This window comes from Nonomuraea sp. NPDC001636 (assembly GCF_040298265.1).
Taxonomy (GTDB): domain Bacteria; phylum Actinomycetota; class Actinomycetes; order Streptosporangiales; family Streptosporangiaceae; genus Nonomuraea.
Map to the genome: position 1 here is coordinate 56,485 of NZ_JBEOZT010000032.1, position 57,211 is coordinate 113,695.

43 protein-coding genes (1 of these 43 cut by a window edge) are annotated in these 57,211 nt (G+C 73.9%); 18 read left to right on the forward strand and 25 right to left on the reverse strand.

The window, feature by feature from the left end; all coding sequences use genetic code 11:
- On the forward strand, window positions 1-173 hold the 3' portion of the coding sequence (locus ABT158_RS42130; RefSeq protein WP_352363479.1) for an EthD family reductase. Its footprint begins 139 nt before the window's first position; 173 of the gene's 312 nt are visible here — the last part of the coding sequence; its start codon lies off the left edge, out of view; it ends in the stop codon at window positions 171-173.
- 55 nt (window positions 174-228) lie between these two features.
- On the opposite strand, the gene ABT158_RS42135 is transcribed toward ABT158_RS42130, so the two are convergent.
- On the reverse strand, window positions 229-786 hold the full coding sequence (locus ABT158_RS42135; RefSeq protein ID WP_352363481.1) for a hypothetical protein: 558 nt from the start codon (window positions 784-786) through the stop codon (window positions 229-231).
- 465 nt (window positions 787-1,251) lie between these two features.
- Here ABT158_RS42135 and ABT158_RS42140 point away from each other — a divergent pair, with 465 nt between their 5' ends.
- From ABT158_RS42140 to ABT158_RS42150, 3 genes are all read left to right on the forward strand, one after another.
- Complete coding sequence (locus ABT158_RS42140; RefSeq protein ID WP_352363483.1) at window positions 1,252-1,782, forward strand: hypothetical protein; 531 nt, start codon at window positions 1,252-1,254, stop codon at window positions 1,780-1,782.
- A 3-nt stretch (window positions 1,783-1,785) separates the two neighbouring features.
- Window positions 1,786-2,262, forward strand: coding sequence for a hypothetical protein (locus tag ABT158_RS42145; protein ID WP_352363485.1), 477 nt, complete (start codon window positions 1,786-1,788; stop codon window positions 2,260-2,262).
- Window positions 2,263-2,334: 72 nt separating this feature from the next.
- Window positions 2,335-3,369 (forward strand): DUF5685 family protein, encoded by a 1,035-nt coding sequence (locus tag ABT158_RS42150; protein WP_352363487.1) that lies wholly within the window; start codon window positions 2,335-2,337, stop codon window positions 3,367-3,369.
- Window positions 3,370-3,398: 29 nt separating this feature from the next.
- On the opposite strand, the gene ABT158_RS42155 is transcribed toward ABT158_RS42150, so the two are convergent.
- Both ABT158_RS42155 and ABT158_RS42160 read right to left on the reverse strand, forming a co-directional pair.
- A complete protein-coding gene (locus ABT158_RS42155) occupies window positions 3,399-4,133 on the reverse strand; it encodes a GNAT family N-acetyltransferase (RefSeq protein WP_352363489.1) in 735 nt (244 codons plus the stop codon).
- 109 nt (window positions 4,134-4,242) lie between these two features.
- Window positions 4,243-4,893 (reverse strand): nitroreductase family protein, encoded by a 651-nt coding sequence (locus ABT158_RS42160; protein WP_352363490.1) that lies wholly within the window; start codon window positions 4,891-4,893, stop codon window positions 4,243-4,245.
- A 132-nt stretch (window positions 4,894-5,025) separates the two neighbouring features.
- Between ABT158_RS42160 and ABT158_RS42165 the strand changes: the two genes are divergently transcribed.
- A complete protein-coding gene (locus tag ABT158_RS42165) occupies window positions 5,026-5,853 on the forward strand; it encodes an SAM-dependent methyltransferase (protein ID WP_352363492.1) in 828 nt (275 codons plus the stop codon).
- Window positions 5,854-5,856: 3 nt separating this feature from the next.
- Here the strand turns inward: ABT158_RS42165 and ABT158_RS42170 are convergent, their stop codons facing one another.
- The 5 genes from ABT158_RS42170 to ABT158_RS42190 form a co-directional block, all read right to left on the reverse strand.
- Window positions 5,857-10,026 carry an nSTAND1 domain-containing NTPase gene (locus ABT158_RS42170; RefSeq protein ID WP_352363494.1) on the reverse strand — a complete coding sequence of 1,390 codons (4,170 nt, stop codon included), beginning with the start codon at window positions 10,024-10,026 and terminating at the stop codon, window positions 5,857-5,859.
- A 138-nt stretch (window positions 10,027-10,164) separates the two neighbouring features.
- Complete coding sequence (locus ABT158_RS42175; RefSeq protein WP_352363496.1) at window positions 10,165-10,722, reverse strand: hypothetical protein; 558 nt, start codon at window positions 10,720-10,722, stop codon at window positions 10,165-10,167.
- 367 nt (window positions 10,723-11,089) lie between these two features.
- On the reverse strand, window positions 11,090-13,120 hold the full coding sequence (locus ABT158_RS42180; protein ID WP_352363498.1) for a M14 family zinc carboxypeptidase: 2,031 nt from the start codon (window positions 13,118-13,120) through the stop codon (window positions 11,090-11,092).
- Between the two features lie 78 nt (window positions 13,121-13,198).
- Window positions 13,199-14,128 carry an alpha/beta fold hydrolase gene (locus ABT158_RS42185; RefSeq protein WP_352363500.1) on the reverse strand — a complete coding sequence of 310 codons (930 nt, stop codon included), beginning with the start codon at window positions 14,126-14,128 and terminating at the stop codon, window positions 13,199-13,201.
- Between the two features lie 87 nt (window positions 14,129-14,215).
- Window positions 14,216-15,643: a PucR family transcriptional regulator gene (locus ABT158_RS42190; protein WP_352363502.1), complete on the reverse strand. Its 1,428-nt coding sequence runs from the start codon at window positions 15,641-15,643 to the stop codon at window positions 14,216-14,218.
- 89 nt (window positions 15,644-15,732) lie between these two features.
- Here ABT158_RS42190 and ABT158_RS42195 point away from each other — a divergent pair, with 89 nt between their 5' ends.
- From ABT158_RS42195 to ABT158_RS42215, 5 genes are all read left to right on the forward strand, one after another.
- Window positions 15,733-16,869: an S-methyl thiohydantoin desulfurase family protein gene (locus ABT158_RS42195; protein WP_352363504.1), complete on the forward strand. Its 1,137-nt coding sequence runs from the start codon at window positions 15,733-15,735 to the stop codon at window positions 16,867-16,869.
- Window positions 16,866-18,182 carry a hydantoinase/oxoprolinase N-terminal domain-containing protein gene (locus tag ABT158_RS42200; RefSeq protein WP_352363506.1) on the forward strand — a complete coding sequence of 439 codons (1,317 nt, stop codon included), beginning with the start codon at window positions 16,866-16,868 and terminating at the stop codon, window positions 18,180-18,182. The genes ABT158_RS42195 and ABT158_RS42200 overlap by 4 nt, the downstream gene beginning before the upstream one ends.
- 110 nt (window positions 18,183-18,292) lie before the next feature.
- Window positions 18,293-19,612: a purine-cytosine permease family protein gene (locus tag ABT158_RS42205; protein ID WP_352329663.1), complete on the forward strand. Its 1,320-nt coding sequence runs from the start codon at window positions 18,293-18,295 to the stop codon at window positions 19,610-19,612.
- 102 nt (window positions 19,613-19,714) lie between these two features.
- Complete coding sequence (locus tag ABT158_RS42210) at window positions 19,715-21,232, forward strand: hydantoinase/oxoprolinase N-terminal domain-containing protein (protein ID WP_352363508.1); 1,518 nt, start codon at window positions 19,715-19,717, stop codon at window positions 21,230-21,232.
- Complete coding sequence (locus tag ABT158_RS42215) at window positions 21,225-22,289, forward strand: S-methyl thiohydantoin desulfurase family protein (protein WP_352329660.1); 1,065 nt, start codon at window positions 21,225-21,227, stop codon at window positions 22,287-22,289. The genes ABT158_RS42210 and ABT158_RS42215 overlap by 8 nt, the downstream gene beginning before the upstream one ends.
- Here the strand turns inward: ABT158_RS42215 and ABT158_RS42220 are convergent.
- The 5 genes from ABT158_RS42220 to ABT158_RS42240 all read right to left on the reverse strand — a co-directional run bounded on the left by ABT158_RS42220 (window position 22,259) and on the right by ABT158_RS42240 (window position 27,557).
- Window positions 22,259-22,546 (reverse strand): YchJ family protein, encoded by a 288-nt coding sequence (locus ABT158_RS42220; RefSeq protein ID WP_352329658.1) that lies wholly within the window; start codon window positions 22,544-22,546, stop codon window positions 22,259-22,261. The genes ABT158_RS42215 and ABT158_RS42220 overlap by 31 nt on opposite strands.
- Window positions 22,547-22,705: 159 nt before the next feature.
- Complete coding sequence (locus ABT158_RS42225; protein WP_502911614.1) at window positions 22,706-23,569, reverse strand: NAD-dependent protein deacetylase; 864 nt, start codon at window positions 23,567-23,569, stop codon at window positions 22,706-22,708.
- A gap of 9 nt (window positions 23,570-23,578) precedes the next feature.
- Entirely contained in the window at window positions 23,579-23,959 is a 381-nt protein-coding gene (locus ABT158_RS42230) for a VOC family protein (protein ID WP_352363512.1), read from the reverse strand.
- Window positions 23,956-25,791: an ABC transporter ATP-binding protein gene (locus tag ABT158_RS42235; protein ID WP_352363514.1), complete on the reverse strand. Its 1,836-nt coding sequence runs from the start codon at window positions 25,789-25,791 to the stop codon at window positions 23,956-23,958. The genes ABT158_RS42230 and ABT158_RS42235 overlap by 4 nt, the downstream gene beginning before the upstream one ends.
- 53 nt (window positions 25,792-25,844) lie before the next feature.
- Window positions 25,845-27,557, reverse strand: a complete 1,713-nt coding sequence (locus ABT158_RS42240; protein ID WP_352363516.1) for an ABC transporter ATP-binding protein — start codon at window positions 27,555-27,557, stop codon at window positions 25,845-25,847.
- Window positions 27,558-27,893: 336 nt separating this feature from the next.
- On the opposite strand from ABT158_RS42240, the gene ABT158_RS42245 reads away from it, so the two are divergent.
- The 4 genes from ABT158_RS42245 to ABT158_RS42260 all read left to right on the forward strand — a co-directional run bounded on the left by ABT158_RS42245 (window position 27,894) and on the right by ABT158_RS42260 (window position 39,876).
- On the forward strand, window positions 27,894-33,908 hold the full coding sequence (locus tag ABT158_RS42245; RefSeq protein WP_352363518.1) for a phospholipase A2: 6,015 nt from the start codon (window positions 27,894-27,896) through the stop codon (window positions 33,906-33,908).
- A 152-nt stretch (window positions 33,909-34,060) separates the two neighbouring features.
- Window positions 34,061-37,045, forward strand: a complete 2,985-nt coding sequence (locus ABT158_RS42250) for an AfsR/SARP family transcriptional regulator (protein WP_352363520.1) — start codon at window positions 34,061-34,063, stop codon at window positions 37,043-37,045.
- Between the two features lie 70 nt (window positions 37,046-37,115).
- A complete protein-coding gene (locus ABT158_RS42255; protein ID WP_352363522.1) occupies window positions 37,116-37,487 on the forward strand; it encodes a hypothetical protein in 372 nt (123 codons plus the stop codon).
- A 73-nt stretch (window positions 37,488-37,560) separates the two neighbouring features.
- Window positions 37,561-39,876 carry an ATP-binding cassette domain-containing protein gene (locus ABT158_RS42260; RefSeq protein ID WP_352363524.1) on the forward strand — a complete coding sequence of 772 codons (2,316 nt, stop codon included), beginning with the start codon at window positions 37,561-37,563 and terminating at the stop codon, window positions 39,874-39,876.
- A gap of 38 nt (window positions 39,877-39,914) precedes the next feature.
- Here the strand turns inward: ABT158_RS42260 and ABT158_RS42265 are convergent, their stop codons facing one another.
- The 4 genes from ABT158_RS42265 to ABT158_RS42280 form a co-directional block, all read right to left on the reverse strand.
- Complete coding sequence (locus tag ABT158_RS42265) at window positions 39,915-40,328, reverse strand: S26 family signal peptidase (protein ID WP_352363526.1); 414 nt, start codon at window positions 40,326-40,328, stop codon at window positions 39,915-39,917.
- Window positions 40,325-42,163, reverse strand: coding sequence for an ABC transporter ATP-binding protein (locus ABT158_RS42270; protein WP_352363528.1), 1,839 nt, complete (start codon window positions 42,161-42,163; stop codon window positions 40,325-40,327). Before ABT158_RS42270 ends, ABT158_RS42265 begins: the two co-directional genes overlap by 4 nt.
- Window positions 42,156-42,674, reverse strand: coding sequence for a TlpA family protein disulfide reductase (locus tag ABT158_RS42275; RefSeq protein WP_352363530.1), 519 nt, complete (start codon window positions 42,672-42,674; stop codon window positions 42,156-42,158). Before ABT158_RS42275 ends, ABT158_RS42270 begins: the two co-directional genes overlap by 8 nt.
- 98 nt (window positions 42,675-42,772) lie before the next feature.
- Entirely contained in the window at window positions 42,773-42,943 is a 171-nt protein-coding gene (locus tag ABT158_RS42280; protein WP_352363532.1) for a hypothetical protein, read from the reverse strand.
- Between the two features lie 168 nt (window positions 42,944-43,111).
- Here ABT158_RS42280 and ABT158_RS42285 point away from each other — a divergent pair, with 168 nt between their 5' ends.
- Window positions 43,112-45,928, forward strand: coding sequence for an AfsR/SARP family transcriptional regulator (locus ABT158_RS42285; protein ID WP_352363534.1), 2,817 nt, complete (start codon window positions 43,112-43,114; stop codon window positions 45,926-45,928).
- 24 nt (window positions 45,929-45,952) lie between these two features.
- Here the strand turns inward: ABT158_RS42285 and ABT158_RS42290 are convergent, their stop codons facing one another.
- Both ABT158_RS42290 and ABT158_RS42295 read right to left on the reverse strand, forming a co-directional pair.
- Window positions 45,953-46,828: a hypothetical protein gene (locus ABT158_RS42290; RefSeq protein ID WP_352363536.1), complete on the reverse strand. Its 876-nt coding sequence runs from the start codon at window positions 46,826-46,828 to the stop codon at window positions 45,953-45,955.
- A gap of 41 nt (window positions 46,829-46,869) precedes the next feature.
- The gene (locus ABT158_RS42295; protein ID WP_352363538.1) at window positions 46,870-47,763 is read right to left on the reverse strand and encodes a S66 peptidase family protein; all 894 of its coding nucleotides are present in this window, start codon (window positions 47,761-47,763) and stop codon (window positions 46,870-46,872) included.
- 101 nt (window positions 47,764-47,864) lie between these two features.
- Between ABT158_RS42295 and ABT158_RS42300 the strand changes: the two genes are divergently transcribed.
- A complete protein-coding gene (locus ABT158_RS42300) occupies window positions 47,865-48,749 on the forward strand; it encodes a sulfotransferase family protein (protein ID WP_352363540.1) in 885 nt (294 codons plus the stop codon).
- On the opposite strand, the gene ABT158_RS42305 is transcribed toward ABT158_RS42300, so the two are convergent.
- The 5 genes from ABT158_RS42305 to ABT158_RS42325 form a co-directional block, all read right to left on the reverse strand.
- Window positions 48,721-50,610 carry an ABC transporter ATP-binding protein gene (locus ABT158_RS42305; RefSeq protein ID WP_352363541.1) on the reverse strand — a complete coding sequence of 630 codons (1,890 nt, stop codon included), beginning with the start codon at window positions 50,608-50,610 and terminating at the stop codon, window positions 48,721-48,723. The genes ABT158_RS42300 and ABT158_RS42305 overlap by 29 nt on opposite strands.
- A 103-nt stretch (window positions 50,611-50,713) precedes the next feature.
- Window positions 50,714-51,541, reverse strand: a complete 828-nt coding sequence (locus tag ABT158_RS42310; RefSeq protein ID WP_352363543.1) for an enoyl-CoA hydratase/isomerase family protein — start codon at window positions 51,539-51,541, stop codon at window positions 50,714-50,716.
- A gap of 145 nt (window positions 51,542-51,686) precedes the next feature.
- Window positions 51,687-51,902: a helix-turn-helix domain-containing protein gene (locus ABT158_RS42315; RefSeq protein WP_352363545.1), complete on the reverse strand. Its 216-nt coding sequence runs from the start codon at window positions 51,900-51,902 to the stop codon at window positions 51,687-51,689.
- Between the two features lie 113 nt (window positions 51,903-52,015).
- Window positions 52,016-53,614 carry an ABC-F family ATP-binding cassette domain-containing protein gene (locus tag ABT158_RS42320; protein ID WP_352363547.1) on the reverse strand — a complete coding sequence of 533 codons (1,599 nt, stop codon included), beginning with the start codon at window positions 53,612-53,614 and terminating at the stop codon, window positions 52,016-52,018.
- A gap of 157 nt (window positions 53,615-53,771) precedes the next feature.
- The gene (locus ABT158_RS42325; RefSeq protein WP_352363549.1) at window positions 53,772-54,350 is read right to left on the reverse strand and encodes a TetR/AcrR family transcriptional regulator; all 579 of its coding nucleotides are present in this window, start codon (window positions 54,348-54,350) and stop codon (window positions 53,772-53,774) included.
- A gap of 86 nt (window positions 54,351-54,436) precedes the next feature.
- Here ABT158_RS42325 and ABT158_RS42330 point away from each other — a divergent pair, with 86 nt between their 5' ends.
- On the forward strand, window positions 54,437-55,261 hold the full coding sequence (locus ABT158_RS42330; RefSeq protein WP_352363551.1) for an NmrA family NAD(P)-binding protein: 825 nt from the start codon (window positions 54,437-54,439) through the stop codon (window positions 55,259-55,261).
- Between the two features lie 23 nt (window positions 55,262-55,284).
- Here the strand turns inward: ABT158_RS42330 and ABT158_RS42335 are convergent, their stop codons facing one another.
- Entirely contained in the window at window positions 55,285-55,938 is a 654-nt protein-coding gene (locus ABT158_RS42335) for an acVLRF1 family peptidyl-tRNA hydrolase (protein ID WP_352363553.1), read from the reverse strand.
- Between the two features lie 119 nt (window positions 55,939-56,057).
- Between ABT158_RS42335 and ABT158_RS42340 the strand changes: the two genes are divergently transcribed.
- A complete protein-coding gene (locus ABT158_RS42340) occupies window positions 56,058-57,083 on the forward strand; it encodes an EAL domain-containing protein (protein WP_352363555.1) in 1,026 nt (341 codons plus the stop codon).
- Window positions 57,084-57,211: the final 128 nt, after the last annotated feature.

A 57,211-nucleotide genomic window follows, 5' to 3' on the forward strand; every position in this document is an offset into this window, starting at 1 on the left:
GCGGCGGCCAGCGGCCCGCCTACCACCTGGTCGCGGTGCTGACCTGGGACGACGAGCAGGCGTTCCTTGCGGCGATGAGCAGCGAGGAGGGGCAGGCGGCGGTCGCCGACGTGGGCGAGTTCGCCGGGTCGGGGGTCACGATGACGACCGGGCCGTCGGGTTCGGTGCTCTGAACATGCGAGAAGGGCGTCCCCCGCAGGGAACGCCCTTCTCTATGTGCCGCGTGTGTTACTTCTTGACCGACACCGGGACCGTGCCGGTGTCCTGCTGACGCCAGGCGCCCGTCTCGAACGCCACCGGAGCGGCCTTCCTGCCCACGCCGTCGCCCCACTTGGTGACCACGTACTGGATCTTGATGTGACCCTCGCCCTTCACCCCGTCCACACCCAGCGTGTCCGGGTTGAAGCGGCCACCGGTCAGCTCCGCGAACGTCTTGGCGTCCAGGTCCAGCATCACCCCACGACTGGAGGGGTCACCAGGACCACGGTCACCCACGAAGAACGGCAGCTTCTTACCCTGATAGACCACGTAACCCTCGGTCATCAGCGGCCACGACGGCGAAGCCGCCAGACCCTTCTGCATCGGCTTACCCGCAGCCGGCAGACCCGTGTCACCCGCACGACCCGAGGAGTCGTCCCAGAAGTACGAAGCGGTCGTCGAACCGGCCAGCACACCCTGACCGTTCACATCCACCTCAGCGCTCGCCGGATGGGCGGCGGCACCGATCGTCAGCGCCGACAGAGCAGCGGCCGAAAGCATGGCGAAAGAACGCAGGCGAGCAGTCATCAGCAGTCTCCTTGGTGACATCGATCATCAGGGGGGCATGCGCTCGCTTGACTCAGACAAGACATGAACGCCGTAGCCGGGCACAAACGCCATCGGTCGCTACGTGGAGCGCAATTTACTGTGCGGGTGGTTCCACGAAGACGTGATGTGGTTCCACCGGCTGGATAGATACAACACTAACCCAAGAAACGGACAAACGCAAATCAAACACCCCAAAACGGGCAAAGATCTACCTCTGAACCGTAAACCCCGTGCAAACAGCCTCAATCACGGCCAAAGCCCTCGGGGTATGCGTATGTAAACCACTGGCAAGCTCCCGGCATTCCCCCCATGACCTGCGCCTTCGTCCCCGTTCGATCCCCTCCCTTCAGGCTCCCAGCCAATTGCAAAGAGGATGCAAGCCCGTTCCCAGTGTCGTCCGAGATCATCATCGCCGGCGTCAGCGCGACAGACACGAGGTGAGGAATGGCGACGACGATCAGCGCGTCCACGCTCAACGGACGGCACCACAAGGCGGCACTCACGGGCTTCATGCTCATCGTGGTGGCCCACTGGGCCGAGCATCTGGTGCAGGCCGTGCAGGTCTACGTCTGGGGGTGGCCGCTGAGCGAGGCCCGCGGGGTGCTCGGCCTGCCGTTCCCGTGGCTGGTGACCTCGGAGTGGATGCACTACGGGTACGCGCTGCTCATGCTCGTGGGCCTGGTCCTGCTCCGCAAGGGGTTCGCCGGCCGTTCGCGCACGTGGTGGAACATCTCCCTGGGCATCCAGGTCTGGCACCACATGGAGCACCTGCTGCTGCTGGTGCAGAAGATCAGCGGGCTGTACCTGCTCGGCCGGCCGGTCCCGACCAGCGTCCTGCAGATCTTCCTGCCCCGGATGGAGCTGCACCTGTTCTACAACGCGGTCGTCTTCGCGCCGATGGTGGTGGCGATGCTGCTCCACCGCCGGGCCGCCGAGCACGGCGGGCCCGCCTGCACCTGCGCGGTGGCGCACTAACTCATGGCGGTCACCAGACGACGTCCGGGCGGGTTCACGGTGGTGCTGGCCGCGGTGGGGCTGTTGCTGCTGTTGGTGTCCGTGCCGGAGTTCGGCCCCGTCGTACGGGCCGCCCGCGCCGACGGGGTGAGCGGCGCGTTCACCGCCCGGGAGCTGCGATGCGTGCGGCATCCCGGGCACGAGTCCTGCGTCTGGGCCGGGGAGTTCACCTCCGGCGACGGACGGATCCGGCGGCGCGACGTCGAGCTGTACGGCAGCGACCGCGGCACCCTGGCGGCGGGGCAGGCCACCGCGGCCGTGGACACGGGCCGCCTGACCCGCGTCTACGGGCCGGAGGGCTCGGACGAGTGGCTGTTCACCGCGCTGCTCACGCTGGCCGGGGCGGCCGTGCTGACGGTGGCGGCCAGACGTGCGCGCCGCCCTGTGCCAGTACCGGCGCCAGAACCCGCGCCAGAACCCGCGCCAGAACCCCGCGCCTGAACCCCGCGGTGCCGCGTACGGGCGATCGCCCGTACGATTCCTCCAGCATTTTCCGGATCTTGTGAGGTTCGTGTGTTCGGGATCATCCGTCCGTGCGGTGAGCACGGGTGCGCGGCGGTACGCGCGGCGTGGCGGGCGCACCTGTGCGGGCTCTGCCTGACACTGCGGGACGGGCAGGGGCACGCCGCCCGGCTGACCACCAACTACGACACGCTGATCCTGTCGGTGCTGACCGAGGCCCAGCTCCCGGCCGCCGTGTCGCACCGGACGGCCGGGCCGTGCGCGTTGCGCGGGTTCCGCTCCGCCGACGTGGTGGACGCCCGCGGTCGCGGCGCCCGGCTGGCGGCGGGGGTGTCGCTCGTCCTGGCCGCGGGCAGGCTGCGCGACCAGGTGGCCGACGGGGACGCCGCCCCGGCCACGGCTCCGGCCCGCCGCCTGCTCGCGGCCCGCTGGGCGGCGGGCGGCGCCAGGCTGGCGTCCGGCGTCGGCTTCGACACCGCCGTGTTGTCGGCGACGGTCGACCGGCAGCTCGAATGCGAGCGCCGGGCCCGCACCGCGCCGACGGACCTGCTCGACCTCACGGCGCCCGCCGAGGAGGCGGTGGCGGCGGCCTTCGCCCACACCGCGGTGCTGGCCGGACGGCCGGGCAACGCGGCGGCGCTGGCCGAGGCCGGCCGGTTCTTCGGCCGCATCGCGCACCTCCTGGACGCCGTCGAGGACCAGGCGGCCGACGACGAGCGGGGCGCGTTCAACCCGCTGACCGCCACCGGCACCGGCCGCGAGCGGGCGCGGCAGCTGTGCGACGACGCCGCCCACGGGCTCGCCCTCGCCGTGGCCGACCTGGAGCTGGACGAGCGGCACCTGGTGGAGCGGCTGCTCGGGGCCGAGGTGCGCCGGGCGGTCGAGCGCGCGTTCGGCGCGGCCTCATACCGGCGTCCCGGCTGGATCCGCAGGTCGGCGGCGGGGGTGGCGACGTTCCTGACCTGCGGGGTCTGGCGGCCGAGGTGGAGCAAGAAGGCGGGACGGCCCTGCTGCGAGCGCTGCTACCTGGACAACTGCAGCGGCTGCGACTGCCCCGACTGCAGCGGCTGCTGCGACTGCGGCTGACCCGGCCGGCCGGGGAGCCGGCGGGAGGGTCAGGGGGCCGAGATGTGCAGGACCTCGCCCGCCTTGTGGTAGCCGACGCGGGCGTAGACGCGGCCCGCGGCGTCGTCGGCCGGGGTGAGGAACGGCATGGTGACGCCGGCGTCGACGCCGGCCCTGGTCAGCAGGGCGGTGACGGCTCCGCCGATGCCGCGCCGCCGGTGCGTGTCGCGCACGGCGATGCCGGCGACCTCGGCCACGCCCTCCTGGGGGCCGCCGAGCTGCCCGGCGCCGACGACCTCGCCGGTGGCGACGTCGGTGGCCGCGGCCACCAGGCCGCCGCGGCCGAGCACGCCGCGCAGCCGCGCGACGTCGTGCTCGTCGGCCTCGGGCGCGTCGAAGGCCGCGTTCATCACCCGCGCGACCTGCCACAGGCCCGGGTCGTCGGTCACCAGCGCGAGGCGTACGGCGGCGTCGGCGGGCGGCTCGGCAAGCGACCCGGCCGGGCACACCAGCAGCGGGAAGCGCCCTTCGACGGCGAACCCGGCGGCCATCAGCGCCTCCTCCACCTTGGGCGCGACCTGGGGCACGTACTCCAGCCGGGGTGTCCTGCCCCGCTCGCGGAAGGCGGCGGCCAGCGCGGCCACCTGCTCGCCGGTGGGCGCGAGGTCGTCGTCGGGGACGGCGTAGTTGAACGGCGGCGCGTCGTCGTGCTCGTCGAAGCGGATCAGGAACGGCCCGGCCCGGTGTGCCCGGCTTCCGGCCGCCGCTCGAAGGTATGCGTGCACGCGGGCGCCCAGCAAGTGAAGTCCTCTCGGTAAACGTGACCGTCACAAGGTAGGGCCGCGCCCACCGCCGGACAAGCGGTTTTCCGGGCGTCCCCGGAGGGGCGCCGGGTCACCAGCGGTCGAGATGCAGCACCTCGTCCAGCGGCTGCCGCGCGGCGGGCCGGAAGCTCTCCCCCGTGAAGTAGGCGGTGGGCAGCAGCACGCCCTGGCGCACCTCGGGCGGGATGCCGAGCAGCTCGGCGATCTCGCTCTCGTACTCCAGGTGCAGGGTGGTCCACGCGGTGCCCAGGCCGCGGGCGCGGGCGGCGAGCATGTAGCTCCACGCGGCGGGCAGCAGCGAGCCCCACAGCCCGGCCTGGTTGCCCTCGGGCAGGCGGCCGCCGGGCAGCTCGATCGCGCCGATCACCAGCACCGGGACGTCGCCCATGTGCTCGGCCAGGTAGGCGGCGCTGCCGCTGACGCGCTCCTGGACGGCCGCGCGCGCCGGGTCGTCCCGGAACATCGAGCGGGCCGAACCGTCGGAGGTGTAATAGCTGTTCCACGATCGCCGGTAGTAGTCGCCGATCACCTTGCGCCGCTCGGGGTCGGTGACCACGATCCAGTGCCATCCCTGCCGGTTGCCGCCGCTGGGCGCCTGGAGCGCGACCTCCAGGCTCTGGCGGACCAGCTCCGCCGGGACCGGGCGGGACAGGTCGAGGCGCCTGCGCACGCTGCGGGTGGTGGTGAGCAGGGTGTCCGGGGCCAGTGGTTCGATCGTCATGGGCTCATCATGTCAACGCGGGCCGCCGGAATCCCGTAGCCCGTACGGCCCGGCCCGGACCTGATTTTTCCGCGCCCCTGGACGTATGATCACGCCAGCCGGACTCGCCCGACGCAACCGAAGGAGCCGACCGTGGCCGACGAGCAGGACGCGCCCGCCCTCGACGTGGACACCACCAAGCCCAGCGTCGCCCGGGTCTACGACTACATGCTCGGCGGCAAGGACAACTTCGAGATCGACCGCGAGGTGGCCCAGATGGCGCTCCGGATCGCCCCGGACGCCCCGCAGGCGGCCCGGTCGAACCGGGACTTCCTGGCGCGCGTCGTCCGCGACCTGGTCGTCGAGGCCGGTATCCGCCAGTTCCTGGACATCGGGTCGGGGCTGCCCACGCAGGGCAACGTGCACGAGATCGCCCGGGCGGCCGCCCCTGGCTGCCGGGTGGTCTACGTCGACCACGATCCGATCGTGCTGGTCCACGGCCGGGCCCTGCTGGCCGTCGACGACAGCACCACCGTCATCGAGGCCGACGTCCGCCGCCCCGACGACGTCCTCGATCATCCCGAGACCAGGCAGCTGCTCGACCTCGACGAGCCGGTGGGCCTGCTGCTGTTCGGGATCCTGCACCACCTGTCGGATGAGGAGGACCCGGCCGGGATCGCCGCGCGCCTGGTCGGACGGCTCGCGCCCGGCAGCCACGTCGCCGTCTCCCACTTCCACAACCCGATGGAGGAACGTCCGGAGGTGTCGCGGCAGGCGTTCGAGGCCGAACGGCTGTTCAACGACACCATGGGCACCGGGCGGTGGCGCACCCGCGAGGAGATCCTCGGCTTCTTCGACGGCCTGGAGCTGCTGGAGCCGGGCCTGGTGCCGCTGGCCGAGTGGCGGCCGGAGCCGGGTTACCGGCCGGACCTGGGCATCACGTACCACACCTTCCTGGGCGGGGTCGGGCGCAAGCCGTGACGGTCAGCAGACCGCGTCCGGGAGGTCGATCGGCACCTGCTGCCGGTCGCCGGGCGTGAGACGGCGGCCGAACACCTCGCACAGCCGCGTCCGCCAGGTGCCGGGGTCGAGCCGGAGCAGGTCGGTGGAGTAGCCGGTGGCGCCGTCGCCGCCCTTGAGGCGCAGCAGCAGCGAGCCGTCGGGCGAGATGTCGAGGAAGTCCTGGGCCTGGCGGAAGGTGTACCCCTCCTCGTAGGACACTCCGGTCTCGCCGAGCCCGAAGACGCTGATCTCCCGCTCGCGGAACAGGAACAGCCGGCCCGCGTTCTCCGGCATCATCGAGGTCATGCGCTCGCCGCCGCGAATGTTCTCGCCGGACGAGCGCAGCGGGCCGAGCACCTTCCTGAGCGGGTGGGTCAGCCACACCTCGGGCAGCATGCCGCTGCGGAACAGCAGCAGGTGGGTGCCCGTGCGGTCGAAGACGAACCCGCTGACGACGTCGGCGCCCACGGTCAGCCGCCGGTCCTTGACCTCCTCGCCGGTCCGCAGGTCGATCGTGCGCAGGTGGTCGGCGCCCTGCACGGCGACCATCAGGTGGCCGTCGTTCCACGGGCTGACCTGCACCTCCGTGACGACCGCGCCGGGGCCGGCGACGTCGAAGGCGCTCTTGCGGCGGCCGGTGGCCGGCTCCCAGCGCTCCAGACGGCGGCCGGCGAAGGTGAACAGGTCGCCGTCCTTGAAGAAGTAGGTCAGGTGCGTGCCCTCGGGCGGCCGGGCGGTGGTGACCTCGGCGAGGGGGGACAGCGAGGGCAGCGCGCGGACGGCCACCTTGGCGGGGGCGACGGCGTCGGCGAGCAGGCGTCCCGACTCGTCCGCGACGGGGTCGCCGTCGGCGTCGAGGCCCTTCGGGCTCTTGGCGCGGGAGACGTCGGCCAGGGTGCGCTGCGGATCGCCGGTCTCCATGAGGCGCAGCCGGGCGCCGCCGTCGGCCTGGGCGACCATCCGGGTGCCGCCCTGGAGCAGCGCCGGGTTGCCGATGAGCTGCTCGCCGTCGCGCAGCGCGGTCAGCACCAGGGTGTCGGGCGACCTGGTGAGCAGCTCCTGCGCGCCGGGCGCGCCCACCAGCGCGACGGGGGCGGCACCGGTCTGGGCGTCGATCCAGGCGCGCGACAGGATGCGGCCGCCGGCCAGGTCGGCCAGCTCCCAGCCGGCGGCCCCCTGCTCGGCCACGCGCCTTCCCTCCCGGTCGACGACGAACGGGCCGCACGGGCGTCCGGCCTGGAAGCCGCCCAGCCGCTCGCCGTCGCGCACCGCGAACCCGGTGTACGTGGCGGCGCGCCCGTCGTCGCTGGTCCGGCAGGTCACGGCGGTGGCGCCGTCGCCGGAGACGGCCAGGCCGTCGGCCGGGCCGAGCTCGCGGATGGTCAGCTGCCGCCACACCGGGCTGCCCTTGCTGCTGTACACCTTGGCCACGCCCTTCTCCCGGACGACCAGGGTGGTGGCGTCGGGGCCGAACCGGACCAGGTCGGCGGGCAGGTCGTACACCCAGGTGCGGGCGGTGCCGGTGGCGCCGAGCGACTGGAGCACGAGCTTCTTCGGGCCCGCGGTGACGATCCAGCCGTCGTCGCCGTCCGCGCGGACGTCGGCGACGGGTTCGGCGGCGGCGGGCTCGCCGGCCGGGGCCGGCCGGTCCTGGCGGGCCAGGACGTGGCCCTGGTCGAGCAGCTCGCCGTCGCGCGGGTCGACGCGGTGCCAGACCATGCCGCCGTCGTCGAGGGCGTAGGCGATCAGGCCGCCGTCGGCGGAGACGGCGGGCCGGCTGGTGCCGCCGCGGTCGAGCAGGTGGGCGGGCCGGTAGCGGCCGTCGGGGCCGCGGGTGAACAGCGTGGCGCGGCCGGAGGCGGAGGTGGTGGTGGCCAGCAGGACGCGGGCGTCGTCGCTGGCGTCGGCGGCGGTGATCGAGCCGAGCGCGCCCGTGGCCACGCCCTTGGTGTACCGGTGTTCGACGTAGCGCTGCAGGAGCTGGGCCCTGGCCTCCTGGGTGGGGGCCGCGCGGTAGGCGCCGACGGCCAGCAGCGACGACAGCTCGGGGTCGCGTTCGGCCAGGTCGGCCGAGGCGCCCGCCAGGGCGCGGGAGCGGGACTCGGCGGCCCGCAGCTCGCCGATCCGGCCCTGGTAGAGCGTCCAGGCGACCAGCGAGAGGACCGTCAGCAGCGCCACCCCCGCGCCGGTGATCGCGCCTCGGCGGCGCAGCGTGCGGCGTTGCTGACGGCGGCGGCCCTGGCGCAGGTAGTCGTGCTCGTCCTCGGTCAGGTCGCCGGGCCGTTCGGCGAGCCAGCGGGCGGCGGCGGCCAGCTCGGGCGGGCCGGGGAGCCGGTCGGGGGCGCGCCCGGCCTGCCGCCAGCGGCCCATGTCCTGGTGGAGCAGGTCGCGCCATTCGAGGAACTTCAGGTCGGCGGCGACGATCCCGGCCAGCCGCGGCCATTCGGTGATCAGCGCCTCGTGGGCGAGTTCGACGGTCTGGCGGCCGTCCGCGCCGGTGTCCATGACGAGCAGCCGCCCGGCGGCCAGCCGGCCGGCCGTCCGCCAGCGCTGCTCCCCCGCCTCCTCGCGGGTGACCCGGCGGCGCAGCGGCGCGTGCGCCCCGGCGGCGACCCGGACGAGCCGGGACAGCAGTTCCTGCCCGGCCGCGGTGTCCTCCTCGGGCACGCACGCCGCCCAGACCTGCTCGGCCTGCGCGCCCAGGGCCCCGCGCACGCCGCGGCACGCCTCGTAGGAGGTGTGCGTGATGCGGCCGCCCTCCTGCTCGTGCCAGAGGCGGTCCAGCAGGAAGCCGATCAGCGGCAGGGCGCCGGGCGCGCCCCCGGCGTCGCCCAGGATGCGGTCGACCAGGCCGGGGTCGTACGTCACGGCGGGGACGGCGTCCAGCGGCGCCTCGACGGCCTGCCGGAGCTGGTCGCGGGTCATGGGGGTGAGCCCGTAGGTCTCGCGGCCGAGCGCGCCGCCGAGCGCGGGGTGGGACAGGGCGGCGGGCAGGAAGTCGGCGCGCAGCGTGAACAGCACCCGCACGGCCGGGCAGGCGCGGGCCGCGGCCAGCACCCCGGCCGCGTCGTCGGCCTGCTCGGGGTCGCCGACCAGCAGTTCCTCGGCCTGGTCGACGACGAGCAGCAGGCCGGTCGCGCCGGTGTCGCGCAGGACCTGGGCGACGACGTCGGGCAGCCGGCCGTTCCGCAGCGGCTCGCGCAGCGCGTCGGCCCTGGCCAGCGCGTCGGCCCCGGTCAGGCCCGGGTGCGACAGGGCGGCCAGTTCGGCGGCGAGCGCGCCGGGCCAGGACCGCACGGCCGACGGCCGCAGGACGACCACCTGGCAGCCCTGGCGGCGCATGGCGGGCACGACCCCGGCCAGCGCCAGCGAGGACTTGCCGCAGCCGGACGGGCCGGTGAGCGTGACCTCGGGGTGGGACTGGAGGAGGCGGGCGATCCGGGCGGTCTCCACGTCGCGGCCGAAGAAGACGGCGGCGTCGCCCTCGCGGAAGGCCGACAGCCCGCGGAACGGCGAGGCCGGCCGTACGGTCGCGGCCAGGGCGGGGACGGCGCGGGTGAGCGACCGGGTGGGGATCACGAACGCCTGGCGGGGCCCGCCGGGCTGGGCCGCGACCACCATGCCGACGACGTCGCCGAGCTCGACGTCCCAGACGGGGCTGCCGCTGAAGCCGCTCTCGATCGGCACGCCGCGGGGGTCGTCGGGGGCGCACTGGAGCCAGCCCTGCTGGGTGCCGCCGAGCAGCCGGCCGGTGTGCCAGCCGCCGCCCCGCAGGCCGGGCGGGAACCCGGCCACGACGACCCGGTGACCCCACAGGCTGCGCGGCTCGGCCATGCGCAGCGGGCGTCCGCCCGGGGGCGCGGCGTCCAGGCGCAGGACGGCGATGTCGCCCGAGCCGTCGGCGGCGGTGTGGACCCAGTGCTCGACGTGGGCGCGCACGGGCGCGTGGTCGCCGGCGAAGGGCAGCTCGACGGTGACCCAGGCGTCCGGCGGGGGCGGGCCGTCGGCGTGGCCCAGGGCGCCGGAGACGACGTGCGCGCAGGTGAGGGCGCGGTCGGGCGCGATGAGGAAGCCCGCGCCCGCCACGGCCCCCTCGGGGCCGCGCACGCGCAGGACGGCGAGGTTCAGCGCCTCGTCGGGCCCCGTCTCCATCACTAGTGGTCACCACCTCGTCACTCCAAGTGTTCAGACGAACCAGTATGGCGGGTGGGCGGGGCGGCGTTTGCCGTTCCTTGACATGCGAGAAGGGCGTCCCCCGCAGGGAACGCCCTCCTCTATGTGCCGCGTGTGTTACTTCTTGACCGACACCGGGACCGTGCCGGTGTCCTGCTGACGCCAGGCACCCGTCTCGAACGCCACCGGAGCGGCCTTCCTGCCCACGCCGTCGCCCCACTTGGTGACCACGTACTGGATCTTGATGTGGCCCTCGCCCTTCACACCGTCCACACCCAGCGTGTCCGGGTTGAAGCGGCCACCGGTCAGCTCCGCGAACGTCTTGGCGTCCAGGTCCAGCATCACCCCACGACTGGAGGGGTCACCAGGACCACGGTCACCCACGAAGAACGGCAGCTTCTTACCCTGATAGACCACGTAACCCTCGGTCATCAGCGGCCACGACGGCGAAGCCGCCAGACCCTTCTGCATCGGCTTGCCGGCAGCCGGCAGACCCGTGTCACCGGCGCGACCCGAGGAGTCGTCCCAGAAGTACGAGGCGGTCGTCGAACCGGCCAGCACACCCTGACCGTTCACATCCGCATCAGCGTGCGCGGGATGGGCGGCGGCACCGATCGTCAGCGCCGACAGAGCAGCGGCGGAAAGCATGGCGAAAGAACGCAGGCGAGCAGTCATCAGCAGTCTCCTTGGTGACATCGATCATCAGGGGGGCATGCGCTCGCTTGACTCAGACAAGACATGAACGCCGTAGCCGGGCACAAACGCCATCGGTCGCTACGTGGAGCGCAATGGGGGCGGACCCAGATGGGTCACTCACCCGCCAATAGGTACAACGCTAACCCAAGAAACGGACAAACGCAAACCAAACACCCCAAAACGGGCAAAGATCTACCGCTGTACCGTAAACCCCAGGCAAGCGACCCCAACATGGGCAAAAGCCCAGGTCACTGTCGCGGGGTGTCCGTATGTAAACCCCGGGCAACGCGCGGGCATTCCCGGCCCCCGCGAACGCCATGACCTGGGCATGAGCCTGCGCGGGCGGTCACGGCCTCCGGTAGTCGGCCGCCACCCCCACCAGCGAGATCAGGCCCGCGGCGAACTCCATCGCCTCGGCGTGCCCCTCCTCGAACGGCGGCTGGAAGCCCACGCCCTCCCACGTCCGCGCGGTCGGGTTCCACAGGTCGGCGCCGACCTCGAAGTCCCAGCCGTAGACGCCGTGGTCGTACCAGAGCTCGTCGGCGGAGTTGCCGGCCGCCGAGTAGAGCACGTCGGTCACCGGCCCGGTCTGCTGGGGCCAGATGACCGTGCCGCGCTCGGCGGCGATGGCCTGCTCGATCGTGCGGGCCGAGCGCATGAAGTACGCCTCCTCCTGGGCGTTCGGCCTGGGCAGCGCCACGCGGCCGTCCAGCTTGTACGCCCCGGGCGGCCACATGAAGTAGCCGCCGTAGCTGTGCACGTTCATGGCGAACCGGATGTTGCGGTACGTCTCGGCCAGCCACATCACGTTGCGGCTCTCCGGCTCCGAGTGCTCGGCCGGACCGGCGTACGTGCCGCTCTGGCAGTTGGCCGAGGCGCCGAAGTAGCCGTCGGACAGGGAGCCGACGGCGTAGTTGCGGTTGACGTCCACGCCCCAGGTGTTGCGCTGCGCCGGGTCGGACTGGGCGGCCGGGCAGTGGTTGGTCATGTTCTTCCGCTGGCCGTTGAAGTCGTAGAAGCTGTAGTTCGCGCCGTCGGGGTTGACGGTGGGGACGATGAAGATGTCGGTGCGCTGCAGCAGCCTGCGGGTGGCGGCGTCGTGGGCGTAGTTGCGCAGCAGCCGCTCGGCGGCCTCGACGGTGACCAGCGGCGCCACCCATTCCCTGGCGTGCTCCTGGGCGTAGGCCAGCACGCCGGTGCGCGAGCCGTCACGGTGGACGCCGACGCGCAGCGCCAGCACCCGCATGGGCTTGCGGGAGACGTCGGCGGGCGCCTTGAGCGAGTCGGTGAGCCGGGTGGCGGGGGCCGCGGCCATGACGCCGGCGCCGGGGTCGGTGCGGTAGGCGGCGGCCTTCAGCCCGGTGCCCGGCGCGGCGTTGATCGCGGCGACGACCTGGGCGGCGGTGCTGACCGGCGTGCCGGAGCCGTCGGTGGCCAGGCTCACCGTGACCTGCTTGCCGGCCACGCCCACCTGGAGCGGCCGGTCCGGCGCGCCCGGGGCGGCCAGCTCGACGGACAGGTCGTTGCCGCCCTCGGAGCCGTAGGCGTCGGAGGTGACCACGATCGCGGCGCCGGGCGGCGTGCCGATCAGCGCCTGGGCGCGGCGGCGGTAGCCGTTGGTGAGGTTGGGCAGCGGGATGACGTCGGTGAGCGACGGGTACCGCCGGTGCAGCGCCTGGATGCGCTCGTTGAGCTGGGCGGGTGGCATGTACTGGGTGACGAAGTCCTTCTGGTAGCCGGGCGCCCGGTGGTCGGGGCGCTCTCCGTCGGGCCATTCCCGGACGCGGGCCTCGGCCGTGCCGCCGGTCGCCGAGGTGACCGTGACGCGCTGCGGCTCGGCCGGCACCGGGGCGGGGGTGCTGAACTGGTGGCCCAGGTAGGCGCCGGCGTCGACGTACGGGACCATCGCGACCTGGCCGGTGGCGCCGCGGCGGCCCGTCCAGGTGGCGGTGAGGGCGGCGGTCTCGCCCGCGCTGCTGCTGGCCTCGACCGACAGGAAGTACCCGTCGCGGGACTTGTACCAGACGGCCCGTTCGATGACGATCTGGTCCTGCGCGGCGGTGGCGGACGGCGCCTGCCTCGCGGCGGGCGGCGTGCCGGACGCCAGGCCCACGCCGATCGCCCGCAGCTCGGCCAGCTTGCCGGCCGTGAGCACGGCGTCCACCTGGACGCTGCCGTCGGCCTGCGGACGGACCCGCTCGGTCAGGTCGGCGCCGGAGGCGACCAGCCGCTCCATCGCGGCCCTGTCGGGCACGGAGAGCGTGACCAGCGACGCCGGCTCGGGATCGGCCGGCCCCGCCACCGCCGGCAGCGACGACGGCCCGGAGGCGAGGAACGTCGAGACGACGATCATCAGGATGACTGCGGACGCCCTCAAGCCACGCATCGGCTCCTCCAGGATCACCGGTATCCCGATCATTGAAAGCCGACTTGACCCGACCGGCAAGACCCAGTTTCACCTTTCTGTGGAGTCGGCGACGTCCCGAATCGCCGTGACGACCAGATCGGGCTGCCGGTACTGGACGTAGTGCTCGGAGGTGCCGGCCACCACCACCCGCCCGCGCGTGGACCGGGCGGCCACCCGCCGGGCCTGGTCGAGGGCGCTGCGCGGCCCGCCGGACGGGATGACGACCACGACCGGCGGCCCGCCCGGCCCCTCCGCGGTCCCGGCGACCTCCCGCGCGCTGTCCAGCGACGCCCACGCCTCGGCCCTGGCCGCGGCCATGCTGCCCGGCCCGTAGACGACGGGAGCGGCGGCGCGCGCCGCCGGGGTGGCGTCGCCGGGCACCAGGAGATCCCCGGCCAGCCGGAGCAGGCCGATCCTGGCCAGCGCCTGGTTCGCGGTGAGCTGGGCGGCCAGCAGCGGCCGGGACACCCGCAGGGCCGCCACCGCCTCCTCGTCGGTGGCGTCGATCAGCACCAGGCCCGCCGTCACCTCCGGGTACCGGGCGGCGAACAGGCGGACGATCTGGCCGCCGTAGGAGTGCCCTGCCAGGACGTACGGGCCGGGCTCGCCCGCGGCGGCGAGCAGCGCGCGCAGCTCCCCCGCCGCCCGGCCCGCCGTCCGCGGCCCGGGGCCCTCCTCGCTCCAGGCGTAACCGGCCCGGTCGTAGGAGCACACGCGCAGCCCGGCCGACAGCCGCCGCTGGACCACCTCCCAGCTCGCGCTCGACTCGGCCAGGCCAGCCTCCAGCACCACCACCGGGCCGCCGGACCCCGTGCAGCGCAGGTGCAGGCGGTGGCCGCCGACGTTCACCAGGCGGCCCGGGGGCGGGTGGCGAGTGGCGTCGCCGCGCCGGGCGGCGGTCTCGTAGCCGAGCCCCGCGCAGGCGGCCGCCAGCAGCAGCACCGCGCACCAGGCGGCCAGCCGCCGCGCTCTTGTCATGCCACCGAATCTAGGGAGCCGGCCGCCGGGTTACCTCGTCCTGGCGGGCGAACGCGGGCTGGGAGCGGGCTCCCGGAGGGCCGTCCTTCAGCGGGAGGAGGCCGCCCGGCAGGCCAACTGGAGGGCCAGGCGTTGCCGGGGGTCGGCGAGGTCGGCCTGGAGCAAGGTCTCGATGCGGCGCACGTTCCTGCTGACGGCGTTGCGGTGCAGGTGCAGCTCCTCGGCGGCGCGGGCGGGCGAGCCGTTGTGGTCGAGGTAGGCGCGCAGGATGGCCAGGAGGTGGGCGGCCCGCTCGCCGCCGAGGTCGAGGATCGGTTGCAGCAGCTCCCTGACGGCGTGCTGGGCGGCGTCGGAGGCGTACCACTCCTCCAGCATGCGGTCGAGGCCGGCCAGGTCGTAGGTGGCCAGCGGCAGGGTGCTGCGGCGCAGGGCGGTACGGGCCTCGGAGGCGGAGGTGCGCAGGCCGACCAGGCCCTGGTGGGCGGTGCTGACCCCGCAGCGCAGCTCGGCGCCCGCCGGGCGGACCCGTTCCAGCAGGCGGGCGGCGTCGCGCACGGCCTCGCGCAGGCCGGCCCTGCCCTGGTCGCGCCGCTGGCTGCGGACCACGATCAGCGCGTCGCCGGCGAGGGCGGCGTTCCAGGCGGCGCCGCCCAGCTCGCGAGCCGCGCGCACGGCCCGCGAGGCGGCGGTCTCCAGCAGGGCGTAGCGTTCCTGGCCGCCGTCGGCCGGGCCGTCCGCGGCGGCGTCCGGGGTTTTGGCGGGGTCCTTCGCGGGTTCCAGGCGCAGGACGACGTGCCAGTCGTCGATCGGCAGCCCGAGGGCCCTGGCGCGGGGGGCCAGCTCCTGGGCCTGGTTCTCGGGGGCGACCAGCAGCTCGGTGAGGAGCTGGGCGCGGGACCGTCCCGGCAGCTCGTCGGACGGTCCCGCGGCGGCGGCCAGGGCGGCGACCCTGAGCACGATCCCGGCGGCCCGGTCGAAGTGCGTCCCGGCGGGCCCGCCTGGCTGGGCGGTGAACGCGCCGCCGTCGGCCCGGACGGGACGGCCCAGAGCCGCGCCGGCCGCCTCGGCGATGCGCTCGGGGACGCCGCCCGCCCCCGCCACGGCTTCCGCGGCGCGCGCCGTACGGACCAGCGCCTCGGCGGCGTCGCCCGCGATGGCCCGGTCCATGGCCACCACCAGCTCCGCCAGGTCGCCGCCGGCGGCGGCCAGCAGCGCGACCCCGCCCCGCTCGGCCAGCGCGGCGGCGCTCCGGTCGACCGCGGCCGCCAGGGCCTCAAGGGCCTGCCCGGCCTCCGCGGTGAGCACGAGCGCCACGGCGCCCGCCGCGGCGGCGTCGCGCAGCGCGACGTCGAGCCGGTAGCCGGCCGCCTGCCGGGAGGCCGCGCCGGTCAGGACCAGCACCGACCCCGGCGGCTGGCCGGCGATCCCGCCCAGGTCCTCCACCAGGCGCACGCCCGAGGCCGCCGCCGGCGCCGCCGGCCCGGCCAGCGGACGCAGCTCTTCCAGCAGGAACATGCCATCAGTGTGCCATCGGCACACGAAGCCCGGCAAAAAGGTGCGGCGGGAACATCCGCCTCGACCTGCGGCTTCGTAACCTCGACAGCATGGACATCGACACCGGGCTGCTGCCCGCCTTCGCCCGCGGCTGCGCCGTGCTGGGCTCGGGCGGCGGCGGTCCCGTGACCATCGCCCGCGCCGCGGCGCTGCAGGCGCTGGAGGACCACGGGCCGGTACGCGTCGTGCAGCCCGCCGAGCTGGACCCCGAGCTGCTGGTCATGCCCGTGGGCACCGCGGGCTCCTCGGCCGTCATGTCCGAGCGCGTCGGCGGCACCGACGAGCCCGTCTACCTGCGCGACAAGATCGAGGAGCTGTACGGCGCGCCCGTCGGCGCGGTGCTGGCCAGCGAGATCGGCGGCGCGAACGGCTGCCTGGCGGTGGCCTGGGCGGCCCGCGTCGGCCTGCCGCTGGTGGACGCCGACGGGATGAGCCGCGCCTTCCCCCGCATGGACCAGACGGTGATGCAGCTGCGCGGCATCGCGCCCACCCCGGCGGTGCTGTGCGACGAGCGCGGCCGGACCGTCGTCGTCGACCGGGTGACCGGCGGCTGGCTGGAACGGCTGGTACGGGCGTCGCTGGAGGCGTTCGGCGGCCAGGTCGCGACCAGCGAGTACATCATGCGCGGCGACCAGGTGGCCGGCGCCACCGCGCTCGGCTCGGTCACCCGCGCCGTGCGTCTCGGGACGCGGCTGCCCGACCCGCTGGTCACCGGCAAGGTCGCCGAGACGGCCGGGTCGATCCTGGTCGAAGGGCTCGGGTACGACCAGGGGCGGCTGGTCCGCGTCCAGGCGGGCAGCGAGTTCCTGGCCGTCGTCGAGGACGGCGTGCCGCTGGCCGTGGTGCCCGACGTGATCGCGATGCTGGACACGCGTACGGGCGAGGTCGTGCAGGCCGAGCAGGTCCGGTACGGGCTGCGGGTCAGCGTGGTGCGCGTCCCCTGCGACCCGGTCTGGCACACCCCCGAGGGGCTGCGGCTGGCCGGGCCGGCCGCGTTCGGTCTCACCGGACTTCCTGCCCCTCCCCCACCCCAGGCGCCCGCCGCCGCGATGCCGGAAACCCCGGCGGGCACGGCCTTCAGCCCCTCCCCCACCGAGTCCGCCGAGTCCGCCGAGTCCACCGAGTCCGCCGAGTCCGCCGAGTCCACCCGGGCTTCCGGGCCCGCCGGACGGGAGGCGGGGGCGTGAGGGCCGGGGTGGACGTCGGGCCGACCAACACCGACGCGGCCGTCGTCGCCGACGACGGCCGGGTGCTGGCCACCGTCAAGATCGCGTCGATCCCCGGCGACCCGGTGGCCGGGGTGCGCGCCGCGCTGGCCCGCCTGCCGATGGACGGCGAGCCGGCCCAGGTCGCCGTCGGCCTGCGTGGCGCCGCCACCGCCGTGACCAGGCGGTCCGGGCTGCGCAAGGTGGCCGTGCTGCGCATCGCGGGCGTGTCGGCGACCGCGGTGCGCCCGCTGTCCGGCTGGCCGCCCGACCTTCGCGCCGCGGTGAACGCCGGCACCGCCGTCGTGGACGGCGGCGGCGGCCTCGACCGCGAGGACCGCACCCCCCTCGACCGCGACGCCGTGGCCCGCTTCGCCGCGAGCGTGGCCGGCACCGCGCAGGCCGTCGCCGTCGCGGGCCTGTTCTCGCCCCTGGACGGCGACCAGGAGCGCGAGGCGGCCGAGATCGTCCGGGCGGAGCTGGGCGAGGGCGTGCCGATCGCGCTGTCGGCCGACCTCGGCTCGCTCGGCCTGCTGGAACGCGAGAACGCGACCGTGCTGGACGCCGCCCTGTCGGGGTTCGCGGGCGCGGTCTCCGGCGGGCTGGCCACCGCGCTGGCGGGCCTGTGCCCGGGGGCGGCGGTGTTCGTGACCCGCGGCGACGGCACGCTGATGAGCCTGGAGCACCTGGCCCGCCATCCCGGGCTGAGCCTGGGCAGCGGCCCGGCGAGCGTGCTGCGCGGCGCCGGCGCCCTGACCGGGCTCGGTGACGCGGTGGTGGCCGACGTGGGCGCCACCCGCGTCCGGGTCGGCGTGCTGGCCGGCGGCTATCCGGAGGAGGCCGTGGGCGGCGCGGACATCGGCGGCGTGCCCGTCGGGCTGCGCATCCCCGGGCTGATCAGGGTGCCGCGGCCGGTCGACCCGACCGAGCTGGCCGAGGCCGTGGACCGGTTGCAGCCGGGCGCCGGGCTGCTGCCGCTCGTGGTCGTGGGCGGCGGTGAGCACGCCGTGCCGGAGGGGCTGCATCCCGAGCACGGGCCGGCGGCCGGTGCCATCGGCGCGGCGGTCAGCCCGGTCGGCGGCCAGTACGAGCGCATCGTCCGCCTGCCCGACCGCTCGGCGCTGGCGGCCGCGCTCGAACCCGTCGCCGAGGAGGCCAGGGCGGCGGCCGTCCGCGCCGGGGCCGATCCGCGGCGGGTGCGGGTCGTCGCGGTGGAGGAGATCCCGCTCGCCTACCTGCCCGGCCCGTTCGTCCGGCTGCGCGCCCGCGCCGCCGGGCCGCCCTCGCTCCTGTGACCGCCGCTGTGAACAGCCCCGATGCTCTGAGACCAGCCCTGTGACCGCCTGCTCGTGAGCCTCCGCTCGTGAGCCCCCGCCACGACCCCCCGACGCGAAGGAAGACCACCATGACCGACTCCGACTACCCCCTGGAGCGGGTGCCGCAGGCCGCCCGCTACTCCTGGTTCAACGTGGCCGTGCAGCGGTTCGGCCAGCTCTCCGACCTGACGCAGTTCCTGCTGGGCGCCACGCTCGGCGCCGGGCTGTCGTTCTGGGGGGCGTTCTGGGCGTTCACGCTCGGCTCGGTGATCCTGGAGGTGGTGTGCATCTTCGTCGGCATCGCCGGGATGCGCGAGGGCCTGTCCACCTCCATGCTGGCCCGCTGGACCGGCTTCGGCCGGTACGGCTCCACGATCATCGGCGTGATCATCGCCCTGAGCCTGTTCGGCTGGTTCGGCGTGCAGACCGCGGTGTTCGCCTCGGGCCTGCACTCGATCATGTCCTGGCTGCCGCTCTGGGCGTGGGCCATGATCGCCGGCATCGGCGTGACGCTGCTGGTCATCCGCGGGTTCAAGGCGATGGGGATGACGGCGTTCATCACCGTGCCGGCGTTCCTCGGCCTGGCCGGCTGGGCGATGTGGGTGGAAATTTCGCGACATGACCTGGGGTCGCTGGTGGCCTCGCCGCCGTTCGGCGAGCCGATCAGCATCGCGACCGGCGCCACCATCGTGGCCGGCTCCTACATCATCGGCGCGGTGACCACGCCCGACATGACCCGGTTCAACCGCAACACCGGCGACGTCGTCAAGCAGACCCTCGTCGGCATCTCCCTCGGCGAGTACGTGCTCGGCCTGGCCGGCGTGCTGCTGGCCTACGCGGTCAAGTCCTCGGACGTGATCGCGATCATCACGGCCTCCTCCGGCGTGATCGGCGTCATCGTCCTCATCTCGGCGACCGTGAAGATCAACAACTGGAACCTGTACTCCGCCGCGCTCGGCCTGCTCAACGCCGTGGAGTCCACGGTCGGGGTGCGGCTGAACCGGGTCGCCGTCACCATCGGCATCGGCGTCCTGGGCAGCGTGCTGGCCGCCGCCGGGATCCTGGAGCGCTTCACCGACTTCCTGCTGATCCTCGGCGTCATCACGCCCCCCGTCGCCGGGATCATGGTCGCCGAGTACTTCGTGGTGCGCCGCTGGCGCCCGGTGCTGGACGCCTCGCGCGCCACCGGCACGCTGCCCGAGACCGAGCCGACGTGGGTGCCCGCCACGCTGGTCATCTGGGCCGCCGCCGCGCTGGTCGGCTGGCTCAGCGACCACTACCAGTGGATCGGCATCCCCGCCCTGAACTCCCTGATCCTCGCGGGCCTGGGCTACGTCGTCGCGGGCCGGCTCGGCCTGGTCCGCGGCACCCGCGAGGTCCCCGTCGAGCGGCCCGCGCTCACCGTCTGAGATTCGCCCGGTCCGCGCTCACCGTCCGAGTCGCGCGGACCGCGCTCACCGTCCGAGAGTCGCGCGGACCGCGCTCACCGTCCGAGAAGAGAGTCCTCCCTCATGCGTATCGGCATCGACGTGGGCGGCACCAACACCGACGCCGCCCTCATCGGCGACGACGGCCAGGTGCTGGCCACCGTCAAGTCCCCCACCACCGCGGACGTCACGGGCGGCGTCGCCGCGGCCCTGGCCGGCCTGGGCGCCACCCGGGTGTCCGCGGTGATGATCGGCACCACCCACTTCGTCAACGCCCTGGTGGAGGCCGCCCGGCTGGAGCCGGTCGCGGCCGTCCGGCTCGGCCTGCCCGCCACCGCCGCGCTGCCGCCGCTGGTGGACTGGCCCGACCGCCTGCGCCAGGCGGTCGAGGGCGCGGTCTACCTGTGCCACGGCGGCTGCGAGTACGACGGCGCCCCCATCTCCCCCCTCGACCCGGACGAGCTGCGCGGCGTCGCCGCCGACATCAGGCGGCGCGGCCTGCGCACGGTCGCGATCTCCTCGGTGTTCTCCCCGGTCAGCGACGCCGACGAGCACGAGGCCGCGCGGATCCTGGCCGCCGAGCTGGGCCCCGAGGTGCACCTGTCGCTGTCCTGCGAGATCGGCCGGGTCGGCCTGCTGGCCAGGGAGAACGCCACGATCGTGAACGCCGCCCTGCGCCCGCTGGCCGGCCGGACCGTGGCCGCCTTCGGCGAGGCGCTGCGGGTCGCCGGGATCGACGCGCCGCTGTTCCTGTCCCAGAACGACGGCACCCTCATGGACGTGGACCAGGCCCGCCGCTACCCGGTGGCCACGTTCGCGTCGGGGCCGACGAACTCGATGCGCGGCGCGGCGTACCTGTCGGGGCTGACCGACTGCGCGGTGGTGGACATCGGCGGCACCACGTCCGACGTGGGCATCCTGGTCGGCGGGTTCCCGCGCGAGGCCGCCGGCGAGGCGCTGGTCGCCGAGGTGCGCACCAACTTCCGCATCCCCGACGTGCTGTCGATCGGCATCGGCGGCGGCTCGCTGGTCGCCGAGGACGGCACCACCGGCCCGCGCAGCGTCGGCTACCGGCTGACCGAGGAGGCGCTGGTGTTCGGCGGCGGCACGCTGACCGCCACCGACCTGGCCGTGGCCGCCGGGCTGGCCGACATCGGCGACCGCGACCGGGTCGCCCACGTCGACCCGCAGCGCCCGCTCAAGCTCATCGCCGAGCGCGTCTCGGAGGCGGTCGACCGCATGCGCACCTCGTCCGCGCCGCTGCCCGTCGTGCTGGTCGGCGGCGGCAGCGTGCTCATCCGGGAGCTGCCCGGCTTCGACGACGTGCGCCGCCCGGCGCACTTCGAGGTGGCCAACGCGGTCGGCGCGGCCATCGCCCAGGTCGGCGGCGAGGTGGACCGGGTCTTCTCCGGCCCGCGCGAGCGCATCCTGGAGGAGGCCAAGAGCGAGGCGATCATCCGCGCCGAGCGCGGCGGCGCCCGCGCGGGCAGCGTGCGGATCGTGGACGTGGAGGAGCTGCCGCTCGCCTACCTGCCCGGCGACGCCACCCGGATCAGGGTGAAGGCCGTCGGCGACCTGGACCTGGAGAAGATCGATGCGTGAGATCGGAATCGACCGGCTGGACGACATGGCGCGCGGCGCCGGGATCCTCGGCACCGGCGGCGGCGGCGACCCGTACGTGGGCAAGCTGCTGGCCCGCGAGGCCATCCGCAGGCACGGTCCCGTGCCGCTGGTGGCCATCGACGAGGTGCCCGCGGACGCGACCGTCGTGGCGGTCTCGGGCATGGGGGCGCCGACCGTGCTGCTGGAGAAGCTGCCGGCGGGCACCGAGGAGCTGACCGCGCTGCGCGCCCTGGAGGCGGTGCTCGGCCGTCCGGCCACGCACATCGTGCCCATCGAGGTCGGCGGCGTGAACTCGATGATCCCGATCGCCGCCGCCGCGCAGGCGGGCCTGCCGATCGTGGACGGCGACGCGATGGGCCGCGCCTTCCCCGAGGCGCAGATGGTGCTGCCGACGCTGATCGGCGTGCCGAACACGCCGATGGCGCTGGCCGACGACAAGGGCAACACGCTGGTGCTGGAGACGGTGTCCAACGTGTGGGCCGAGCGCCTGGCCAGGGCGGCGTGCGTGCAGATGGGCTGCCAGGTCTCCTGCGCCGACACCGTCATGCGCGGCGACCAGCTGCGCGACGGTCTGGTGCCGGCCACGCTGACGCTGGCCGAGGACCTGGGCCGGGCCGTGCGGCTGGCCCGCGCCGGGCACGCCGACCCGGTGGCGGCGGCCCTGGACGTGCTGGGCGGCCTGAAGCTGTTCACCGGCAAGGTCGTGGACGTCGAGCGCCGCACCACCGGCGGCTTCGCCCGCGGCCAGGCCCGCCTGGAGGGCACCGGCACGCTGGAGCTCAGCTTCCAGAACGAGCACCTGCTGGCCCGCCGGGACGGCGAGATCGTGGCCACCACGCCCGACCTGATCTGCGTGCTGGACACCGACTCGGGCGAGCCGGTCACCACCGAGGCCATGCGCTACGGCCTGCGCGTCACGGTCATCGCCGTGCCGTGCGACCCGCGCTGGACCTCGCCGGGCGGCCTGGAACTGGCCGGGCCGCGGTACTTCGGCTACGACTGCGACTACCGGCCGCTGGCCACGACCCCGGCGTAGACCCAGCGGCCGTCCAGCCGGACGAACCTGCTGTGCTCGTCGAGCACGCCCGGCACCCGCCGGTTGACGAAGTGGGCGCGGAACCGCACGGTGCCCTCGGTGTGGACGGGGCTGCCGCCGGTGCTCTCCAGCACCTCCAGCTCCGTCCAGGCGACCTTCCTGTCGAGGTCGAGGCGGGCCGGGCGGTCGGCGGGATGCCAGGTGGCCATGAGATAGGCCTCGTCGCCCACGGCGAACGCGCTGAACCTGGACCGCATGAGCGACTCCGCGGTGGGGGCCGACCCCTCACCGCGGTGGTATCTCCCGCAGCAGTCCGCGTAGGACGCGGGCAGACCGCAGGGGCATGGACGAGGAGGCATGCACCCCATTGTGCCGCCCCTGCGCCGCCTCGCGCTCCGCCCGGTGCGGGCATGGTGTCAGACGCGGGCGGCCAGCTCGGTCAGGGTGGCGCCGAGCGGGGCGTCGAGCAGGAGCGCGGCGTCGGCGTCGGCGCCGGTCGGGCCCTGGTTGACGATGGCGACGGGCAGCCCGAGCTCGGCGGCCCTGGTGACGAAGCGCAGCCCCGACCTGATCGCCAGCGACGACCCCAGCACGAGCAGCGAGCGCGCCCCGCCCACGAGCGCGAAGCACTCCGCCACCCGATCCCTCGGCACGTTCTCGCCGAAGAAGATCACGTCGGGCTTGAGCAGGCCGCCGCAGGAGAGGCAGTCGACCACCTGGAACCCGGCGACCTGGGCGTCGGTGAGTGCGGCGTCGCCGTCGGGGTTGACGCGGCCCTCGGCGGCCCAGCGCGGGTTGGCCGCGCTGAGCCGGCGCTCCAGCTCGGCGCGCGGGGTGCGTTCGCGGCACGACAGGCACACCACGCGGTCGAGGCCGCCGTGCAGCTCGATCACCCGGCGCGCCCCGGCGGCCTGGTGGAGGCCGTCGACGTTCTGGGTGACGATGCCGGCCACCAGGCCGCGCCGCTCCAGCTCGGCCACCGCGCGGTGGCCGGCGTTGGGGGCGGCCCGGCCGATCTGCCGCCAGCCGACGTGGCTGCGCGCCCAGTAGCGCCGCCGCGCCTCGGCGCTGCCGGTGAAGCGCTGGTACGTCATCGGCTCGGCGCGCCGGGCCCGCCCGGTGGGGCCCCGGTAGTCGGGAATGCCGGACTCGGTGGACAGCCCGGCCCCGCTGAGCACCACGACGCCGCCACCGGCCACCAGCTCGGCCAGCGACGCGATCGCCGGTGACATCACGGGCGCCGTCACGGGTGCTGTCGCAGTCTCTCGCACACCCTCCATGATGCCCGGTCAGAGATAGTTGCTGAGCTCGATCAGGTTCCCGTCGGGGTCCCGCAGGTAGACGCTCCTGATCGGGCCGAGCGCTCCGGTCCGCTCCACCGGGCCCTCCTCGATCCCGACGCCGTGCCCGGCCAGCTCGTCCATGACCGTCTCGACGGGGTCGGCGGCGATCAGGCACAGGTCGGCGCTGCCGGGCACGGGCCGGGCCGCCTTCGGCTCGAACTCGTGTCCCGCCTCGTGCAGGTTGATCTTGCTCTGCCCGAACGCCAGCGCCCGCCGCCCGTCGCCGAACGTCACCGCCTCCATCCCCAGCACGGCGGTGTAGAAGCGCACCGCGGCCTCGACGTCGGCGACGGTCAGCACCAGGTGGTCCAGGCGGTCGATCCTCATGTGGTCCCTCGTTCCTCGATCGGCTCTCCGTCCCATATTCTGCGCATCTCGGGACACGTACGCAGCAACTCCCCCAGCGGCCCGCGGCCCGCGACGCGGCCCCGGTCGAGGACGACCACCTGGTCGGCGCGTTCGAGCGCGGCCCGGCGGGAGGAGACCACCAGCAGCGTGGCGGGGCCGTGCCGGGCGACGCGCTCCCACAGCAGGTTCTCGGTCCCGACGTCCAGGGCGGACGACACGTCGTCCACGACCAGCAGGTCCGGGGCGCGGACCAGGGCGCGGGCGGCGGTGGCGCGCTGCACCTGGCCGCCGGACAGGCGCACGCCCCGGGGGCCGACGACGGTCTCCAGGCCGTCCGGCATGGCGGCCAGGTCGTCCTCGAAGGCGGCCAGTCGCAGGGCGCGGGCCAGGTCGTCGTCGCCCGCGGGCAGGCCGAGGAGCAGGTTCTCGCGCAGGGTCGCCGAGAACAGGCGCGGGATCTGGCTCGCGTACGCCGCCCGTCCCGGCACCAGGAACGCGCCGGGGTCGGGCACCGGGCGGCCGTTCCAGGCGATCGTCCCGGCGTCGAGGGGCAGCAGGCCGAGCAGGGCGCGCACGAGCGTGGTCTTGCCCGCGCCGACGGCCCCGGTGACGACGGTGAACGTGCCGCGCCGGAGCGTCAGATCCACGTCGTGCACCCCGCGCCCACCGGGGTGCCGCACGGTCAACCCGCGCACCTCCAGCACCTCCAGCGTCGTCGGCGCGGTCGGCCCCTCGCCGCCCTGGGGCGGGGGCGGGGCGGGACGGAGGTTCGGGGGCGGTCCCTCCGGGGGTGGGGTGTGACGGAGGTGGAGGGGGTGGTGCCGGGTGAGGTCTGTTGTGTCCTGGTGGGGGGCGAGCAGCGTGGTCAGGCGTTCGGCGGAGACGTCCGCCCTGGGCAGGCGGTACAGGATGGAGCCGATCGTGCGGGGCAGCGCGGTCAGCCAGCCGACGTAGCTGGTGAACAGCGCGAGGTCGCCCACGGTGAACTCGCCGCGCCGCATCGCCCCGGCGGCCAGCAGCAGCACGACGCCGACGCCCAGCTCGACCGTGGTGCCCGTGGCGGCCTCCAGCAGGTCGGTGGCCAGGCGGCTGCGTACGGCGGCGTCCCGGCGACGGGCGTTGAGCGTGCGCAGGCGGTCCAGCGCCGCCCGCTCGGCCCCGGCCGTCTTCAGCGCGAGCACGCCGCCGAACAGTTCGCCGACGAACGCCGTCACGCCCGCGCCCAGTTCCCTGGCCCGCTGGTGCCGCCGTCTGATCACCCGTCCCATGAGCCTGCTCAGCACGCCGATCGCGAGCATCGGCACGACCAGCGTCACGGTGACGACGGGGTCGATCGAGACCATGACCGCCAGCGCCACCCCGCCGAACAGCACGCCTCCGGCCAGGGGGACGGACTCGTCGGCGAGCTCGACCAGCTCGGCCACGTCGTCGCGCAGCCGGGCCAGCGACTCGCCCGGGGAGCGCGGCAGCCGGGCGGCGACCGGGCCGCGCGCGGTCAGCACCGAGCCCATGACGTTGGCGCGCAGCAACGTGGCCGCCGCGTCCCACCAGTAGGAGCCGTAGGACCAGGCGAACACCAGGACGATCCCGCGGACCAGCTCGACGCCCGCGAACGCCGCGCACAACCACAACGACTGCCGCAACGTCGCCGGGCTGTGCCCGCTGATCTGGTCGAAGAGCTGCCGCAGCACGAGGCCGCCGCCGAGCGGCAGCACGTGGACCGGCAGCCACAGCAGGACCTGCAGCACGTACAGGCGCACGTCGAAGCCGATCAGGCGGCCCGCCACGCCCAGGGCCCGGCGCGCGCTCACCGGCTCGTCCCGGCGGGGTCCGGGAGCCGGCTGAACATGAGCCCGGCGCGCGCTCACCGGGTCACCCCCGCGGCGTCCAGGAGCCGGCCGAACCTGCTGCCGGGGTCGGCGGCCAGGTCGGCGCGGCGGCCGTACTCGACGAGCTTGCCGCGTTCCAGCACGGCGATCTTGTCCACGTGCGCCAGCGAGGAGAGCCGGTGCGCGATGAGCACGCCGGTCCGCCCGTCCAGCAGCCGCCGTACGGCGTCCTCGACGTGCCGTTCGGTGGCCGGGTCGAGCCTGCTGGAGGCCTCGTCCAGGATCACCAGGCCGGGGTCGGCCAGGAAGGCCCGCGCGAAGGCGAGCAGCTGGGCCTCCCCCGCCGACAGGCCGCCCGGCTCGCCGTCGAGCCCGCCGGGCAGCGCGGCCAGCCAGCCGCCCAGCCCCACCCCGGCCAGCACCTCCAGCAGGTGAGCGTCGTCGTGGCGGGGGCCGGTCAGGGCGCCGAACAGCGTGAGGTTGTCGCGGACGCTGCCGTCGAACAGCCGTACGTCCTGGGTGACCACGGTGACCCGGCGGCGCAGCGACTCCGGGTCGCACTCGCGCAGGTCGAGGCCGCCGATCCCGACCGTGCCGCCGGTCGGGTCGTACAGGCGCAGCAGCAGCTTGGCGAGGGTGGTCTTGCCGCTGCTGGTGCGTCCGACCAGGCCCAGGCGTTCGCCGGGGGCCAGGGTGAGGGTGATGCCCGACAGCGCGGTCTCGCCGTCGTCGGGGTAGGCGAAGCTCACGTCGTCCAGTCGCAGGCCGAGCGCGCCCGAGGCGGGCAGCGGCCGGGGCGCGGCGTGGACGGGCAGCGCGGGCCGCTCGGCCAGCAGCGAGCCGATGCGGGCGAACCCGGCCAGCGCCCCCTGGAACTGCCTGAGCTGGTCGATCAGCCGCTCGAACGGCGTGCGGATCATCAGGGTGTACTGGAAGAGCAGCACGGCGGTGCCGACCGTGAGCGTCCCGGCGTCCAGCAGCCAGGCGGCCAGGGCGAGCATCAGCGCGGTCCCGGCCGCGAACGCCACGTTCGTGGCCGCGAGCAGGGCGCCCGCGATGCGCGAGCCGTGCCACTCGGCGCGGAACCAGGCCCCGGCGACCTGGTGGAAACGGCCGAGCGCGTGCCGTCCCGCGCCGTTGGCCCGCAGGTCCTCGGCCCCGGCCAGCCGCTCTTCGAGGTGGCCGTAGAGCGCGGCGCTCGCCTGCCGCGACCGGGTCGCCGACGGCACGGCGAGCCGCTGCGCGCCCGTCATGGCGAGCCCGGTCAGCAGGCAGTAGGCCAGCAGCGCCGCGCCCAGCCGCCAGTCGACGGTGAACACGACGGCCAGCACGCCGGCCAGCAGCAGCAGCCCGGCCACGACGTCGAGGACGAAGGCGACGACGAACTCGGCCACGGCCGCCACGTCGCCGTCGACGCGTTCGATCAGCTCGCCGGGCGAGTGGCGGGCGTGGAAGGCCAGGTCGAGGCCGAGCACGTGCCCGGCCAGGTGTTCGCGCAGGCGGTTGGTGCCGTCCCAGGCCAGGCGGCCGGCGAGCCAGGCGGCGGCCATGCGGGCGGCCTGACCGGCGGCGGCCAGGGCGAGGTAGCCGAGCGCGATCACGATCAGGTGGCGCAGCCCGGCGCCGCCGGCGGCGTCGTCGACGAAGCGGCGGGTGACGTGCGGCGCGGCCAGCGGCAGCGCGGTGGCCGCGGCGGTGGCGGCGCCCAGCGCGAGCGCGGCGCGCGGGGCGGGGCGCAGGTGGCGCACGGCCTGCCGGGCGGGTCTAGCTACATGCGGACGTGTCCTGGTGAGCGGGGATCTCAAGAAGCGTCATGCCCTCTGAATAGGTGGGTGTCCTGTGCTGGGAGGTCATGAACGCTGTCCTCATCGATCCGCTCCTTCGTCCGGCGATCGGTGCCGCCGGGAAGTACAACAGCCGCCCGCGCCGCGCCGCAACCGGTTTTGGCCGCCTACGGGATCTATACGCCGCCTATACAGCCGCTGCTCACGCTGAGCACCGAACGGCCTTACACCCCCCGCGGAGGTTGGACGGTGTTGAAGAAACCCAGGCGGCTGACTCCCTTACCGCCGCTCGTCGTCCTGTTGCTGACATCCACGGCCCTCGTGCCGCTTCCCGCGCGGGCCGCCCCGCCCGCGCCCGCCAAGGCGCAGGCGGCGGTCGCCTGCCCGGACGAGATGCCCACCGAGATCTCCGCCCGGCTGGCCGCAGCGGTCTGCGGCAAGCGGATCAGGGCGGCCTCGCTGACCACCGAGACCGACGAGTTCTTCGTCAACCCGGCCGGCACGGTCACCCAGGAGCACCGCTACCGCCCGGTCCGGGTCAAGCGGGGCGAGGCGTGGGTGCCCGCCGACCCGACGCTCGCGGCGGGCCAGGACGGCACGGTCGCGCCGAAGGCCGCCGCGGTCTCCTACAGCTTCTCCGGCGGCGGCGACGGCCCGCTGGTCACCGCCACCGAGCGGGGCACCCGGCTCACCCTCGGCACGCCGCTCGGCGCCTTGCCCGAGCCGGTGCTGGACGGCGCCACCGCCACCTATCCCGACGTGCTGCCGGGCGTGGACCTGGTGCTGACCGCGGACGTGGACGGCTTCGCCGAGAAGCTCGTCGTCAAGACCCGGCAGGCCGCGGCGAACCCGGCGCTGAAGGAGCTGACGTTCGCCACGTCGGTGAAGAAGGGCGAGGCCAGGACCGACAAGCACGGCAACGTCTCGATCCTCGACGCCGAGGGCGAGCCGGTGTTCGGCTCGGCGGCGCCGGAGATGTGGGACGCCGCCACCGAGTCGGCCATGACCCGCAACCCGGCCACCCCGGCGCTGGCCGCCCAGCCGGGCCGGCGGGCCAGGATGGGCGTGCGGCTGTCGGGCCGCGAGCTGCGCGTCACCCCCGACGCCGCGCTGCTGGCCGACCCGGCCACCGTCTACCCGGTGACGATCGACCCGAGCTTCACCTCGGCCAAGTCCGGCTGGACGTACGTGGACTCGGCCTATCCCACCAGCGCGTACTGGAACTCGGCGAACGACGCGACGGCCGGCACCAGCAACGGCGGCGGCTACAAGCGGCGCTCGTTCTTCAACATGGGCCTGTCGGGCCTGGCCGGCAAGCACGTCACGGCGGCCACGTTCAACATCAAGGAGACGTGGGCCTGGTCCTGCTCGGCGCGGAACGTCGAGCTGCACAGGACCGCGGCCGTCGGCTCGGGCACGACGTGGAACAACCAGCCCGCCTCGAACCTGAACATCGGCGCCAAGAACGTCGCCTACGGCTGGTCGTCGGCCGGTCAGGGCGGCGCGTCGACCTGCCCGGCGGCCTGGGTCGGCTGGGACGTCACCAGCGCGGTGCAGAGCGTGGTGAGCGCGAACGGCACGTCGGTCACCTTCATGGTCAAGGCCGGCAGCGAGACCGACAACTACTACTGGAAGCGCTTCGCCAACAACCCCAACATCGCGATCACCTACAACTCGCTGCCGGGCACGCCGTCGGCCCTGGCCGTCGCGCCCTGCTCGGTGTGCGCCAGCCCGGCCGTGGTGGGCGCGGCGCAGCCGACGCTGTCGGCCAAGGTGAGCGACGCCGACGGGCAGGCACAGCGGGCCGACTTCGAGATCTGGACGGCCGACCACGCGACCAAGGTGACCGGCGGCTCGGCCGCGAACGTGGCGAACGGCGCCACCGCCTCCTGGAAGGCCGGCACGGCCCTGGCGAGCACGTCGTACGCCTGGCGGGTGCGCTCGCACGACGGCACCGACTACGGCCCCTGGTCGGCGTGGTTCGCCTTCACGGTGGACGCCGCCCCGCCGCCCGCCCCCGAGGTGTCATCAAGCGACTACCCGGAGGACGCCTGGGCCAAGGGCTCGGGCCAGGCCGGCCAGTTCACCATCACGCCGGCCTCGGCCGACGCGTCCTCGGTGTTGTGGTCGTTCGACGGCGGCGCCCAGCAGTCGGCCGCCAACTCCGGCGCGCCGCACACGGTGAGCTGGACGCCGCCCGCCGACGGCCCGCACACGCTCAAGGCGTGGGTCAAGGACAAGGCGGGCAACCTGTCGGAGCCGACGACGTACGCGTTCAACGCGGGCGGCTCGGCGGTCACCTCGCCCAAGGACGGGCAGTCCACCGCCCGCCGGACGGTCCTGTCGGCCACCGGCAGCGCGGGGCTGAGCGCGGTCGCCTTCTCCTACCGGCGCGGCGAGGCCGACTCCTGGCACCAGGTGCCGGCGGCCGACGTGCGCAGGAAGTCCGACGGGTCGGCGGTCGCCTGGCCGGTGGCGATGAGCGCGGGCGCCTCGCCCGAGCTGGTCTGGGACACCACGCACACGCTGACCGAGGACGGCTCGATCGAGATCAGGGCCGAGTTCGTCACCTCCTCCGGCACGGCCGCCTCCCAGCCGGTGGACCTGGTCGTGGACCGGGACGGCGAGGGCGCCTCCACCCAGCCGGTCGGCCCCGGCTCGGTCAACACGCTGACCGGCGACTTCAGGATGGCCGCCACGGACGCCAACGTGTACGGCATCGGCCTGATGCGCTCGTTCTCCTCGCGTGACCCGCGCAAGGGCTCGGCGCTGCCCGGCGTGGCGGCGATCTTCGGCACCGAGTGGACGCCGACCGGGCTCGCCCAGTCGGGTCAGGGCACGTTCGCCCAGCTCCGGGCCACCTCCGCCACCTCGGTCGAGCTGAGCGGCGAGGGCTCGGCGGTGGCCTTCACCAAGAACGCCGACGGCTCGTACGAGCCGCAGCAGGACGCGGCGAGCCTGAAGCTGACCTTCGACGCCGCGGCCGACCGCTACACCCTGTCGGACACGAACTCGGCCGAGCGCACGGTGTTCGCCAAGGTGGACGCCGCCGCGCCGATCTACCTGGTGCGGGCGGTCTACCCGGCCAGCGGCAAGGGCAGCACGGCGTTCGTGTGGCAGTCGGTGACCGGCTCGGACGGCAAGGCGCTGGCCCGGCCGGTCAAGATCATCGCGCCGTCGTACACGCAGGCCGACTGCGACGTGGACACGCTGGCGAGCCTGCCGCAGGGCTGCCGCCTGATCAAGCTGGACTACGCCACCACCACGACCGCGGGCGCGCAGCTCGGCGACGTGGCCGGGCAGGTCAAGGCGATCAGCCTGTGGGAGGGCGGCGCGAGCGCGCCGCTAGGCCTGTCGGAGTACCGCTACGACGACCTGGGCCGCCTGCGTGAGCAGTGGAACCCGGCCACCCCCGACATCAGGACGCGCTACGACTACGACCTCGGCGGCCGGGTGAACCGCTACACCCCGCCCGGCGAGCTGCCGTGGACGTTCGGCTACGGCAAGGCGGGCAACGCCGACACCGCCGCGGACGGCATGCTGCTCGCCGTCTCCCGCCCGACGCTGCGGCCCGGCACGCCGAGCGAGACGAACGGCACCGCGGTCACGTCGGTGGTCTACGACGTGCCGATCAGCGGGACGGGGGCGCCCTACGGGATGAGCGAGCCGGCCACGGCCGCCTGGGGGCAGAGCGACTCCCCGGTGGACGCGACCGCGATCTTCCCGGCCGACCAGGTGCCGGCCAACCACACCGGGCGCGGCGGCCTGGCCGCCTCCGACTACGGCCGGGCCACGATCACCTACCTGAACGCCTCCGGGCAGACGGTCAACCGGGTGGAGCCCGGCGGCGCGGTCTCCACCAGCCAGTACGACGCGCAGGGCAACACGGTGTTGTCGCTGTCGGCCGGCAACAGGGCGCTCGCCCTGGCGCAGACGCCGGACGCGGGCGCCGAGCTGACCCGGCTCGGGCTGCTCAACGCCTCGCCCGCCGACCGGGCGCGGCTGCTGGCCGAGGAGTCCGCCTACAGCTCCGACGGGCAGCGGATGGTCTCCGAGCTGGGCCCGCTGCACCTGGTCACGCTGAACGGCACGCAGGTCGCGGCCAGGAAGCACACGGTCAACACCTTCGACGAGGGCCGGCCGGCCGACGCCAAGGTGTCCAACCTGGCCACGACGGTGGCGGTGGGCGCGTACGTGCCCGGCGCGACCTCGGACGCCGACGTGCGCACGAGCCGGACGTCCTACGACTGGAACACCGGCAAGAACGTCAAGACCGTGGAGGACCCCGGCGGCCTGGCGATCACCAAGACGACCACGTACGACTCCGACGGCCGGGTGGTCGCGACCACGATGCCGAAGTCGTCGGGCGCCGACGCGGGCACCACGACCAGCGAGTACTACACCGCCGACGGCACCGGCGCGTGCGGCGGCAAGGCCGAGTGGGCCGGGCAGCTGTGCCGGACGAAGTCCAAGACGGGCGTCGGCGACAGCGGCACCCGTCCGGCCGAGCTGGTCACCAAGGTGTACGCCTACGAGCCCGGCGGCCGCGTGTCGTCGGTGACCGAGACGGCCAACGGGGTGACCAGGACCACGACGACCACGTACAACCCCGCGGGCGACATCGTGAAGACCGTCGTGTCCGGCGGGGCCGGGACGGCGGTGCCCGAGGTGAGCACCACCTACGACGCGGCCGGCCGGGCGGTCAGGACCACGGCCTCCAACGGCACCTCGATCACCCGCGAGTACGACGCGCTGGGCCGCCAGACGTCCTACACCGACGCCGACGGCGGCGTGACCAGGGTCGAGTACGACGCCCTCGACCGCATCACCAGGAAGACCGACGGCGCGCCCTCGACGGTCACCTACGCCTACGACGACGTGCGCGGCGCGCTGGCCACCATGACCGACTCGGTGGCCGGGACGTTCACCGCCACGTACACCGTGGACGGCTCGATCAGCCACGAGAACCTGCCGGGCGGCCTGTCCTACGACCTGGCCCGGGACCCGTCCGGCGCGCCGGTCTCGCGGGTCTACCGGACGGCGGCGGGAACGCGGCTGCTGGACGACTCGGTGACCTGGTCGATCCACGGCCAGCAGGTGAGCCACAACGGGCTGTCCGCCCAGAGGATCGGCTACGACAAGCTGGGCCGGATCGCCTCGGTGGACGACACCGTGAGCGGCCTGTGCTCGCGCCGGGCCTACGGCTACGACGCCAACTCCAACAGGACGGGGCTGACCACGAGCGCCTGCGACGGCTCGGGGGCGGTCACCGAGAACCACGCCTACGACGGCGGCGACCGGCTGGCCGACGCCGGCTACGAGTACGACGCCTACGGCCGCACCACGGCCACGCCGGCCGGGCTGAAGGCGGAGTACTACAGCACCGACCTGGTCCGGCAGATGACGTCGGGGGCGGTGCGGCAGTCGTACACGCTGGATCCGGAGCTGCGCCGCAACACCACCACGCTGGAGCAGCTGTCCGGCGGCACGTGGAGCGCGACCGGCAAGCGGGTCGAGCACTTCGACGCCGACGACGACACGCCCGCCTGGGTCGTGGAGGGCGGCGCGGTCACCAGGAACGTGCACTCCATCTCCGGCGGCCTGGCCGCGGTCACCTCGGCGACCGGGGACGTGCGGCTGCAGCTGACGAACCTGCACGACGACATCAACGTGGTCTACGCCGACGGCGTGCCGCTGGCGCTGGACTTCGACGAGTTCGGCAACCCGCGCGCCGGTCAGCCCGCGATGCGCTACGGCTGGCACGGCGCGGCCGAGCGGGCCGCCGACACCCCCGACGGCACGATCCTCATGGGCGTGCGGCTCTACCAGCCCAAACTGGGACGGTTCCTGCAGACCGACCCGGTGGAGGGCGGCAGCGCCAACGCCTACGACTACGCCAACCAGTCGCCGACCTCCAACGCCGACCTGGACGGCAAGAAGTGGTACTGGTGCACCAACTTCTGGCACTTCGCCTTCAACCACTGCGGCGTCAGCTACGCCTACTACCACGGCAGCTGGCGTTACGTGCACTGGAAGAAGACGCCGGCCGGCTGGTGGGTGCGCGGCGTGTACTACGACTACTGCACCAAGTCACCCGACAAGCCGCTCGGCTACGACTTCCGCCAGGCGTGCATGATGCACGACTACGGGTACGCCCTGCGCAATATGGGGTATATCCACAGCAAGTACCAGGTGGACTACATCTTCTATTACGTCCTGTACTGGGGCGTCTGCTCCCACTACTTCTTCAAGGGGACATGTCGCAGCATCGCGTACGCGTACTTCCTTTCGGTGGTCGCCTTCGGCCACCCGTGACCTAGGATGAGCCACCGGCGGGAGCTACCACGAAAGGCTCCCGCCGGTGCCCTTTACTCCCGGTCGGCGCAGGGTTGACGGGAGTCGGACGTTGATGCACATTGAAGCAGCTTTGATCTTCCTTGTGCACCAACGTCCTTGCGGGGAGCGCGATGGAGTTCGCCGTACTTGGGCCGCTTCACGTCTCGGATGACCAAGGGCCGCTGCCGCTCGGCGTCGGCAAGCAGCGCACCCTGCTGGCCGAGCTCCTGTGCCGGGCCGGCCGCCCGGTCTCCCCCGCCACGCTCGTCGAGGCCCTGTGGGAGCAGCGCCCGCCGCGCACCGCCGCCGACAACCTCCGCCTGTACGTGCACCAGCTCCGCCGGACGCTCGGCCAGGACCGCATCACCCGCACCGACGCCGGTTACGTCCTGGCCGTGCACCCCGGCGAGCTGGACGCCGAACGCTTCGAGACCCTGGCCGGCCGGGGCGGCGACGCGCTGTCCGGCGGCGACCACGAACAGGCCGCCACGCTGCTGCGGCAGGCGCTGGAGTTGTGGCGCGGGCCCGCCTACGCGGGGCTGAACCTCACCGCCGGGCTGCGCGACCACGCCCGCCGCCTGGAGGAGGAGCGCCTGGCGGCCCTGGAGCACCGGATCGAGGCCGACCTGGCCCGCGGCCTGCACGCCGTGCTCATCGCGGAGCTGACCGAGCTGGTCGCCGAGCACCCGCTGCGCGAACGCCCGCGCCGCCAGCTCATGCTCGCCCTGGCCCGGTCCGGACGGCAGGCCGAGGCGCTGGCCAGCTACCGCGAGGCCCGCCGGGTGTTCGCCGCCGAGCTGGGCCTCGACCCCGGCGCCGAGCTCAACCGCCTGCACCAGGCCATCCTCACCGGCACCCTCGACCCGGCCCCCGGCGGCACCGCAGCGCCCGCGGCGCGGCCCCCAGCCCAGCTCCCGACCGACATCTCCGACTTCACCGGACGCGCCGAGCAGCTCGCCCAGCTCACCGCCCTGCTCGGCGACGAACCGCCGCAGGGCCCCGGCCAGGTGCGGGTGTGCGTGATCGCGGGCATGGGCGGCGTCGGCAAGACCACGCTGGCCGTGCACGCCGCGCACCGCATCGCCCGCCACTACCCCGACGGCCAGCTGCACACGAACCTGCACGGCGCCGAGGCCAGCCCCGCCGACCCCGGACAGGTGCTGGCCGCCTTCCTCACCGCGCTCGGCGTGCCGCGCTCCACGCTGCCCGAGAGCGTGGACGAGCGGGCCGCGCTGTTCCGCAGCAGCCTGGCCGAGCGGCGCATGCTGATCGTGCTCGACAACGCCGCCTCCGAGCAGCAGGTGCGCCCGCTGCTGCCGGGCACGTCCGGCTGCGCCGTCATCGTCACCAGCAGGGCCAGGCTGAGCGGCCTGTCCGGCGCGGCCCTGATCGAGCTGTCGGTGCTGCACCTGCGGCAGGGCGTGCGCCTGCTGGCCAGGATCGCCGGCGCCGGGCGGGTGGAGGCCGAGCCGGAGGCGGCGGCGGAGATCGTCCGGCTCTCCGACGGGATCCCGCTGGCCGTGCGGGTGGCCGGGGCCCGGCTGGTGGCCCGGCCGCACTGGCCGCTGACCCGGCTGGCCGGGCAGCTCAAGGACGAGCGGCGGCGGCTCGACCAGTTCGCGACCGGCGACCTGGCGGTCCGGGCGAGCCTGGCGCTCAGCTACGTGGGGCTGGAACCGGCCGCGCGGCGGGCCTTCCGGCTGCTCGGCACGCTGGAGGTGCCCGACTTCGCCGGATGGGTGGCGGGCGCGCTGCTGGACCTGCCCGTGCCGGTGGGCGAGGAGCTGGTGGAGTCGCTGGTGGACACCCAGCTCGTGCTGATCAGCGGCGTCGACCCGGCCGGGCAGCCGCGCTACCGCTTCCACGACCTGGTCCGCCTGTACGCCCGCGAACGTGCCGAGCTGGAGGACCGGCCCGAGGCGGTCGCGGCGGCGCTCGGCCGGGCCTTCGGCGGCTGGCTGGCGCTGGCCGAGCAGGCGACCGAACGCGTCCAGGGCAGCTCCTCGGCCATCATCCACGGCTCGGCCCCGCGCTGGAGCTCCCCCGACGGCACGCCGCTGGAGATCCGGCAGGACCCGATGGCCTGGTTCGACACCGAGCGCACCGCGCTGGTCGCGGCGATCCGGCAGGCGTGCGCGCTCGGCCTGGCCGAGGTCGCCTGGGACACCGCCTGCTGCGCCGAGCGCTACTTCGACGTCAGCGGCCTGTTCGACGACTGGCGGGCGCTGCACGAGCGGGTGCTGGCCGCCTGCCTGGCCGCCGGCGACCGGCTGGGCGAGGCGGTGATCCGGCGCGGCCTCATGCACGCCACCACCTGGACCGAGACCGGCGGCGCCATGGCCGCCCAGTACGACGGCGCCGAACGCCTGATCGCCATGTTCACCGAGCTGGACGAGCGGCGCGGCCTGTCCGACGCGTACGTGCTGCGCGCCTGGGGCGAGGCGGCCAGGGGCGACATGGCGCAGGGCCTGCGCTCGGGCCGCATCGCGCTGGAGCTGGCCGAGCACAGCGGCCACCAGGGCGGCGAGGCCAGGGCGCACGTGTGCATGGCCGTCGCCTACGGCACCAGGGACATCAGGATGGCCATCGTCCACCTGCTGCGCGGCCTAAACCTGGCCACCAAGCTCGGCAACCCCCGCTTCGAGGCCACGACCCTGCAGTTCCTCGGCCTGGCCCACGCCCACGCCAAGGAGTTCGAGGCCGGGCTGGAGTACATGGTGCGGGCGCTGGCCATCTACCGGCAGATCCGCGACCCGCTGCTGGAGGCCATGGGCCTGGTCGCGCTGGCCAAGCTGTACGCCGGCCACCACGACCCGCGGGCCAGGGCGGTCGCCGAGGCGGCCGAGCTGCTGAGCCGCTCCCACCGGCTGGCCCACCACCGGGCCGACGCGCTGTGGGTGCTGGGCGCGGTGGACCTGGCCGAGGGCCGGGTGCGGGAGGCCGTCGCGCACCTGGAGGAGTCGGTTCGGCTGTGGCGCGCGCGGGGCTGGCAGGAGTTCCTGGCCGGAGCGCTGGACAGCCTGGCCGAGGCGTACACGGCGGCGGGCGACCCGGCGGGGGCGGCCGCCGCCCGTCGGGAGGCTCAGTCGCTTGCCGGTTCTCCTCAGACGGGTTGAGTATCCGAGCGCTCGTGTCCCCGTCCCCGCCGCGGGCATGCTGGCCCTCAGAACCAGTGTGAGGAGAGAGATGCCGCGTTCCGCTCTGCTGTGGGCCGTGATCCTGATCGCCGGAGGCGTCGCCGCCGTGGCCGTGTGCGTGCTCACCGCGCCCGCGGTCGCGCCCGGCGCGCCGAAGGACGTCCTGGACTCCCCGGCGCTTCTGCCGGCCTTCGCCGCGCTGGCGGTCCTGGCCGGGCTGGCCGCGTGGGCCGTCCCGCATCCGTTGTGGGGGGCCGTCGCCGCCGCGCCGTTCTTCGTGCACTTCGCCGCCGGGGTGGTGGGCGAGCTGCGCGGGGGCGGGCAGGGGTTGTGGCCGGTCGGGCTGATGTTCCTGATCGGCCTGACGTTGCTGCCCCTGGCCGCCTCGCTCGTCACGTCGCTGATCGCCGGATCCCGCTGAGCCCACGGCGACCGTACTGCGTACGGTACGATCGCCTACCCGCTCCCCATTTGATGTGACAAGAAGGGATTCCGTGGCCACCAGCGCCAAGTCCGACGCCGTACGCACCCGATCCGCCGATCACACCGCCGCCGACAGCCACGACGTCATCCAGGTCCGCGGCGCCCGCGAGAACAACCTCACCGGCGTCGACCTCGACCTGCCCAAGCGCCGCCTCACCGTGTTCACCGGCGTGTCCGGCTCGGGGAAGTCCTCGCTCGTCTTCGACACGATCGCCGCGGAGTCCCGGCGGCTGATCGACGAGACGTACACCACGTTCGTCCAGAACTTCATGCCGAGCCTGGCCCGTCCCGACGTGGACTCGCTGCGGAACCTCAGCGCGGCGATCATCGTGGACCAGGAGCGGATGGGCGCCAACGCCCGCTCGACCGTGGGCACCGCCACCGACACCTACACGATGCTCCGGATCCTGTTCAGCCGGCTGGGCTCGCCGCAGGTGGGGCCGCCGTTCGCGTTCAGCTTCAACCGCGCCGAGGGCATGTGCCCCGAGTGCGAGGGGCTCGGCAAGGTCGCCGGCGTCGACGTCGACGAGCTGGTGGACCGGGACAAGTCGCTGAACGAGGGCGCCATCAAGGTCCCCGGGTACGCGGTGGACACCTGGTACTGGCAGATCATGGTCGGCTCGGGCCTGTACGACCCCGACACCAAGCTGCGCGACTTCACCCCCGAGCAGTGGGCGGACCTGCTCGACAAGCCCGCCACGAAGATCAAGTACGGCACCAGCAACTTCACCTACGAAGGGCTGGTCACCAAGGTCAAGCGCCAGTACCTGGCCAAGGACCGCGAGTCGATGCAGCCGCAGGCGCGCGCCTTCGCCGACCGGGCGCTCAAGCTGACCGGCTGCCCCGCCTGCGGCGGCTCCCGCCTGAACGAGGCCGCCCGGTCCTCCCGCATCGACGGCCGCAACATCGCCGACTGCTCGGCCATGCAGATCAACGACCTGGCCGAGTTCGTCAAGGGCATCGGCGACCCGAGCGTCGGCCCGGTGCTCCAGGGGCTGCGCGACACGCTGGACTCCCTGGTCGAGATCGGCCTCGGCTACCTCAGCCTCGACCGCGAGTCCGGCACGCTGTCGGGCGGCGAGGCCCAGCGGGTGAAGATGGTGCGGCACCTCACCTCCAGCCTGACCGACGTCACCTACGTCTTCGACGAGCCGACGGCCGGGCTGCACCCGCACGACATCCAGCGGATGAACAACCTGCTGCTCCAGCTGCGCGACAAGGGCAACACCGTGCTCGTGGTCGAGCACAAGCCCGAGGTGATCGAGATCGCCGACCACATCGTGGACCTCGGTCCCGGCGCGGGCACCGGCGGTGGCCGCATCTGCTACGCCGGCGACCTCGACGGGCTGCCCGGCTCGGGCACCCTGACCGGCCGCTACCTCGGCCACCGGGCCGCGCTGCGCGCCGCCGTCCGCCCGGCCAAGGGCCATCTGGAGGTGCGCGGCGCCACGCTGCACAACCTGCGCGGCGTCGACGTGGACATCCCGCTCGGGGTGCTCACCGTCGTCACGGGCGTGGCCGGCTCGGGCAAGAGCTCCCTCATCCACGGGTACGTGTCCGGCCGCGAGGGCGTGGTGGTCGCCGACCAGTCGCCGATCCGCGGGTCGCGGCGCAGCAACCCGGCCACGTACACGGGCGTGCTCGACCCCATCCGCACGGCGTTCGCCAAGGCCAACGGGGTCAAGCCGGCCCTGTTCAGCGCGAACTCCGAGGGCGCCTGCCCGGCCTGCAAGGGCATCGGCCTGATCTACACCGAGCTGGCGATGATGGCCGACGTGGCCTCGGTGTGCGAGGCGTGCGAGGGACGCCGGTTCACGCCGGAGGTGCTGACGTACCGGCTGCGCGGCAAGAACATCAGCGAGGTGCTGGAGATGCCGGTGGCCGAGGCGCGCGCGTTCTTCCCCAGCGGCCAGGCCAGGACGATCCTCGACCGACTCGACTCGGTCGGCCTGGGCTACCTCGGGCTCGGCCAGCCGCTCACCACGCTGTCGGGCGGCGAGCGCCAGCGGCTCAAACTGGCCATCCACATGGCCAAGAACGGGACCACGTACGTGCTGGACGAGCCCACCACCGGCCTGCACCTGGCCGACGTGGACCAGCTCCTGGCCCTGCTGGACCGGCTGGTGGACGACGGCAACACGGTCATCGTCATCGAGCACCACCAGGCGGTGATGGCCCACGCCGACTGGATCATCGACCTGGGTCCGGGGGCGGGCCACGACGGCGGCCAGGTGGTGTTCACCGGCACCCCGGCCGAGCTGGTGGCGAAGGGCGACTCGCTCACCGCCGTGCACCTGCGCGACTACGTGGGACACCAGGCCCCGTAGCGGGCCGGACCGGGCGACGGGCCCGGGAGGTCCCGACGTCACCCCGGCGTGCCGCCGCTCCCCCGCCGCCGGGACCTGACGACGGCCACCACGTCGGAGGCGTGCAGCAGGCCGAAGTGCCGCGAGTCCACGCTGCGCCGCGGGTTGTCCCCGAGGACGGCGATCCGCCCGGCGGGCACGAGCCCGCCGCCCAGCACGTCGGGCAGCCGCTCGCCGCCGCCCGCGACCAGCCGCTTGACCAGCAGCGGCGGGTTGGGGGCGGTGGCGTGCGGATTGCGCACGATCACGATGTCGCCGGTCGTGCCCTCGGCCCGCCGGGCCAGCAGCCGCTGTCCCGGCCGCAGCGTCGGCTCCATGCTGACGCCCTCGACCCGGACCGACAGGAACCGCCGCCGCGCCCACACCAGGGCGGCGACGGCCACTACCGTCACGAACCCCGCCAGGCATCTCATCCGGCCGGCTCCTCGGCGTAACCGGCGGACTGCAGGGTGAACAGGCGGGCGTAGGGGCCCTGCCGGGCCATCAGCTCCTCGTGCCGTCCCCGCTCGGCCACCCGTCCCTGCTCCAGCACGACGATGAGGTCGGCGTCGCGCACGGTGTTGAGCCGGTGGGAGACGAGCAGCCCGGTGCGCCCCGCCCGCCCGGCCCGCATCCGGACGTGCACGTCGTGCTCCGCCTCGGGGTCCAGGCCGGAGCTGGGCTCGTCGAGGATCATCAGATCGGGGGCGTCGCGCAGCAGCGCGCGGGCGATGGCGACGCGCTGCCACTGCCCGCCGGACAGCTCGACCCCGGCCGGCCCGCGGCTGCCGTCGCCGTCACCCTCGCCGTCACCCTCGCCGTCACCCTCGCCGTCGCCGTCGCCGATGAAGAGCCTGGTCAGCGGGGTTCGGTAGCCGTACGGGAGGGCGGCGAGCGTGTCGTGCACGCCGGCCTGCCGGGCCGCGGCCTCGATGGCGGGCCGGTGGCCGAACCTGGCGAGGTTCCCCAGGCCGATGTTCTCGGCGGCGGTCAGGTCGTAGGCCATGTGGTCCTGGAAGACGGCGCCGATACGGGCGCGCAGGGTGGCCGGGTCGAGGCGGCGCAGGTCGGTCCCGTCCCACAGGATCGTGCCCCTGGTGGGGTCGTAGAAGCGGCACAGCAGCTTGACCACGGTGCTCTTGCCCGCGCCGTTCAGGCCGACCAGGGCGAGGCTGTGGCCGCGCGGGATGAACAGGCTGACGCCGCGCAGGATCCACGGATGCTCGTCGCCGTAGCGGAACCACACGTCGCGCAGCTCGATGCCGTGCCGCAGCTCCGGCGCCGGGGCCGCCGCCACGGGCAGGTCGGACGGAGTGCCGGCGACGTCGAGGTAGTGGCCGAACAGGCGCAGGCTCTGCGCCATCTGCGCGATCATCTGCACCATCGTGTTGAGCCCCGCCTGCGTGCCGGCCATCGCGCCGATGAACATCGCCACGTCGCCGACGCCGATCCGGCCCGCGCCCGCCGCCACGCCCGCCCAGACCAGCCCGCCTCCGGCCACCAGCGCCGCCAGCAGTTCGAGCGCGCCGTTCGCGGCCAGACGGCGCAGGTCGAGATGGCGCTCGGCGCGGTCGATGCGGGCCCGTTCGGCCAGCATCCGCCCGCGCAGGAACCCGCCGATCCCGAACAGCCGGACCTCCTTGGCGGCCTCGGCGCTGGTCAGGAGCTGGCCGTAGAACAGCTCCCGCCGCTCGGCGTGGCTGGTCTGCCAGAGCATCGCCACCTGCCTCCTGGCCAGGCGCAGCTGTACGACGAGCGCCGGCACGAGCGAGGCCAGCACGACGGCCGCCAGCCACGGATCGACCACGGCCAGCACGCCGAGGAATCCGGTGACGGTCAGCGCGGCCCTGCCGGCGTCGAAGGCGGACCCCAGCAGCGTGGGGCAGGTGACGGTGGCCTGCTGCGCCAGCCGCAGCCGGTCCAGGAACGCGGGGTCCTCGAAGTGGCGCAGCCCGGCGAAGCGTTCGGTGGCGGCGAACAGCCGGTCGGTGGCGCGCAGTCCGGCGGCCCTGCCCAGGGCGGCGTTTGCGTAGCCGGACAGGCTCGGCAGCACGCCGGCGGCCAGCCCGCTCGCCGCCAGCCATAGCGCCGGGCCCGCCACCGATCCGCCGTGGGCGGTCAGCGCGTCGAACACGGCCTTGGTGAACCATGCCGCGGCGATCGGGACGGCGGCCTGCGCCAGGGCGGCCGCCAGGTAGCCGACGACCATGGCCGGCGCGCTGCTCCAGGCCAGCCGGGCGACCGCGAGCGGCCCGGACCGCTCAGCCACGCGCGACCGCCGTCACGCCGGCCAGGTCGTGGCCGGCCGCGAGCACGGTACGGCGGTCGTCGACGAGGAAGACCTTGGGGAAGACCTCGACCTTGAACGCCCGCGCCGGCTGCCCGCCGTCGGGCTCGCCGGCGAAGACCGTGGCCACCGGGTCGAGCAGTGCGCGCATGGGCTCCGCCTCGCCGGGCAGGCCCGCGATCACGGCGACGACCTGCTCGCGCGGCATCGTGGCGGCCAGTTCGGCGAACCGGGGGACCAGTTCCTCGCACGGCGCGCAGGACGGGGAGAAGAAGCCGACCAGCGTGCGCGCGGGCAGGTCGATCCCCGGCAGGAACTCCGCGGCCCTGTCGCCGGGTTCGAGCGAGGGCGGCGGGCCGCCGGCGAACCCGTCCAGGGCGTCGAGCCGTTCGGCGTGCGCCCGCAACCGGCGGACGATGCCCAGGCCCACCATCAGATTGAGCACGGTCAGCACCGCCAGCACCAGCACGGCCGCCGCCAGGGCGTGAATCACTGTTACCTCCTCGTCGCCGGGGGCAGCGGGCCGGACCCCGTTCGGCGGAGCCCGGCCCGTGGCGTCGGCTCGCGGCGCCTACAGGTGGATCGCGCTGCCTACAGGCAGTACGTCGACCAGCCGTTGCACCTGACGCCCTTGTCGCCGTAGTCGCAGCAGCGGCGGCACAGGCCGTTCTTGCGCTCGACCCAGCAGCCGGCCGCCGCCGCGGTCACCTCGGGGACGAGACGCGCGACGAGACGGTCGCAGAGTCCGGTGAGAGTACGCATGTACCACTGCCTTCCGTGATCCCCGCCGGACGCGGCCCGGCGGGAGGACGAACTGACCCGGGTAGCCTCACCCGGCCGTCTGAGCGATTTCTCAATGACTTCTCAATGCCGTCTCGAAGACATGACAACGCGGGATGAACCGGTCTCCCTTGATTAGGCTCGGAGATCATGATGATTCGGTTGCTCGGACCGGTGGAGCTGGAGCGCGCGGATCAGACCGGACCGGTACGGCCTCCGCAGGCCGCGCTCGCGCTCACCGCGCTGGCCTGGGAGGTGGGCCGGGTCGTTCCCGTCGAGACGCTGCTGGCCCGGATCTGGGGCGAGCGGGTGCCGCCGGGCGCGCGGAACACGCTGCACACGATCATCACCCGGCTGCGCCGGCAGGTGCTCGGCGACGAGGGCCGCGTGCTGCGCCGGGTCGGCGGCTATCTGCTCGACGTGTCCGAACCGGGCGTGGACCTGCGGCGGTTCCGGGCCCTGGCCGAGGAGGCGGCGACGGCGGCCGATCCCCGTCCGCCGCTGGAGGAGGCCCTGGCGTTGTGGCGCGGCGACCCGCTGACGGGGCTGCCGGGCGAATGGACCGCGCGGGTGCGGCGGCGGCTGTGGGAGGAGCGCAAGGAGGTCGTACTGCGCTGGGCCCGTACGGTGTCGGCCGAGGACCCCGGGGCCGCGGTCGCGGCACTGTCGCCGCTGGCCGAGGCGTACCCGCTGGACGAGCTGGTGGCCGCCGCGCTCATCGGGGCGCTGCACGAGGGCGGCCGGACCGCCGAGGCGCTGGCCCGCTATGCCGGCGTACGCCGCACCCTGGCCGAGGAGCTGGGCGTCGAACCCGGCGCCGCCCTCCGCGATCTCCACCACCAGCTCCTGCGAACAGGCGCGACAGGCCGGACACGCGGGACAAACCGCCAGGCGACGCCGGAGCCCCGGCCCGACCCGCCGGACGGGGACGCACCGGGCGGGGACGCGCCGGACGGGGACGCACCGGGCAGGGACGCGCCGAGTGTGACGGCGTCGCCGGTTCCCGCGCAGTTGCCCGCCCGGCTCGCCGGTTTCGTGGGCCGCAAGGCCGAGCTGGAGCGCCTGGCCGATTCCGCGGCCGTCTGGGTGATCTCGGGACCGCCCGGCGTCGGCAAGTCCTCGCTGGCGCTGCACTGGGCGCACCACCACCGCGACCGGTTCCCCGGCGGCCAGCTCTACGCCCGTCTCGGCGCCCTCGACCCGGCAGACGCCTCGGCCGTGCTGCCCCGCTTCCTGGGCGCGCTCGGCGTGCCGGAGTCCCGGATCCCGCTGGGCGTCGAGGACCGGACCGGGCTCTACCGCAGTCTGCTGGCCACCCGCCGGGTGCTCGTCCTGCTGGACGACGCCCGCGCCGCCGACCAGGTCACCCCCCTCCTGGCCACCGCGCCCGGCTGCCTGACGCTGATCACCAGCCGGACGGAGCTGCCCGCGCTGTCGGTCACCACGGGCGCGTCCCTGCTGCACCTGGACACCCTCACCGCCGACGAGTCCCGCCACCTCCTGGCCAACCGGGTGGGCGAGGCGCGCCTGGCCGCCGAGCCCGAGGCCGCGGAGGTGATCATCGACCGGTGCGGCCGGCTGCCGCTGGCCCTGGCCATCGTCGCCGCCCGGACGGTACGCCGGTCCGACCTGCCGCTGGCCGACATCGCCGCCGATCTGGAACGCGCGGGCGCCGATCTGGAGCCGTTCGCCGACGCCGATCCGGCGATCGACCTGCGCGCCGTGTTCGGCCGGTCCTACCGGGAGCTCCCGCAGGCGGCGGCGCGGCTGTTCCGCCTGCTCGGGCAGGCGCCCCCGCACCTCCCGCCGGCCGCGGTCGCGAGCCTGGCCGGCCTGCCCGTGGAGCGGACCCGCAGGCTCGTGGACCTTCTGCACCGGGCCAACCTCGTCGAGCTGTCCGACCGCGACCGCCCGAGGCTGCACGACCTGCTGCGGGCCTACGCCGCCGAGCAGGCCCGCGCCACCGACCGGCCCGCGGCCCGCGGGGCCGCGACCCGCCGCCTGCTGGACCACTACCTGCACTCGGCCTGCGCGGCCAGCGCCGCCTGCTACCCCTACCGTGAGCGCGTCCGGCGGGAGCGGCCCGCCCGCGGCGTCACTCCGGAGCGCTTCGCCGGCCCGGCCGAGGCTCTGAGCTGGTACGCCACGGAGTCGGCGGCGCTGCCCGCGCTGGTGGACGAGGCCGCGCGGGCGGGGCTGGACCGGCATGCCTGGCAGCTCGCCTGGGGGTTCGGCGAGTTCATGCAGCGCCGCGGCCTGTGGGAGGAGAGCCTGCGCGTCCAGACGGTGGCACTGGAGTGCGCCGCGCGGCTCGGCGACCGGCTGGCGCGGGCCGGATGCCACAGCGGCCTGGCGCGCGCGCACGCCAGGCTCGGCTCCGACCGGCGGGCGGTCGAGCACTTCGACCGGGCCATCGAGCTGCACCAGGGCCTCGGCGAGCCGGTCCTGGAGGCGCACCTGCACCTCGGCCTGGCCGTCGCGGTCGGCCGGGTGCGGCCGGGCGAGGAGCTGCGGCACGCGCTGCGGGCCCAGGAGCTGTTCGAGGAGGGCGGCGATGCCATCGGCCAGGCCCGCGCGCTGAACACCGCGGGCTGGTGGCGTGCCCAGCTCGGCCGGTACGACCAGGCGTACGCCGACTGCCGGCGGGCGCAGCGCATCCTGGCCGACCTCGGCTACGCCCAGGGCGAGGGCCACGCGTGGGACAGCATCGCGTACGTGCTGGAGGCCAAGGGCGACCGCCTGGGCGCGGTGGCCTGCTACGAACGGGCGGCCGCGCTCCTGCTGTCCTGCGACGACCTGCACCCTGCCGCCCAGACGCTGGTCCGGCTCGGCGAGACGCACGCCGCCGCCGGCGACCGCGCGCGCGCCCTGAACGCCTGGCGGCAGGCCGTGGAGTGCTACGAGACGCTCGGCGACGCTGAGGCCGAGACGATCCGCACCCGCTGCGCGGTCCTGTGCCGCCACTGACCAGGCGGACCCCTGGAAGGGCGCTCAGACGGCCAGGCGGGCGAGGATGCGGGCGAACTCCGGCGGCGGGGCCACCACCAGCCTCGTCTGCCCCTGCTGCAACACGATGTCGGCCTTGATGAGCGTCAGCCGTCCACGGTGCCACCAGTAGACCTGCGCGCTCAGCCCGCCGGTGCGGGCCGCGTGCACCCGCAGGCGTTCGATGGCGCGCACCACCCCGATGCCGTCCACCGGGCGCACCAGCACCGTGTACGGGTCCGGCAGCACCACCAGCACCCCGTCGGCGGGCACCGTGAGGTGGTCGCCGAGCCAGCGCAGGTGCGTGGCGGCCGACGGGTGGGCGCCGGTCAGCCGGGTCACCGGCGTGCCGCCCAGCTCGATGCGCTCGACCTGCAGCCGCTCGGCCCGCCGGACGTTCGCCACGGCCAGGTCGAGCGCCTGAGCCGTCGGGACGGGCCAGCAGCCGGCCTCCTCGGGCCGCACCAGGCGCGAGCCGACGGTCAGCAGCTCCACCAGGTCGGCGTTGAGGTGCCGCCCCACCACCCGGGTCAGGTCGGGGACCTCGTCCACCGCCTCGACCCGGGTGCGCAGCAGGGGCGCGGCCTGGTCGAGGTCGCAGGCGTCGTAACGCTCGTCGGCGGTGGCCAGGGCGTGCGCGAGGTGCTCGGAGACCAGCACCGGCCAGTCCTCCCTGGCCCGGCGCCCGGCCTCGCGGCGCAGTCCGGTCAGCCGCACCACCAGCTCGGCGACGCCGTCGCCGCGCAGGGTCAGCGACGCGCCGTCGCGGGCGAACTCGCACACGAACCCCAGGGACTCCGCGACGAGGCCGAGCAGGGAGTCGAGGTCGACGTCCTCGATCGGCCGGCGGGAGGGCTCCCGGTCACGCCTGAAGAAGCTCACACACCGTCCCCTCTGTCGGATTCGTCCCTTTAGGTGTCTTCCTACCTTGCCTGCTCGCCGTCGCGGAACGGACCAGCCAGGGAGCACGATTCGGTATCGATAACCCCAAGCTCCCCCAGCCACACGCTCATCTGTGGTGACCCGTGCCCCACAGGAAGCCCGGCCACCACGGGCACCCCGAGCGGCGCGAGCCGGTCGGCCAGCACCGGGTACGGATCGCCGCAGTCCACCCACGACCCGAGCGCGATCCCCCGCACGCCGTCGAACGCCCCGGCCTGCAGCAGTTGCGTCAGCATCCGGTCGATCCGGTACGGCTCCTCCCCGATGTCCTCCAGCAGCACCAGCTTGCCGTCGAACGACGGCTGGTACCGGGTGCCGCACATCGAGGCGAGCAGCGACAGGTTGCCCCCGGTGAGCACGCCCTCGGCCCGTCCGGGCACCAGCACCCGGTCGCCCCGCACGGTCGCGCTCTCCCCGGCCAGCGCCGCCCACAGGCTCTCCCACGAAAGCGGCTCGGGGCCCTGCTCGGCGGCGATCGTGTCGCAGGCGGTCATCGGGCCGTGCAGCGTGGGCACGCCCAGCTCGATCGCGAAGGCGTTGTGCAGGGCCGTGATGTCGCTCGACCCGACCAGCACCTTGGGCCCGGCCGCGCGCATGGCGTCCCAGTCGAGCAGGCCGAGCAGCCGGGCCGCGCCGTAGCCGCCCCGGCCGCAGAACACCACCGACACGGCCGGGTCGCACCAGGCGGCCTGGAGGTCGGCGGCGCGGGCGGCGTCCTGGCCGGCCAGGTAGTCGAGGTCCTGGCGGTCGAGCGCGTGCGCCCCGGCCACCACCTTCAGCCCGAGGGCCTCCAACCGCTCGACGCCGCGCTGGAACAGGACGGGTGAGGGCGGCCCCGACGGCATGACGATCGCGACGGTGTCACCTTGCTGCATCGGTCAACTCCTGCCCGCCTGGGAGCGCCGGGGCCCGGGTAAGCACCGAAACGCTGATTGGCTCGTTCACCTGCCAAACGGTGTCACACTTGTGGTCCAGTATGCGACTTCCGCCCCACATCCTCGTGGTCAACGGCATCAAGGTCCGCAGGCCCGTCTTCCTGCTCGGCGCCCCGCACTCCGGCGCGGACCTGCTGGCCCGCGCCCTCAAACGCTCCCCCGGCTTCCACGTCACGACCGGCCGCGCGAGCGTGGCGCACGTCGTGTACGCCTTCGCCCGCAAACCGTCCATCGGCCGCACGTCGGGCGCGGTCCGCGTGCTGCGGGACGCGCTGGCCGAGTCCTGGCAGGTCTCCCCGCGCTCGTGCGGGCAGTGCGCCGAGCCGTGCCGCGAGGCGGGCGGGGTGACCGGCAGCGGGCCGTGCGTGGACCCCGGCGAGGTGACGCGGTTCGGCGACGGCAGCCCCGACCTGCTCTACAGCGCGCCCGTGCTGCTCCAGGCGTTCCCCGACGCCCGGTTCGTGCAGCTCATCAGGGACGGCAGGGACGCCGTCGCCGGCATGCTCGGCGACCCGGCGTGCCTGGCCTGGTTCAAGCCCGCGATGCTCTCCGACAGCACCGAGTTCCCCAACGCCTTCCTCGGCGTCAACAAGGACGAGCACCTCGACCGGTGGAAGGGCATGCCCGCGGCGGGCAAGGCGGCGCTGCGCTGGCGCAGCGCCGTGCGGCTGAGCGCCGAGCTGCGCCGGGAGCTGCCCGAGCGGCAGCTGCTCACCGTCCGCTACGAGGACCTGGCGCTCAAGCCCGCCGACACGCTCGCCGTGCTCACCGAGTTCCTGGAGACGCGGGTGTCCAAGATCGCGCTGTACGGCTCGCGCGCCCCCGAGGTCGGCGCCTGGCGGGCCCGGCTGCGGCCGGCCGACCTGGAGCTGGTGGAGAAGGTCGCCCGGCAGGAGCTCACCCGCTTGGGCTATCTCCCGAGCTGAACTGGGTGCGGTAGAGCTCGGCGTAGTGGCCGCCGCGCGCCAGCAGCTCCTCGTGCCGGCCGCGCTCGGCCACGCGCCCGTCGTGCACGACGAGGATCTCGTCGGCCTCCCTGATCGTGGACAGCCGGTGGGCGATGACCAGCGACGTACGGCCGTGCAGGGCCGTCTTGAGCGCGAGCTGCACGGCCGCCTCGGACTCGGAGTCGAGGTGCGCGGTCGCCTCGTCGAGCACGACCACGCGCGGCGCCTTCAGCAGCAGCCTGGCCAGCGCCAGCCGCTGCTTCTCGCCGCCGGACAGCCGGTAGCCGCGGTCGCCGACGACGGTGTCGAGCCCGTCGGGCAGCCCCTCGACCAGGTCGCCGATCTGCGCGGCCCGCAGCGCGTCGCGGATCTCCTCCTCGCTCGCTCCGGGCCTGGCGTAGCGGAGGTTGGCCTCGATCGTGTCGTGGAACAGGTGGGCGTCCTGCATGACGACGCCGACGGTGTCGCGCAGCGAGTCGAGCGTGGCCTCGCGCACGTCGAGCCCGTTGATCCGGACGGCCCCCTCGTTGACGTCGTAGAGCCGGGAGACCAGGGAGGTGATGGTGGTCTTGCCCGCGCCGGAGTGGCCGACCAGCGCGATCATCTCGCCGGGCCGGGCGGTGAAGGAGACGCCCTTCAGCACCTCCTGCGACGGGCCCCCGGAGTCCTGGCGGGCCACCGACTCCAGGGACGCCAGCGAGACCTCCTCGGCCGCCGGGTAGCGGAAGCGCACGTCGTCGAACTCGATGGTGACCGGGCCCTCGGGCACCGGACGCGCGCCGGGCCGCTGGGCGACCATCGGCTTGAGGTCGAGGATCTCGAAGACGCGGTCGAAGCTGACCAGCGCCGTCATCACGTCGACGTGCACGTTGGACAGGGACGTCAGCGGGCCGTACAGGCGCATCAGCAGGGCGGTCAGGGCCACCAGCGTGCCCAGCTCGAAGGCGCCGCCGACGGCGAGCACGCCGCCGATGCCGTAGACCAGCGCGGTGGCCAGGGCGGCGACCAGGCCGAGTGCCACCCGGAAGACCGTGCCGTACATGCCGACGGTCACGCCGACGTCGCGGACGCGCCCGGCCCGGGCGGCGTAGGTGGCCGCGTCGTCCTCGGGCCGGCCGTAGAGCTTGGCGACCATGGCGCCGGCCACGTTGAAGCGCTCGGTGGTGACCGAGCTCATCTCGGCGTCGAGCTGCATCTGCTCGCGGGTCAGCGCGGACATGCGCCGGCCGACGTACTTGGCGGGCACGATGAAGATCGGCAGCAGCACCAGCGCGACCAGCGTGACCTGCCACGACAGCGCCAGCATCGCGCCCAGCACCAGGACCAGGCTGACCACGTTGGACACCACGGACGACAGCGTGCTGGTCAGCGCGCGCTGGGCGCCGATCACGTCGCTGTTGAGCCGGCTGACCAGCGCGCCGGTCTGGGCCCGCATGAAGAAGGCCACCGGCATGCGCTGCACGTGGTCGAAGACCTCGGTGCGCAGGTCGTAGATGAGCCCCTCGCCGATGCGCGCGGAGAACCAGCGCTGCGCCAGCGTCAGCGCGGCGTCGAGGACGGCGAGCGCGGCGATGGCCACGGCCAGGCCGATCACCACGTCGGTGCGGCCGGTCAGGATGCCGTCGTCGATGATCGCCTTCATCAAGAGCGGGTTGGCCACCACGATCACCGCCCCGGCCACCACGAGCAGCAGGAACGCCGCGATCTTCCTGAGGTGCGGGCGCGCGTGCCGGCCGATGCGCCGGACCGTGCCCGGCGCGATGCGCTGCTTGGTCACCGAGCCGTCGCGGCGCAGTGACATCCAGACCTGAGGGCCGAAGCCCCCTCCCATCATCGCCATACGGGGGATCCCTCCTCCTCCCCCGGATTCAGCGTCGCGAGGACCTCCGGCGATTCCGCGATCCGCTCACGGCGAACCGGAGCCCCGCCTCCGGCCGGCCGTCCTAACGCGGGCCGAACAGGGCTTTGATGCGCTTGGCCTGCTCCCTGCCCTCGGCCGCGCTCTGCTCCTCCAGGGTGCGCGCCCGCGCCCCCTGGAGGAGGCGCTTCGTCGCCACCGCCGCGTCCCGGTTCGTCGACAGCAGCTCCGCGATCTTGTTCTGTACGGTCTTGTCCAGGTCGCCCCCGGCGACCACCTGCTCCGCGAGGCCGATGCGCATGGCCTCCTCGGCGTACACGTTCCTGGCGGTCAGGCAGATGTCGATCGCCTTGGCCAGTCCGACCAGCTCGACCAGCGGTTTGGTCCCCGTCAGATCCGGGACCAGGCCCAGTGCGGGCTCTTTCATGCAGAAGGTGACGTCGTCGGCCACGATGCGCAGGTCACAGGCGAGCGCGAGCTGGAACCCCGCGCCGATCGCGTGGCCCTGCACGGCGGCGATGGAGACGATCTCCGGGCGGCGCAGCCACAGGAAACCGTCCTGTGCCTGACGTATGCGCTGCTCGAAGGTCTCGCCGTCGGTTGCGGCGGCCGAGCTGAACGAGCCCTGTCCGGGCACTCCCTCCGGTGTGAACATCCGCAGGTCGATTCCTGCCGAGAAGGACGGTCCCTCACCTTTCACGACGACGACGCGCACCTGTTCGGGAAGGCTCTCCCCGATGCGAGCCAACGCCGACCATGTCGCGAACGTCTGGGCGTTGCGCTTTTCCGGCCGGTCCAGCGTGATCGTCGCTATCTCACCGTCCACCTCATAGCGAAGCCCGATCTCCGCCAGCCTTTCGGCAGAGACGTCCTCCGCGTTCCCCCCGCGCTGTGGTGCCTGTGCTTCCGCCATCGCCTGCTCCCTGTGTCCGGTCGCGCACGGGGTGCGCCACCAAGGCTGACCGTCGCGCCCGAGCTTACAGAATATGATTCTGGCTCGGGCGCGACAGCGGCTGACTAGGGACGGGCGGCTGCGGTCGCACGTTCCGAGGCAGCCGTCAGCGCTTGGTCTTGCCTCGAGTCGCCCCGCCGCGCCCGCGCAGAGTCACACCGGACTCGCTAAGGATGCGGTGGATGAACCCGTAAGACCGACCGGTCGAAGCGGCCAGGGCGCGGATGCTCTCGCCCTGTGCGTAGCGCTTCTTGAGATCGCCGGCCAGTTTTTCCCGGTCGGCCCCGGTGACCCGGGTGCCCTTCTTCAGTGTCTCGGCCACGAGTACCTCCTGTAGTGCCGGACTTCCGCAGCGTTACTCCGCCATGATCAGTCATTTCAGCGGGATCGGCTACCTACTCCACGGGAAAAGATCCGTACCCACTCAAATTAAGATCAGGCAAGTGCCACAAGATCGGAAAATTCGTCGCTCCACGCGTCTTCAGTTCCGTCAGGCAGCAAGATCACCCTATCCGGTGACAAGGCGTCAACGGCACCCTCGTCATGGGTGACGAGGACGATTGCTCCTGAATACGACCTCAGAGCGTTGAGAACCTGCTCACGGCTGACCGGATCGAGGTTGTTCGTGGGCTCGTCGAGCAGCAGGACGTTGGCGCTCGACAGCACCAGGATCGCCAGCGCGAGCCGGGTCTTCTCGCCGCCGGACAGGACACCGGCGGGCTTGTCGACGTCGTCGCCGGAGAACAGGAACGAGCCGAGGACCTTGCGCAGCTCGGTGTCGGTGAACTCGCCGCCCGCCGAGCGCATGTTCTCCAGGAGCGTGCGGGAGGGGTCGAGGGTCTCGTGTTCCTGGGCGTAGTAGCCGACCTTCAGGCCGTGGCCGGGCCGCAGCTCGCCGGTGTCGGGGGACTCGATGCCGCCGAGAATGCGCAGCAGCGTGGTCTTGCCGGCGCCGTTGAGGCCGAGGATGACGACCCTGTGACCTCGGTCGATGGCCACGTTGACGTCGGTGAACACCTCCAGGGAGCCGTAGGACTTCGACAGGCCCTCGGCCATCAGCGGCGTGCGGCCGCACGGCAGCGGCTCGGGGAAGCGCAGCCGGGCGACCTTGTCGCTCTGGCGCTCCTCCTCGGTGCCGGCCAGCAGGCGGTGGGCGCGGCGCATCATGTCCTGGGCCGCCTTGGCCTTGGTGGCCTTGGCGCGCATCTTGTCGGCCTGGGCCAGCAGCGCGCCCGCCTGCTTCTCGGCGTTGGCGCGCTCGCGCTTCCTGCGCTTCTCGTCGGTCTCGCGCTGGGCCAGGTAGGCCGTCCAGCCGACGTTGTAGTGGTCGATCACCGAGCGGTTGGCGTCGAGGTGGAGGACCTTGTTGACCGTGGCTTCAAGAAGGCCGACGTCGTGACTGATGATCACCAAGCCACCTTGATGAGAGCGCAAAAAATCACGAAGCCACCCGATTGAGTCCGCATCTAGGTGGTTTGTCGGCTCGTCGAGAAGGAGAGTTTCCGCTCCGCTGAAAAGAATTCGCGCCAATTCCACGCGGCGCCGCTGACCGCCGGAAAGCGTTTGCAACGTCTGCCCGAGGACCCGGTCGGGCAGGCCGAGGCTGGAGGCGATGGAGGCGGCCTCGGACTCGGCCGCGTAGCCGCCGAGCACGTGCATCTGGTCTTCGAGCCTGCCGTACTGCCTGACGGCCTTCTCGCGGGTGCGCTCGTCGGCGGAGGACATGCCGACCTCGGCCTCGCGCAGCTTGCGCAGGACCTCGTCGAGGCCGCGCGCGGACAGGATGCGGTCGCGGGCCAGCACCTGTAGGTCGCCCGTACGGGGGTCCTGGGGCAGGTAGCCGATGCTGCCTGAGGAGGTGACCGAGCCCGCGGCGGGCAGCGCCTCCCCCGCGAGCACCTTGGTCAGGGTGGTCTTGCCCGCGCCGTTGCGGCCGACCAGCCCTATCTTGTCGCCGGGGTTGACCCGGAAGGAGGCGTTCTCGATGAGCAGGCGCGCGCCCGCGCGCAGCTCGATGTCACTGGCGATGATCATATTGGCGGACACTCCCGAGCTAGGAAACGAGGATTGGGCGTGCGACCGCCGGTCAATCGGGAGTATGCATACAGATCAGTGTAGGGCCCCCGTGCCAGGCACTACCTCTGCTTATAGGGGCTCCAGGTGCCCTCCGGTACGCGTGGGACAGGGGTCGTCAGACCGGCAGCGCGGTCGCGGCGCCGGCGGCCATCCCGTCGAGCATGAGGTGCAGGTACTTCTCCGGACGGGCGGCCACGGGGCCGGGCAGCCCGTCGGGGTGGCAGGTGAAGACGTTGAGCAGGCTGACGACGTCCTCCCAGGTCACGTCGGGACGCATGCCGCCCTCGGCCTGGGCCCGGCGGACGAGCCCCTGGAGCAGCCCCACCCAGCGTTCCTTGCTCTCGGCGAACTCCGCCGTGCCCGCGATGGCCTCCTGCGGCAGGTGGGCCAGCGCGGCGGCCAGCGCGACGCGACCCGGGGCGGCGGCCCACAGCACGAAGCCGCGCAGCGCGCTCCAGGCGTCCCGCTCGGCGTCGACGGCGTGCTCCAGGGCCTCGGCCAGCGACTGGACGTAATGCTCGCCCAGCGCGGCGATGAGCGCGTCGCGGTCGGGGAAGCGGCGATAGAGGGTGCCGACGCCGACGCCGGCCTGCCGCGCGATGAGCTCCATGGGCGCGTTGACGCCGCGCTCGGCCATCACCCGGGCGGCCGCGTCGAGGATCTTGACCAGGTTCCTTCTGGCGTCCGCGCGCACGTCCCGACCTCCTAAGTGGACGAACTGTTTCCGCTTAGTGTACCGTCCGAGCAAGCGGACGAAGAGATTCCACTTAGGAGGCCATCATGATCGTGATCACCGGCGCGACCGGTTCCATCGGCCGGGCCCTGGTCGCCCAGCTCGCCGGCCAGGACGTGCTCGCGGTGTCGCGTACGCCCGCCGACCTCGGCGTACCGCACGCCGTCGGGGACTTCACCCGGCCGGAGACGATCGGCCGGCTGCTGTCCCCCGGCGACCGGCTGTTCCTCAACAGCTCGCCGTTCCCCGGGTTCGCCGAGCGGCTCAACGAGGTCATCGACCTGGCCGCCGAGGCGGGCGTGGCGCAGATCGTCGAGGTCTCGGTCCGCGACGCCGCCCCCGGCGCCGCGCTCAGCGCCGGGCCCCACGGCGAGGTCGACGAGCACCTGCGGGCCTCCGGGGTGCCGCACGCCGTCCTGCAGCCGACCGGGTTCATGCAGAACCTGCTCGGCGAGGTGCGCGGCGACCGCTTCCACGGCTCCTGGGGCACCGGCGGGATGAACTACATCGACGCCAGGGACATCGCCGCGGTGGCCGCCGCCCTGCTGACCCGGCCGGTGGGCGCGTCGGGCTCGTACCTGCTGACCGGGCCCGAGTCGCCCACCCACGAGGAGATCGCGGCGACGATGACCCGCGTGCTCGGGCGTCCCGTCTCCTACGTGGACCTGCCGGTGCCCGAGATGGCCGCGCGGCTGGCCGGTCAGGGGATCCCGGAGCCGTTCGCCACCGAACTGGCCACCACGCAGGCGACGCTGAGCCGGACCGGCTGGGCGGAGATCACCACGACCGTCGAGGACGTCACCGGCCGCCCGCCCCGCACCCTGGCCGCCTTCGTCGCCGACCACGCCGACGCCTTCCTCCCGGCGTCCTGACCGCCTGATCGCACCCTCAGGGCTCAGGACGGGTCGACCACCCGGATCAGGACGGCCCGGAACCGGGCGGGCGCGTCGCGCAGGACCGCGAGCCTCGGGTCGGGCACCACCAGGAACGGCTCGCTCTCCAGCGCGAACACCGGCGCGAGCCGCCGGTCGCCGCGCAGCGCGTCGACCGCCCGCCGGTCACCGCCGAGCACCACCGCCTCCAGCTCCCCGAGCCGCGGCACCAGCACCCGCGCCGCCGTCTCCGCCGCGCTGTCGAACGCCTGGGCCGCCTGCTTCTGCCGCCTCCTGGCGAAGCGCTGCTGCGACCACCCGCCGGCCGCGGTACGTCCCTGCACCAGCCGGGAGCCGACCTTGGAGTCCAGCAGCTCGGCGCCGTGGAACACCCCGGCCGCGTACCCGCCGAGCCGGACCAGCAGCACGCCCACCCGCCGCGCGGCCTGCGCGTGCGCGACCAGCCTGGTCACGTGCGGCGGGCCGGGGGTCATGGGCGGGAACGGCACGTGCAGCTCGGCCAGCGCGCCGTCGGCGGCGGTCAGGCGGACCACGCGGTCGTCGCCGGCGGCCTCGAAGGGGCCGTGGCGGCCGGCGAACCCGTCGATCCAGGGGTGCACGCGCTCGGGCGGCACCGTGACCCAGCGGCCGCCGCCTCTGGCCGGACGCGCGCTCATGCGGGAAGGGTAACCGAACGCCATTCCCTTCATGAGAAGGGGGGAACTATAGCGGAAATGTCGGTGAACTTCGTTTCGGGGGGCTTCTGCCGTAACCGTGCCGGTCGGATCATCTGAACGTGTCCTCCCTGCTCACCAGCCCCGTAGTGGATCTCGACAACGGGGCCGTCATCGCGCAGCCCGCCGTCGTCGACCCGGCGGGCGTTCTGCGGGCGGCTCCGCTGCCCATGGTGCTGCCCCTGCCCCTGCACGTGGTGCTCTCGGGCGCCGGGGCGCTGGCGCCGCTCCACGAGGCCCTGCGGCGGGCGGGCAGGCATCCTCGTGAGGCGATCCTGATGCTCAACGGAACGTGCCAGGAGCAGGACCGCCGCCTGCTGAAGGTCGGCCTCGACGGGCTGCGCACGATCGGCTACCTGCTGGGCTTCGCCGACGTGGGCGCGGGCGGCCCGGCGCTGGACGTCGTCACCGACTCCGCGCCGTACCTGCTGGCGCTGGACGAGGAGCTGGTGACCAGGTTGCCGGGCGACCACCGGGCGGCGGCGGTGGCGCGCGCGGTGGTGACGCTGGCCCGCGGGATCGGCGCGCACGTGCTGGCCCCGGGCGTCGAGCGCGAGGGGCAGGTGGCGGTGGCCCGCGGCCTGGGCGTGCGCCTGGCCCACGGCCCGCTGCTGGCGCCCGGCCCCGACGGCAAGATCCGGGTGCCGCTCCCGGTGGCCGACGAGTCGCCGGACACGCTGATGCTCGGCCCGCGGGTGCAGGAGCTGCTGCTCCCGGCGGTGACGCTGCCGGCCGGGGCCAAGGCGGAGGAGGTCGTGGCCGCGTTCGGGCACGAGCCCACGATCACCAGCGTGATCCTGGTGGACGAGTACCAGCGCCCCAAGGGCAGCCTCGACCGCAGCCGCTTCCTGCTGTCCTTCGCCGCCCGGTACGGGCACGCCCTGCACGGCGCCAAGCCCGCCCAGCGCCTGGCCGACCCGCCGCGCACGGTCCCGAGGACGACCCCCGCCATCGCCGCCATGCAGGCCGCCGGCCGGGACGCCGCCCGCATCTACGACGACCTGGTGGTCACCGACGAGCTCAACCGCTGCCTGGGCATCGTCCGGGTGTCGGACCTGATCCGCCAGATCGCCGCCATGCGGACCTGAGATGCGGACCTGAGATGCGGACCTGAGGTCCGGCTAGGTCCCGTTTCATAAGGCGTTGAGCCACTGGTTGATCGCGGCGATGACGATGACGGCTTCGTAGCGTACGGCGAGCTTGTCGTAGCGGGTTG

Excerpts from the sequence above, each read along its gene's own strand:
- ABT158_RS42225 (WP_502911614.1), bottom strand. The coding sequence starts at position 23,569 with ATGGAGGGTGTGCGAGAGACTGCGACAGCACCCGTGACGGCGCCCGTG.
- ABT158_RS42210 (WP_352363508.1), top strand. The coding sequence starts at position 19,715 with ATGCGTATCGGCATCGACGTGGGCGGCACCAACACCGACGCCGCCCTC.
- ABT158_RS42230 (WP_352363512.1), bottom strand. The coding sequence starts at position 23,959 with ATGAGGATCGACCGCCTGGACCACCTGGTGCTGACCGTCGCCGACGTC.
- ABT158_RS42190 (WP_352363502.1), bottom strand. The coding sequence starts at position 15,643 with ATGTTCCTGCTGGAAGAGCTGCGTCCGCTGGCCGGGCCGGCGGCGCCG.
- ABT158_RS42310 (WP_352363543.1), bottom strand. The coding sequence starts at position 51,541 with ATGGCGGAAGCACAGGCACCACAGCGCGGGGGGAACGCGGAGGACGTC.
- ABT158_RS42300 (WP_352363540.1), top strand. The coding sequence starts at position 47,865 with ATGCGACTTCCGCCCCACATCCTCGTGGTCAACGGCATCAAGGTCCGC.
- ABT158_RS42295 (WP_352363538.1), bottom strand. The coding sequence starts at position 47,763 with ATGCAGCAAGGTGACACCGTCGCGATCGTCATGCCGTCGGGGCCGCCC.
- ABT158_RS42145 (WP_352363485.1), top strand. The coding sequence starts at position 1,786 with ATGGCGGTCACCAGACGACGTCCGGGCGGGTTCACGGTGGTGCTGGCC.
- ABT158_RS42205 (WP_352329663.1), top strand. The coding sequence starts at position 18,293 with ATGACCGACTCCGACTACCCCCTGGAGCGGGTGCCGCAGGCCGCCCGC.
- ABT158_RS42220 (WP_352329658.1), bottom strand. The coding sequence starts at position 22,546 with ATGCGGTCCAGGTTCAGCGCGTTCGCCGTGGGCGACGAGGCCTATCTC.
- ABT158_RS42305 (WP_352363541.1), bottom strand. The coding sequence starts at position 50,610 with ATGGCGATGATGGGAGGGGGCTTCGGCCCTCAGGTCTGGATGTCACTG.
- ABT158_RS42265 (WP_352363526.1), bottom strand. The coding sequence starts at position 40,328 with ATGAGATGCCTGGCGGGGTTCGTGACGGTAGTGGCCGTCGCCGCCCTG.
- ABT158_RS42185 (WP_352363500.1), bottom strand. The coding sequence starts at position 14,128 with ATGACAAGAGCGCGGCGGCTGGCCGCCTGGTGCGCGGTGCTGCTGCTG.
- ABT158_RS42175 (WP_352363496.1), bottom strand. The coding sequence starts at position 10,722 with ATGACTGCTCGCCTGCGTTCTTTCGCCATGCTTTCCGCCGCTGCTCTG.
- ABT158_RS42255 (WP_352363522.1), top strand. The coding sequence starts at position 37,116 with ATGCCGCGTTCCGCTCTGCTGTGGGCCGTGATCCTGATCGCCGGAGGC.
- ABT158_RS42140 (WP_352363483.1), top strand. The coding sequence starts at position 1,252 with ATGGCGACGACGATCAGCGCGTCCACGCTCAACGGACGGCACCACAAG.
- ABT158_RS42330 (WP_352363551.1), top strand. The coding sequence starts at position 54,437 with ATGATCGTGATCACCGGCGCGACCGGTTCCATCGGCCGGGCCCTGGTC.
- ABT158_RS42160 (WP_352363490.1), bottom strand. The coding sequence starts at position 4,893 with ATGACGATCGAACCACTGGCCCCGGACACCCTGCTCACCACCACCCGC.
- ABT158_RS42135 (WP_352363481.1), bottom strand. The coding sequence starts at position 786 with ATGACTGCTCGCCTGCGTTCTTTCGCCATGCTTTCGGCCGCTGCTCTG.
- ABT158_RS42285 (WP_352363534.1), top strand. The coding sequence starts at position 43,112 with ATGATGATTCGGTTGCTCGGACCGGTGGAGCTGGAGCGCGCGGATCAG.
- ABT158_RS42215 (WP_352329660.1), top strand. The coding sequence starts at position 21,225 with ATGCGTGAGATCGGAATCGACCGGCTGGACGACATGGCGCGCGGCGCC.
- ABT158_RS42320 (WP_352363547.1), bottom strand. The coding sequence starts at position 53,614 with ATGATCATCGCCAGTGACATCGAGCTGCGCGCGGGCGCGCGCCTGCTC.
- ABT158_RS42250 (WP_352363520.1), top strand. The coding sequence starts at position 34,061 with ATGGAGTTCGCCGTACTTGGGCCGCTTCACGTCTCGGATGACCAAGGG.
- ABT158_RS42170 (WP_352363494.1), bottom strand. The coding sequence starts at position 10,026 with ATGGAGACGGGGCCCGACGAGGCGCTGAACCTCGCCGTCCTGCGCGTG.
- ABT158_RS42335 (WP_352363553.1), bottom strand. The coding sequence starts at position 55,938 with ATGAGCGCGCGTCCGGCCAGAGGCGGCGGCCGCTGGGTCACGGTGCCG.
- ABT158_RS42195 (WP_352363504.1), top strand. The coding sequence starts at position 15,733 with ATGGACATCGACACCGGGCTGCTGCCCGCCTTCGCCCGCGGCTGCGCC.
- ABT158_RS42280 (WP_352363532.1), bottom strand. The coding sequence starts at position 42,943 with ATGCGTACTCTCACCGGACTCTGCGACCGTCTCGTCGCGCGTCTCGTC.